The 57,671-nt window shown below is 65.0% G+C and carries 40 protein-coding genes, 1 tRNA gene and 1 pseudogene (2 of these 42 cut by a window edge); 25 read left to right on the plus strand and 17 right to left on the minus strand.

What is annotated here, in order from left to right:
- The 3 genes in view from ACQR1X_RS10265 to ACQR1X_RS10275 are tightly spaced (at most 51 nt apart) and all read right to left on the minus strand, a layout consistent with a single transcriptional unit that may run on beyond the window.
- Window positions 1-978: the 5' portion of an ArnT family glycosyltransferase gene (locus ACQR1X_RS10265; RefSeq protein ID WP_434898762.1), read on the minus strand. 765 nt of this gene lie to the left of the window's left edge; the window shows 978 of its 1,743 coding nt (coding positions 1-978); it begins with the start codon at window positions 976-978; its stop codon lies off the left edge, out of view.
- A 51-nt stretch (window positions 979-1,029) separates the two neighbouring features.
- The gene (gene pbpC, locus ACQR1X_RS10270; RefSeq protein ID WP_315799904.1) at window positions 1,030-3,252 is read right to left on the minus strand and encodes a penicillin-binding protein 1C; all 2,223 of its coding nucleotides are present in this window, start codon (window positions 3,250-3,252) and stop codon (window positions 1,030-1,032) included.
- Window positions 3,249-8,471: an alpha-2-macroglobulin family protein gene (locus ACQR1X_RS10275; protein WP_434898763.1), complete on the minus strand. Its 5,223-nt coding sequence runs from the start codon at window positions 8,469-8,471 to the stop codon at window positions 3,249-3,251. Before ACQR1X_RS10275 ends, pbpC begins: the two co-directional genes overlap by 4 nt.
- 475 nt (window positions 8,472-8,946) lie before the next feature.
- On the opposite strand from ACQR1X_RS10275, the gene ACQR1X_RS10280 reads away from it, so the two are divergent.
- The 3 genes from ACQR1X_RS10280 (at window position 8,947) to ACQR1X_RS10290 (ending at window position 10,460) form a co-directional block, all read left to right on the plus strand.
- A tRNA-Arg gene (locus ACQR1X_RS10280) sits at window positions 8,947-9,023 on the plus strand.
- Between the two features lie 131 nt (window positions 9,024-9,154).
- Window positions 9,155-9,994, plus strand: a complete 840-nt coding sequence (locus ACQR1X_RS10285; RefSeq protein WP_434898816.1) for an FkbM family methyltransferase — start codon at window positions 9,155-9,157, stop codon at window positions 9,992-9,994.
- A gap of 304 nt (window positions 9,995-10,298) precedes the next feature.
- Entirely contained in the window at window positions 10,299-10,460 is a 162-nt protein-coding gene (locus tag ACQR1X_RS10290; RefSeq protein WP_315799902.1) for a hypothetical protein, read from the plus strand.
- 81 nt (window positions 10,461-10,541) lie between these two features.
- Here the strand turns inward: ACQR1X_RS10290 and ACQR1X_RS10295 are convergent, their stop codons facing one another.
- From ACQR1X_RS10295 to ACQR1X_RS10305, 3 genes are all read right to left on the minus strand, one after another.
- Window positions 10,542-10,754, minus strand: a complete 213-nt coding sequence (locus ACQR1X_RS10295; RefSeq protein WP_315799901.1) for a hypothetical protein — start codon at window positions 10,752-10,754, stop codon at window positions 10,542-10,544.
- Window positions 10,755-10,876: 122 nt separating this feature from the next.
- Window positions 10,877-11,350: a hypothetical protein gene (locus ACQR1X_RS10300; protein ID WP_434839869.1), complete on the minus strand. Its 474-nt coding sequence runs from the start codon at window positions 11,348-11,350 to the stop codon at window positions 10,877-10,879.
- A gap of 149 nt (window positions 11,351-11,499) precedes the next feature.
- Window positions 11,500-13,536 (minus strand): acyltransferase family protein, encoded by a 2,037-nt coding sequence (locus ACQR1X_RS10305; protein ID WP_434898764.1) that lies wholly within the window; start codon window positions 13,534-13,536, stop codon window positions 11,500-11,502.
- A gap of 979 nt (window positions 13,537-14,515) precedes the next feature.
- Here ACQR1X_RS10305 and ACQR1X_RS10310 point away from each other — a divergent pair.
- A complete protein-coding gene (locus ACQR1X_RS10310) occupies window positions 14,516-14,671 on the plus strand; it encodes a hypothetical protein (RefSeq protein WP_315738062.1) in 156 nt (51 codons plus the stop codon).
- 268 nt (window positions 14,672-14,939) lie between these two features.
- The gene (locus ACQR1X_RS10315) at window positions 14,940-15,215 is read left to right on the plus strand and encodes a hypothetical protein (RefSeq protein WP_315799898.1); all 276 of its coding nucleotides are present in this window, start codon (window positions 14,940-14,942) and stop codon (window positions 15,213-15,215) included.
- Window positions 15,216-15,298: 83 nt separating this feature from the next.
- On the opposite strand, the gene ACQR1X_RS10320 is transcribed toward ACQR1X_RS10315, so the two are convergent.
- The gene (locus tag ACQR1X_RS10320; RefSeq protein ID WP_315738064.1) at window positions 15,299-15,667 is read right to left on the minus strand and encodes a PRC-barrel domain-containing protein; all 369 of its coding nucleotides are present in this window, start codon (window positions 15,665-15,667) and stop codon (window positions 15,299-15,301) included.
- 376 nt (window positions 15,668-16,043) lie between these two features.
- On the opposite strand from ACQR1X_RS10320, the pseudogene ACQR1X_RS10325 reads away from it, so the two are divergent.
- A pseudogene (locus ACQR1X_RS10325) lies at window positions 16,044-16,706 on the plus strand (SDR family oxidoreductase); the annotation flags it as partial.
- Window positions 16,707-16,729: 23 nt separating this feature from the next.
- Here ACQR1X_RS10325 and ACQR1X_RS10330 read toward each other — a convergent pair.
- On the minus strand, window positions 16,730-16,861 hold the full coding sequence (locus ACQR1X_RS10330) for a hypothetical protein (RefSeq protein WP_316178652.1): 132 nt from the start codon (window positions 16,859-16,861) through the stop codon (window positions 16,730-16,732).
- 24 nt (window positions 16,862-16,885) lie between these two features.
- A complete protein-coding gene (locus tag ACQR1X_RS10335) occupies window positions 16,886-17,077 on the minus strand; it encodes a hypothetical protein (RefSeq protein WP_315799896.1) in 192 nt (63 codons plus the stop codon).
- Between the two features lie 538 nt (window positions 17,078-17,615).
- Here ACQR1X_RS10335 and ACQR1X_RS10340 point away from each other — a divergent pair.
- Both ACQR1X_RS10340 and ACQR1X_RS10345 read left to right on the plus strand, forming a co-directional pair.
- On the plus strand, window positions 17,616-23,795 hold the full coding sequence (locus tag ACQR1X_RS10340; RefSeq protein ID WP_315800421.1) for a HAMP domain-containing protein: 6,180 nt from the start codon (window positions 17,616-17,618) through the stop codon (window positions 23,793-23,795).
- Window positions 23,796-23,808: 13 nt separating this feature from the next.
- The gene (locus ACQR1X_RS10345; RefSeq protein ID WP_316178950.1) at window positions 23,809-25,302 is read left to right on the plus strand and encodes an HWE histidine kinase domain-containing protein; all 1,494 of its coding nucleotides are present in this window, start codon (window positions 23,809-23,811) and stop codon (window positions 25,300-25,302) included.
- Between the two features lie 14 nt (window positions 25,303-25,316).
- Here ACQR1X_RS10345 and ACQR1X_RS10350 read toward each other — a convergent pair whose 3' ends face one another.
- Window positions 25,317-27,599: an FdhF/YdeP family oxidoreductase gene (locus ACQR1X_RS10350; RefSeq protein WP_316178650.1), complete on the minus strand. Its 2,283-nt coding sequence runs from the start codon at window positions 27,597-27,599 to the stop codon at window positions 25,317-25,319.
- Window positions 27,600-27,887: 288 nt separating this feature from the next.
- Window positions 27,888-28,448, minus strand: a complete 561-nt coding sequence (locus tag ACQR1X_RS10355; protein ID WP_315799894.1) for a type 1 glutamine amidotransferase domain-containing protein — start codon at window positions 28,446-28,448, stop codon at window positions 27,888-27,890.
- A 166-nt stretch (window positions 28,449-28,614) separates the two neighbouring features.
- On the opposite strand from ACQR1X_RS10355, the gene ACQR1X_RS10360 reads away from it, so the two are divergent.
- A complete protein-coding gene (locus tag ACQR1X_RS10360) occupies window positions 28,615-28,971 on the plus strand; it encodes a hypothetical protein (RefSeq protein WP_316178948.1) in 357 nt (118 codons plus the stop codon).
- Window positions 28,972-29,051: 80 nt separating this feature from the next.
- Here ACQR1X_RS10360 and ACQR1X_RS10365 read toward each other — a convergent pair whose 3' ends face one another.
- The gene (locus ACQR1X_RS10365) at window positions 29,052-29,285 is read right to left on the minus strand and encodes a hypothetical protein (RefSeq protein WP_315799892.1); all 234 of its coding nucleotides are present in this window, start codon (window positions 29,283-29,285) and stop codon (window positions 29,052-29,054) included.
- A gap of 95 nt (window positions 29,286-29,380) precedes the next feature.
- On the opposite strand from ACQR1X_RS10365, the gene ACQR1X_RS10370 reads away from it, so the two are divergent.
- Both ACQR1X_RS10370 and ACQR1X_RS10375 read left to right on the plus strand, forming a co-directional pair.
- Window positions 29,381-29,572 carry a DUF3072 domain-containing protein gene (locus ACQR1X_RS10370; RefSeq protein WP_315799891.1) on the plus strand — a complete coding sequence of 64 codons (192 nt, stop codon included), beginning with the start codon at window positions 29,381-29,383 and terminating at the stop codon, window positions 29,570-29,572.
- A 131-nt stretch (window positions 29,573-29,703) separates the two neighbouring features.
- On the plus strand, window positions 29,704-29,991 hold the full coding sequence (locus ACQR1X_RS10375; protein ID WP_315799890.1) for a hypothetical protein: 288 nt from the start codon (window positions 29,704-29,706) through the stop codon (window positions 29,989-29,991).
- A 21-nt stretch (window positions 29,992-30,012) separates the two neighbouring features.
- Here the strand turns inward: ACQR1X_RS10375 and ACQR1X_RS10380 are convergent, their stop codons facing one another.
- Window positions 30,013-31,227 carry a glycoside hydrolase family 3 N-terminal domain-containing protein gene (locus ACQR1X_RS10380; RefSeq protein WP_434898765.1) on the minus strand — a complete coding sequence of 405 codons (1,215 nt, stop codon included), beginning with the start codon at window positions 31,225-31,227 and terminating at the stop codon, window positions 30,013-30,015.
- Between the two features lie 42 nt (window positions 31,228-31,269).
- Between ACQR1X_RS10380 and ACQR1X_RS10385 the strand changes: the two genes are divergently transcribed.
- From ACQR1X_RS10385 to ACQR1X_RS10420, 8 genes are all read left to right on the plus strand, one after another.
- Entirely contained in the window at window positions 31,270-31,488 is a 219-nt protein-coding gene (locus tag ACQR1X_RS10385) for a hypothetical protein (RefSeq protein ID WP_434885606.1), read from the plus strand.
- A gap of 105 nt (window positions 31,489-31,593) precedes the next feature.
- Entirely contained in the window at window positions 31,594-33,072 is a 1,479-nt protein-coding gene (locus tag ACQR1X_RS10390; protein WP_434898766.1) for a DUF4153 domain-containing protein, read from the plus strand.
- A gap of 23 nt (window positions 33,073-33,095) precedes the next feature.
- Window positions 33,096-33,797 (plus strand): response regulator transcription factor, encoded by a 702-nt coding sequence (locus ACQR1X_RS10395; RefSeq protein WP_315799887.1) that lies wholly within the window; start codon window positions 33,096-33,098, stop codon window positions 33,795-33,797.
- The gene (locus ACQR1X_RS10400; RefSeq protein ID WP_434872838.1) at window positions 33,794-35,407 is read left to right on the plus strand and encodes an ATP-binding protein; all 1,614 of its coding nucleotides are present in this window, start codon (window positions 33,794-33,796) and stop codon (window positions 35,405-35,407) included. The genes ACQR1X_RS10395 and ACQR1X_RS10400 overlap by 4 nt, the downstream gene beginning before the upstream one ends.
- 265 nt (window positions 35,408-35,672) lie before the next feature.
- Window positions 35,673-37,289 carry an ABC transporter substrate-binding protein gene (locus tag ACQR1X_RS10405; RefSeq protein ID WP_316178640.1) on the plus strand — a complete coding sequence of 539 codons (1,617 nt, stop codon included), beginning with the start codon at window positions 35,673-35,675 and terminating at the stop codon, window positions 37,287-37,289.
- 24 nt (window positions 37,290-37,313) lie between these two features.
- Complete coding sequence (locus tag ACQR1X_RS10410) at window positions 37,314-38,291, plus strand: ABC transporter permease (RefSeq protein ID WP_316215860.1); 978 nt, start codon at window positions 37,314-37,316, stop codon at window positions 38,289-38,291.
- 3 nt (window positions 38,292-38,294) lie between these two features.
- The gene (locus ACQR1X_RS10415) at window positions 38,295-39,125 is read left to right on the plus strand and encodes an ABC transporter permease (RefSeq protein WP_315799883.1); all 831 of its coding nucleotides are present in this window, start codon (window positions 38,295-38,297) and stop codon (window positions 39,123-39,125) included.
- Window positions 39,122-40,750 carry an ABC transporter ATP-binding protein gene (locus ACQR1X_RS10420; RefSeq protein WP_315799882.1) on the plus strand — a complete coding sequence of 543 codons (1,629 nt, stop codon included), beginning with the start codon at window positions 39,122-39,124 and terminating at the stop codon, window positions 40,748-40,750. Before ACQR1X_RS10415 ends, ACQR1X_RS10420 begins: the two co-directional genes overlap by 4 nt.
- Here ACQR1X_RS10420 and ACQR1X_RS10425 read toward each other — a convergent pair.
- Entirely contained in the window at window positions 40,747-42,057 is a 1,311-nt protein-coding gene (locus tag ACQR1X_RS10425) for an NAD(P)/FAD-dependent oxidoreductase (RefSeq protein ID WP_434898767.1), read from the minus strand. The genes ACQR1X_RS10420 and ACQR1X_RS10425 overlap by 4 nt on opposite strands.
- A 150-nt stretch (window positions 42,058-42,207) precedes the next feature.
- Between ACQR1X_RS10425 and ACQR1X_RS10430 the strand changes: the two genes are divergently transcribed.
- Window positions 42,208-43,065, plus strand: coding sequence for a VOC family protein (locus ACQR1X_RS10430; RefSeq protein ID WP_434881573.1), 858 nt, complete (start codon window positions 42,208-42,210; stop codon window positions 43,063-43,065).
- Window positions 43,066-43,104: 39 nt separating this feature from the next.
- On the opposite strand, the gene ACQR1X_RS10435 is transcribed toward ACQR1X_RS10430, so the two are convergent.
- The 3 genes from ACQR1X_RS10435 to ACQR1X_RS10445 are packed head-to-tail and all read right to left on the minus strand — an operon-like array spanning window position 43,105 to window position 46,249.
- On the minus strand, window positions 43,105-44,139 hold the full coding sequence (locus ACQR1X_RS10435; RefSeq protein ID WP_315799879.1) for a 2Fe-2S iron-sulfur cluster-binding protein: 1,035 nt from the start codon (window positions 44,137-44,139) through the stop codon (window positions 43,105-43,107).
- Window positions 44,139-46,070 (minus strand): ethylbenzene dehydrogenase-related protein, encoded by a 1,932-nt coding sequence (locus ACQR1X_RS10440; RefSeq protein WP_315799878.1) that lies wholly within the window; start codon window positions 46,068-46,070, stop codon window positions 44,139-44,141. Before ACQR1X_RS10440 ends, ACQR1X_RS10435 begins: the two co-directional genes overlap by 1 nt.
- Window positions 46,067-46,249 carry a hypothetical protein gene (locus ACQR1X_RS10445; protein WP_315799877.1) on the minus strand — a complete coding sequence of 61 codons (183 nt, stop codon included), beginning with the start codon at window positions 46,247-46,249 and terminating at the stop codon, window positions 46,067-46,069. Before ACQR1X_RS10445 ends, ACQR1X_RS10440 begins: the two co-directional genes overlap by 4 nt.
- A 777-nt stretch (window positions 46,250-47,026) precedes the next feature.
- On the opposite strand from ACQR1X_RS10445, the gene ACQR1X_RS10450 reads away from it, so the two are divergent.
- The 5 genes from ACQR1X_RS10450 to ACQR1X_RS10470 all read left to right on the plus strand — a co-directional run.
- Window positions 47,027-48,889, plus strand: coding sequence for a type I secretion system permease/ATPase (locus ACQR1X_RS10450; RefSeq protein ID WP_434881575.1), 1,863 nt, complete (start codon window positions 47,027-47,029; stop codon window positions 48,887-48,889).
- A gap of 3 nt (window positions 48,890-48,892) precedes the next feature.
- The gene (locus ACQR1X_RS10455; protein ID WP_434886151.1) at window positions 48,893-50,848 is read left to right on the plus strand and encodes an HlyD family type I secretion periplasmic adaptor subunit; all 1,956 of its coding nucleotides are present in this window, start codon (window positions 48,893-48,895) and stop codon (window positions 50,846-50,848) included.
- Between the two features lie 67 nt (window positions 50,849-50,915).
- The gene (locus ACQR1X_RS10460; RefSeq protein ID WP_434898768.1) at window positions 50,916-53,045 is read left to right on the plus strand and encodes an autotransporter strand-loop-strand O-heptosyltransferase; all 2,130 of its coding nucleotides are present in this window, start codon (window positions 50,916-50,918) and stop codon (window positions 53,043-53,045) included.
- A 552-nt stretch (window positions 53,046-53,597) separates the two neighbouring features.
- A complete protein-coding gene (locus ACQR1X_RS10465; protein ID WP_434898769.1) occupies window positions 53,598-56,864 on the plus strand; it encodes a beta strand repeat-containing protein in 3,267 nt (1,088 codons plus the stop codon).
- Between the two features lie 562 nt (window positions 56,865-57,426).
- Window positions 57,427-57,671, plus strand: partial view of a hypothetical protein gene (locus ACQR1X_RS10470; protein WP_434898770.1) — the start only. It continues 1,576 nt past the right edge of the window; the window shows 245 of its 1,821 coding nt (coding positions 1-245); its start codon is at window positions 57,427-57,429; its stop codon lies beyond the right edge, outside the window.

Consider the following 57,671-nt stretch of genomic DNA (forward strand, 5'->3'; position numbering starts at 1 on the left):
GGCTGCCATTGCGGCCAGCGGCGCGCCCGGCCAGAAGGTGATGAACAGCAGCAGCAGATAAAGTCCCGGCGGTGCGCCATGCGACTCCTGGGCGCCGATCTTGCTCAGCATGTCGCCGCCGACGGAATCGGCAAAGAAGGTGTCGCCGGCGCGCAGGAAGATCAGCACGAACCAGGGCAGCACCAGCACCAGCATCCACATCAGCCCCCACAGAGGGCGCAGACGCGACAGCCAGCCGGCGCCGCGATCCATGATCGCCAAAGCCAAGATCGTCAGTCCTGCGAACATCAGGATCAGCGGGCCCTTGATCAGGATGCCGCCGGCGAGCGCCGTCCAGAAGATCGCAGGCGGCCCCCACGGGGGATGCACCGGATCCTCGCCGCGCTGCCACGACAGATAGACGCGGGCCAGCGCGCCCATCGCGGCCACCACGGTGAACAGCAGCATCGCGTCGGTCTTGGCGAGCCGGGCTTCCACCCCGAGCAGGACCGAGCAGCACATCAGGAGGGCGGCGAACACCGCGCCGCGCCGTGTCACGAAAGAGAGCGCGGTCCAATAGGTCAGCAGCACCGCGCCGATCGCGCCGATCAGCGAGGGAATGCGGTAGACCCAGATGCGGAGCTGCGCACGCGGCAGCCCGATCGCCGACGCCGTCTCGACCGCAGCCGATTGCAACCAGTAGATGCCGACTGGCTTCTTGTAGCGCACGTCGTCCTGGAAGCGGATGTCGACATAATCGCCGCTCTCGACCATCTGCTTGGTCGCCTGGGCGAAGCGCGCCTCGTCACGATCGATCGGCGGGATGGTGAAGAAGCCCGGCAGGAACAACAGCAGCCCGCAGACGAGCAGGAACGCCACCGCCCTGGTGTGGCTCACGGTGACGGCATCGATCATCCGCACCAGCCGATTGCCTGGATTGACCAGGTTCTTCGGCTCGCGCGGCTCTCCAAAACGGGGGCGGGCATAGGTCTCGACCATGGGGTTCCGAATACGCTGAAACCGCCATGCCGACAACCGCTTAGCGAACCCTCACTGGATTCTGACCACAACTGTGTCCGCAGCGCCCGTGGCATCGATCACGGTGAGGCGGGCAAAGCCCGGCCCGGGCGGATCGATCAGGCGCTGGCGCCGGCCGTCGATCTCGCCGACGGCCAGTCCATTGACCAGCATGGTCAGCGGCAGCACGCCCCCGGACACTTTCACCGGCATCACCGACGCCTCGCGTCCCGCGGATCGGTCGACATCGATGCGGGAGCCATTCAGCGGGAACTGAATGTGCGGCGCCTGCTCTGCGCCGGTCCGCACCAATTCCCCGACCGGCCGGAACCGGCGAAGGGGCATTGGCAACTTTGAATTGCTGGCGACAAGCGCCCCTTTGGGCGCCTTTGGCAGTGTCGCCGGCAGCTTGCCGCTGCGGGCAAAAGCGTCGAACAGGATCGGCGCCGCGGCGACGCGGCCGATCAGGCCGGGCACCGGCGCACCATCGGGCCGGCCGACCCAAACGCCGATCGTGATGCGGCCGTCGAAGCCGACCGACCAGGCGTCACGATAGCCGTAGCTGGTGCCGGTCTTGAAGGCGATCCGGTTCCGGGCTGCGTTTTCCGGCGGCGGCGTCCCCAGCAGCACGTTGCCGACCTGCCAGGCGGCCGCCGAGTCCATCAGCCGCATCGGCTCGCGGGCGTTATCCTGCGCACCGTCAGCCGTCATGATCTCGCGCAGCGGCCTGGTGGTGCCGAGCCGCGGAAAGCCGGTATAGAGCTGGGCGAGGTCCTGCAGGGTCACACCGACGCCGCCAAGGCCCATGGCGAGGCCCGGGGCCTCGTCCTTCGGCAGCACCAGATTGCCGCCCGCCTGCTTCAGCCGCGACGACAGCCGGCTGGCGCCGACGCGGTCCAGCAGCACGATCGCCGGTACGTTCAGCGACAGTTGCAGCGCCTTGCGCACCGGCACCGTGCCCTGGAACGTCATGTCGAAATTCTCCGGCGCATAGGAGCCGAAGCGCACCGGGCGGTCCTCGATCAGGCTCTCCGGGTGCACGAAACCGTCCTCGAAGGCGAGCCCGTAGATGAACGGCTTCAAGGTCGAGCCGGGCGAGCGCACCGCGCGAGTCATGTCGACCTGCCCTGCCCGCTTCTCGTCGAAATAGTCGGCCGATCCGACATGGGCGAGCACGTCGCCGCTGTCATTGTCGACCACGATGATGCCGACCGAGACGTTTGGTCCCAATGCGATGGCGCGATCGCGCGCCAGCGGCTCCAGCACCTTCTGCAGCGAGGCATCCAGCGTAAGGCGGATCATCGGCTGACCCTTGACGGCCGCCGAGGCCTGGTCGGCGGCATGCGGCGCCAGGATCGGCATCGGCTTGCGGAAGGTAGGCACGGCTTGCGCCTTCGCCTGCGCCGCGTCCTCGGCGGAGATCACGTTCTCCGACACCATGCGGTCGAGCACGCGGTCCCGGCCGCGTCGAGCGGCCTCGGGATGGCGGTCGAGCCGGCGCGTCTCCGGTGACTGCGGCAGCGCCACCAAGAGGGCCGCTTCTGCCAGCGACAGCCGCTTCGGCTCCTTGCCGAAATATGCGATCGAGGCGGCGCGGATGCCTTCGAGATTGCCGCCATAGGGCGCGAGCGTCAGATAAAGATCAAGGATCTCGTCCTTGCTCTTCTGATGCTCGAGCTCGAGCGCGCGCACGATCTGCCTGAGCTTGGCGTGCAGCGAACGCTGCCGTCGCGGCTCCAGCAGCCGCGCCAGCTGCATCGTGATGGTCGAGCCGCCGGAGACGATATGGCCATGCGAGCCGAGTTGGATCGCGGCCCGCGCCAGCGCGCGTGGATCGACGCCGTGGTGGTCGTAGAAGCGCTGGTCCTCATAGGCGAACAGCAGCTTCAGATAGGTCGGATCGACGTCCTTCTTCGCGCTGACCGGCAGCCGCCAGCGCCCGTCCGCCATCGCATAGGCGCGCAAGAGCTTGCCGTGGCGGTCGACGACGGTGGTGGACAGCGCCTCGGCCTCGCGCAGCGGCAGCGGGCCGAGGGAGATGGCGTAGGCGGTGAGTGCGAGAACGATTGCAACGATCGACAGGAGCGTACACACCAACAGCCGTTTGACGCCCCGCCCCCTCCTCCCGTCATGGCCGGGCTTGTCCCGGCCATCCACGTCGTGCGGAGGCAGCGTGGGTGCCCGGGACAAGCCCGGGCATGACGGAGTATGTGGCTCCGTCCTGCGCCCATCACCGCTCGTTCCAGCCTCGCTCATTTCGCCGCGCGGACCTCCACGGACCCCGTCCCGGTCCGACCATAGCGCGACGGATTGTACATGTCCTCGACATAGGCCTGCGGCAGCACGTATTTGCCGGGCGACACCGCGCGCACGACGTAAGCGACCGTGAACACGGACTTGGAATCCGCGGCGCGGTCGAGCGCGGCGGTGAAGCGGTCGTCGCGGAACTCGGTATTGACCGGTTCCTGGCCGTCCTCGATCCAGTCGAGCGTTCCGCTGTCTCCCGACGACACCAGATGCGGATTGTCGATCTCCAGCCCCGCCGGCAGATAGTCCGACACCATGATGTGCCCATATTCCGGCTTGGCCTCGGTGACCTTCAGCACGACAGCGAAACGGTCGTTCTGCTTCGCGGTTCTGATATCCGCCGGCTTGCCGTCGAGCGTGTAGTAGCCGCGCTCGATCTTGAAGCCGTTGGACGCCGCGGGCTCCGGCGTCAGCGGCGAGCCGGACACCGAGACCACCGCCTGCACCGGCGCATCGCCGGTATTGGTGATCTTCAGCGGCTGGCCTGAGAGCTCAGCCGCCTTGTAGCTACGGTACAGCGCCTGCTTCACCGCCTGGCCGTTCACGTCGAGCGTCAAGGTCTCCTTGGCGAGCGCCCGCGCCGCCAGCACCATCCACGCATTTTCCTGCGTCGAGGTGTAGGGCGTCAGCCCGCGCGCGGCCTCGACGCGGGCCACCGCCTGCGTCAGCGTCGCGCGCGGCGCATTGCCCTCGCCCGCCAGCGACACCAGCGCCGCGGCATCGCGCAGGTCGGAGCCGTAGTCGGTGCGGCCGAACACCAGCACCGGCTTCGGCGCGAGGCTGTCGGCTGCGGCACCATAGACCCGCTCGGCGCGGGCGCGATCGCCGACCAGCGCGAGCGCGGCGGCGAGTTGCGCCTTGGCAATTGGAGTTGCCAGATTGCCGAGCTTGGTGTCGGCGAGATAGCGCAGGTCGCCGATCGGCGCCGCGCCGTTGCGCGCCAGCACGTAGAGGCCATAGGCAAGATCGCGGCCTCCTGTCTTCTCCGGCTCCTCGGCATTGACCACCGAGTTCCTGACGCGATCCAGCGCGCTCTTGAACAGCACGTCGGGCACCGCAAAGCCCTTTTCGCGGGCGCGGGTCAGGAAGTCCGTCACGTAGGCGTCGAGCCAGGGATCATCGCCGCCGGCTGACCAGAGGCCGAACGAGCCGTTCGAGCCCTGCCGCGCCAGCAAGCGATCGATCGAGTCGCGGATGCGCTGATCGACCTCGGTGTCCATCGCCAGATGCGCGCCGGCCGCGAGCTCATTGACATAGAGCAGCGGCATCGCCCGGCTGGTGATCTGCTCCGAGCAGCCGTGCGGGTAGCGGTCGAGCGCCTTGAGGATCGTCGCCGCGTCGAGCGCGGTCGACAGTCCCGCCGACAGCGACACCGTGCCGGTGCCCGCCACGAGGTCGGAGAACATGTCCGACGTCAGCGTCAGGCTCTCGCCCTTGGCCAGCGTCCGGATCGAGCGCCGCGCCAGCACCTGCGTCGCCGGCTTGACGTCGAGCTGATAATGCCGCGCGAGGCTCAGCCCGTTCGGCCCCTTGATGTCGACGTCGAGCTGCGCCGTGCCGGTGCCCGAGGCGTCCAGCGGCAGGGTCGATGAGCCCCGCTGCTTGGCCGCGAGCTTCAACGTCACATTGGCATTTCCGGAGACCTTCACCGGACCGCTCGCCTTCACGGCCACGACATAGTCTCCGGGCGCGCCCTCGACATTGTCGACGTCGAATGACAGCGTGCCGCGGTCGCCCGACAGCAGGAAGCGCGGCAAGGTCGCGGTCAACACCACGGGATCGCGCACGGTGACATCGATGTTGGCACGGCCGACCTTGGTCGCGCTCCACGCCACCGCCATCACGCGCGCCGTGCCCGCGAACTCCGGAATGTCGAAGCTGACCTCAGCCGTGCCGTCCGGTCCGACGGTGACGATGCCCGAATACAGCGCCAGCGGTTTCTGCGTCGGCGGCGAGCCCTGCAGCTCGGCGCCGCCGGAGTCACCGCCGGAGCGGATCTGGCCGCGCGTGCCCTGCATGCCGTCGATCAGCTGGCCATAGAGATCGCGGATCTCGGCCGAGAGCTGGCGCTGGCCGAGATAATACTCGTCCGGCGCCGGCGGCTTATAGTTGGTGAGGTTGAGAATGCCGACATCGACCGCCGCGATGACGATCTTGGCGTCCTCGCCGGGATTGAGGCCGCCGATCTTGACCGGGATCTTCAACGCCGAGCCCGGCCGCACCAGTGCCGGAGGTGTCAGCGCGACATTCAACGTGCGCGCCGACTTGTCGATGCCGAACCAGGCAACGCCGAGCGCGCGGCCCGGCATACGCTGCGCGGCCGCATCGAGCGGACGGCGCAAGGTCGTCACGACATAGGCGCCCGTGCCCCAGTCCCTGCCAACCGCGAGCTTGACCTGGTTGGTGCCTTCCTTGACCTCGGTGGTCTGCGTCGTCAGCAGCCGGTCGCCAAGCACGTTGACCGTGAGCTTGCCAGCGGTGCGCGCATTCACCGTCACCACCATGGTGTCGCCCGACTGGTACTGCGGCTTGTCGAGCGAGGTCTCCAGGAGGTCAGGCGTATCGGCGCTGCCCTCGGTGTACCAGCCGACGTCGAACTGCAGCGACGTCACCGGACCGTCGGCCTCGGCCGACTTGACGTCGAGCCGATAGCGTCCAGCCTCCGGCTGGAAGCTCAGCCGCGCCGGCTTGTTGGCGGCGATTGCGACGTCGCCGTCACCGACGCGTTTGGTCGACTTCACCGGCTCATACTCCCAATAGGAGTTCTGCCGGTACCATTGATAGCGCGACTCGATCTTCAGGAGCTCATAGCGCAGGCCATTGCGCGCTAGCGTCTTCCCCTCGGGCGAGACGAACACGATTTCGAACTCGGCCTTGTCGCCCTCGCCGACACTCTTGCCGGAAAACGACGGCTTGATGCCGATCTGCGCCGCCTTGGGCGCCACGGGGAGCACCAGCTTGCGCTCGACGGCGCGGCCGCCGGTCTCGGCCATGCGCACGAAGATCTGCGCCTCCTGCGGCCGGCTCGACGACGGCGGCTTCGGCAGGCTGACCGGGAAGGTCGCCGCGCCCTTGTCGTCGGTCTCGGGCAGCCCCTCGATCGGCGTGCGCTCGTTGGAGGCGCTCTCCTCGTCGGCGACGCCGAACTGATAGCCGGGGAAGCCCGGCCGCTCCGAGGCCGTGGTCACCAGCAGGTCGCCTTCGAGCTGCAGGCCGGAGGCCGGCGCACCATAGAGGAAATGGCCGTCGACCTTCACCTCCACCGGAGTCTCAGCCTTGATCTGCTTGTCCTTGGAGGACAAGTCGAATTCCAGCCGCTCGGGGACGTAGTCCTCGACCATGAACGTGGTCTCGCCGACCGCCGTCCCCTTCGGATCGGTGAAGGCGCGGACGCGATAGGTCCCGGTCGGCACTGCCGAGTTCAGCACCACGCTGAACGAACGGCCGCCGGCGCCCTGATCCGGCAGCACGGCGCGGCGGAACTCGACGCCATCGGGACGCTCGACGACGAGCGTCAGCGGCGTGCCGGTCATGGCGTTGCCCTTGCCGTCGCGCAACAGCGCGGTGAGGTAGACCGTCTCGTTGGAGCGGTAGACGCCGCGCTCGGAATAGACGAAAGCGTCTGGCCCCGTGGGCGCCTCGCGCCCGGCGACGCCGCGATCGGACAGGTCGAAGGCGGACGTCTTCAGGCTGAGGAAGGCATAGTCGGTCTTCTCGCCCGATACGGTCAGCATCGCCGGCGACAGCCCCCCCTCGCCACGCGCCAGGCCCGTCTCGAACAGCACGTGGCCGGCGTCGTCGGTCTTGCGCGTCGCCAGGATCTCGTTGTTGCGTGCCACCAGCCGCACCTCGGCGCGCGCGACTGGATCGGTCGAGGCCAGCGAATTGACGAACACGTGAATGCCGTCATTGCCGGAGAACGCGGCGACGCCGAGATCGGAGACGATGAACCATTGCGTCGCGAGCTGGCCGCCGCTGTCCTCGTCACTGTTGCCGCTGGTCGGGCCCTTCGGCGCGGCCGTCATCACATAGACGCCCGGCTGCATGTCGCTCAGCGCCTGGTCGACCGGGAAGGCAGTGGTGACGTCCTGGTTCAGGGTCATCGCGGTCGACAGCTCGCCGCTCCACACCTTCATGCCGCGCTCGTTGCCGAGATCGGTGAGCTGGTAGCTCGACAGCGGACGCTGGAAGTCGCTGTCGATGACGGTGTTGATCAGGTTGCGGTCGCCGATCCGGAACACGTTGATATTGACCGCGGGCGTGTTGACGCTGACCAGCGGAATGCCCTTCTGCCCGGTGCGCGGCAGCACATAGGCCTTGCCGGTGAAGCGCACGAACGGCTTGCGGTCGCGGACATAGATATTGAACTCGGCCGATTTCGGCAGGCTCTCCTTGACGCTAGAGGGCAGGCCGGCGCGCAGATTGATGTTGTAGCGCTCGCCATGCTTGAGTCCCTCGACGCAGAGCTGCTTGTCCTCCGAGGTCAGCGCCGGCTTGTCATTGCCGGCCTGTGCCACGAAGGGCGAAAAGTCGGTGCGCTTGGCCAGATCCTCGGAGAACTGGAAGCAGGCGCGCGGGCTCGCCGAGTCCGAATCCACGGTATAGTCGAGCAGCCTGAAGCCGTGCTCGTCGCGCATCCGCTCATACTGGCCGCGGACGTCGGCGACCTCACGGAGCTCGAGCGACATCCTGAGCGTATCCAGCGCCGGACGCCACAGCTTGCGCTCGGCCATGGTCTTTCCGAGCACCGCGAGCGCGTCGGCCTCCTCCCCGGCATTGCCGGCGCGCTGATAGGCGATGTAGGCCGCCGTCGAGGCGCGCTCGAGCAGGAAAGTCTGCTCCGACGAGTTGGCCGGCTTGATCTGGTTCAACACAGTGCGCGCCAGCCGCAGCCAGTTGCCGGAATCATCCGGCGCCGCGGTGGCGATCTGCCCGAGGATCTGCAGCCCGGTGCGCAGGTCGTTCCGGCGAAGCGCCGCGTCGGCGTCCGTGCGCAAGGTCGCCAGCGGCTTGTTCACCGCCCCCGCCTCGCTCTTGATCTGCGCCTCCAGCTTGATTGCGGCATCCGCCAGGTCGTCGCGCTTGAACGCCTTGTCGGCGGCGTGGGCAGAAGCAAGACCGAGCGCCATGATGGCGCAGAGGACGGCGGCGCGGACCAGACCGATCATGGGGCAGCTCCTTGGACGGCGATTTCGGCGGCTGTTCGGGACACGCGGAGGGATGTCCGTGTTTGGACGATTCGTGGCGAGAATGGACGCGAAATGGTGACGGACTGATGGCAAAGGTTGCAGTGGACCGCTGAGCGGCCCGTCGCAGGCGCGATCATCGGCATGCACATGCGACAGGAAAATCTGTTCATCGACGGGCAATTCACGGGACATGGCATACAGACAAGCCGCGGCGGCCGCTGATCCGACGCCGCTGACGCGCAAATGGGGCGATAGACCCACCTCCGCCTCCGCTTGGTCTCCCCGGGCCTCCGTCGGGTTCGGCCGCTCTTGGCGAAACGGAAGATTTTTCATATGACCCGTGCTATGGAAAGCGCGCTGGCCGGACGTCGCCCTCCGGCACCCATCCCATGACGCTCATCCTCCGGACGTTCATCTTGGGATGGTCACCCGGCGATGCTCGTCTCGCGACGACGGTCCCATAGCTCAACTGGATAGAGTAGCGGATTTCTACTCCGCGGGTTGCAGGTTCGAGTCCTGCTGGGATCGCCAGTCGCCACGCCAGCGCCATCGTGGCGCCCCGCCGCTCGTTCATTTCGAAGCATCGCCGTGAGCGACAGGGCGTGCGCCACTAGGCTTGCCTTCGTTTGCCGGGCGCGTGGCCATGGCGTTGGGAGGCTCGGTTGGCGAAGCATGAGGCATCCCGGTTTCTGGTCAGAATCCTGCGGTCCCGATTCCGCGACCACAAGACGGAGCTGTCCGAGTTGCGGCGTCACATCCGGCGCGGCGACATCGTCTGCGACATCGGCGCCAACAAGGGCAGTTTTCTCTACTGGCTGGCACGGTGGTCGGCGCCGGGGCGGGTCGTCGCCTTCGAGCCCCAGCCGGATCTTGCCGAGCGATTGGCGCGGCTCTGTTCCCGGTTCTCGCTCGACAATGTCGTGGTCGAACCGCGCGCCGTCTATTCGTGCTCCAGCAGGAAAACCCTGTTCGTTCCCGAGGGGCATCAGCCCGGGGCCTCGCTGCTCCGGCCCGCCGAGACCTCGAGGGCGATCCAGGTGCAGACGACGTCGCTTGACGACTATCTCCCTGACATCGGAAACGTCTCTGCGATCAAGATCGACGTCGAGGGCGCCGAACTCGACGTGCTGCGCGGCGCCGAGCGCACCTTGCGCCGATGCCGGCCGTTGATCGTGGTCGAGTGCGACCGCCGCCTGGCGACGCTCGACAGGGTGAAGGAGACATTCTTGTTCCTGCGGGGTCTCGGCTATCAGGGCCAATTCCTGAGCCGCGGGAGATTGCTTCCGTTGTCGGCCTTCGACCCGGAAATCCATCAGCGCGCCGATGGCGAATGGTTCTGGAAGCGGAAGGACTATTGCAACAACTTCATCTTCAGGAGCGTGCGCGCGCCCATGTCCTATGACCGCGAAGCTTTCCTGGCTCCGATCGAAACCACTTCGCTGGGCGCACGAAGTCGTCTTGAAACAGACCCCCGGCATGTTGCCGAGCATAACGTCGACTGATGGGGGTTACCGATGTCCACGTTGCTGAGCTTCATTTTCGAGTCCTATTGCCTGAGCTGCCGGGCGATGTTTCCGGAGCTCGATACCGATCAATCGACCGTCGCTGAGTAGTACGCGCCAAACGGCAGGACTCGCGATCCGCGATTCCGCCGCGCGGGCCCAGCGGTTCTGCTTTAGATGTTCGCCTGCAGCCTGCGACGCAGGATGACCCGCGCGCATTAAGCTTTCCTCTTCAGCTTAACGCCGGCTTCCATTTGACGCCGGCGCCCTTCATCCGCCACGTCTGGGGCGATGGAGTTGCATCATGTTTGAATTGGCCATTCTGACCGCAATCTGTTTCATTGCCGTTGTCGCCCTCACGATCATCTACCAGCGGCGCCAGGACGTTTTGTACGGCCCCTACATCTCGGACGTCTCGTGGCCGACGGCGCTGCCCGACGACCGCATGGAGGCGTCCTCGTCCTGACCTGGACAGGCTCTCAGAAGCCCACTCCGCAGGCGCCACGATCACGTCAGGGAAAATTGGTGGCCGCTGGACCGTCCGGCTTCACAAGCCGATGCGCCCACCGGCCTCGTTGAGCAACGCATCGAGCCGATCCGGGCTCATGCTTTGTCCGCCCGGCGTTTCAATGCTGACGCAGGCGGCGCCGAGACGCAGATAGGCGTTCGCCGTAAGCAGCGCGTCCTGCGCGCTGCGGCACCTGATGGTGGCGATCGCGCTGGCGCTTTGGGCCCGTACGGTGAAGGACGCTGCGGCCATGTAGGGCTGGCTCGTCTGTAAGCGGCGGCTGAAATGAAGCCGAAGCTTATTCAGAGGAGCCCGACGGCATCATTGAGGTGGATCAAAGCCGCCAGCCGAAGACTTCGTTAAAGGCGCCCCGCTCAGCTCCGGTTCAGCGACAGGCTGATACGGGTGACGATGCCGTCCCAATCGCGTTCCCAGGCCCGGGGATAGTTGATCAGCACGCAGTGCACATAGCCCCCAACGAAGTTGCAGCGATTGTACCAGACGTAGTCGCCCTTATAGCTCGACACCGCGAAGAAGCGCGAGGTGACGCGCTTGTATTGGATGTTCGGCGGCGGGTTCTTCCTGGCGAGGAACCGCGCAGGTGAGTCCTGCGCGTTGTTGGATATCGACTGCACGGTCAGATTGGCGCGGCCGTCGGCAGTCTGGAAGCGTTGGCCGTAGCCCTCGGGTTGGCCCGCCGTGTCCCTGAAGATCGAGACCGGAATGTCGACCGAGGTGCCGGTCTCCGGGATCCTGTAGGTGTTCCAGCGCACCGATTGGGCTGTCGCGGCGGTGCTCCAGCAGGCGGCGCACGCAAGCACTGCCATCGCCTTGATGATCGGATTCATGTGTGTCGTCCCGAACGGCTTGAGAGACCGATGACGTTGGACCACTTTCACGGCCGCGCGAAGGCAACGTCCGACATCAACGGCAGGGGAACGCACGACACTCGCCGAAGTTCATGGCTCCCGCAGGTCCCGTGCTCGGTCGCTTCCCATCATTGAATCCGGGACGGAGCGGGGTTCCGGGTTGCCGTCGGGCCGTCACCCGCCAGGATCTCGTTCGTCCCGGCCCCGGAGGGCTGCTCCAGTCTCTGCAAGAATGCATCCAGTTGCGGAGCGAGTTGCGAGACGACGAACCTCGAGCCTTCCGGGGTGAAATGGATGGTATCCCAAACGATCGGTGTTTCCGCGTCGATCGTCAGCGGACAACGCCTCTTGCTGCAAATCGTGCCGAGAATGGAAACGTATTGAACGAGCGGATACGCGCGGGCGATCTCTCGCAGACGATCGTCCGCCTCGAACGACGCATCTTTCGGCATCAGCGCATTGCCGATCGGGACGTGCGTCTGCTCATGGTTGAACAACGTCGACGCCAAGGGAGCTGGAAACTCGATCGAGGGACCGAGGAGCAGAACTGGAACTCCCGTTTCCTGAGCGACCGCCAGCAGCGCGTTCAAATAACCGTCGACGCGCCGTGCGGGGGGCTGGCCATAAGTTTCGAGATAGGCGCGCCAATTGCCGGAAAGAATGATGGCGTCAAAGCGGTGCGCCCTGATCTGATCGCGTAGCAGCTGATTGACGTCGTTACAGTTGCGCGAGCTGCGCAGCTTGAGCTCGACAAACGGCGGGCAGCCCCCTGACGTGAGCTGCAGAAGATGGTAGGCATCGGACGATAGGTAGCTGCGCAACGCCCAGGCATAATGCGCGGCAAGGCTGTCGCCGGCGAGCAGAATGTTGCGCTTGTTTGCAGCCGGCTTCAGGCACGCCTCGAAATCGTAGGCCGATGCCGGCTCATCGGGCTGCAAGAAGCAGCTATGCGCCCGATAGAACGGCTCCATCGTCCGGGAATCGTACCGGAGCATTCGCGCCTGTGATTGCGGGAAGCGATCGGCGTAGCCGTCATGCGCGACGCCGTGAATTCCGACCGCAACCAGGACGGCGGCAACGCCCGCGATCACCGGTGAGCCACGCACGCCGACCCACACGGTTCGCGCGCGCGCCGGCCGCTCGACGATGACATAGGAGAAATAGGCCAGCAGCAGCGAGCACAGTAGGAGTCCAGCCGTAGCGGCGGCTGAGGTCGCAACATCCAGCGGCAGCGCGGCCCTGCCGAGGACGAAAACCGGCCAGTGCCAAAGATAGAGCGAATAGGACAGACGACCGAGGAATGCTCCGATCTCGCTGAATGGCAGCCTGGGTCTGCCCTCCTCCTGATTGAACGCGACGATGTAGACCGCAGCACCGACACAGGGGATCAGCGCGTGCAATCCCGGGAAGCGGGTCTCTGCGCGGAAGGTGACCACGGCGAGCAGCATGGAGACCAAGCCCAAGGCCGCGAAGGCCAGGCGCGTCTCGCCTCTGACCGGTGACCATCGATGCAGGAAAAACGCAATGCTTCCGATCAAGAACTCCCAGGCCCGCAGCGGGGCGATGTAGAAGGCGGTCGAGGGCGATTGCTTGATCCAAAGCTCGTCGAGCACACACAGCGCGACCGTTCCGAGGATGACCAGCCCGAGTGACGGCTTCGACGCTGGGTCGGGAAACAGCCGGCTCCAGAGCCAAGTCACGACCGGAAACAGGAAATAGAACTGCTCCTCCACCGACAATGACCAGGTGTGGATCAGAATCTTCCCGATCGTTGGCAGATCGAAATAGCCGGTCTGCGACCAGAAGAAGACGTTCGACGAAAACAGAACCGTGGAGACCGCGCTTCCGAAGAACATCCGGTAGTCGCCAGGAGGCGCCAAGAACCACGCGACCATCCCGGTGACGACGATCATCAGATAGAGCGCCGGAAGCAGGCGCCGCGCCCTTCGTTCGTAGAAGGCGATGAACGAAAAGGAATTGGATTGAATGCCGGTCCAGATGAGACGGGAGATCACATAGCCGGAGATGACGAAGAAGATATCGACCCCGACAAACCCCCCGCCAAAGCCTGGCAACTCGTAATGAAATCCAATGACCGAAATCACGGCGACGGCGCGCAGCCAATCGATGTCCGAACGGTACTCTAAAACCTTTGCACGCGTCATGCTGGCAGCCCGGGCGGGCCGTTCGCCCTAACAAGTTACCTGCTGACATACCGCCAAATGAATTGCAACGTGCAGAAACACACGGAAATACCGTTGATGGCAGGTGTATCCGAATTGCCGCACCCACCTCAGGGGCCCATCACGCGGGATGCTGGAGGATCGCGGGCGCGGCCCGGCGCCCATTCGCCTGCGGCGTCATCCGCTTCGCATCAGGAGGATTGGCGGCCGGTCGGGACATCCCGGTACTGAGATGGGACCGGTGATCGGAACGCGCAGCATCCGTCCAGGCCGTCACCGGAGGGCGGGCATGCCACGCGCGCTTCCTCCATCATCATCCACGAACTGCCCATCACGCTGGCGCCTCAACTGGGCTCGACACGAGACGCCCGTGCGATCCCTGCTCGATGATTATGCGGCTGTTGTTTGATGAGCACACCCACCTGCGAGATTTCAGCGAACGGCTTCCGTCGTCACCACTCACATGATACCAGTCATGCTAAAGAAGCCGGCGAGCGAGTGGCGACATTGCCATAGCCGTTAACGCCGCGTCACAAATTGGCCGAGGTCGAGGTGAGCCGCCTCTATACTTCGAGTTGCTTTTGCAACCGCATTGGCGTCGTGGCTCGGACACTGCTCATCGGCAGCGGGCCGCACAGGCTGAGAACACTCAAACCGCTTCCCCGATGGAATTAAGCTTAAAAACGTGCGGCGCCGCGTCGCCGCAACTTGGCAACTTCTTTCAGCAGCCAAGACGTGCAACAATACTGTACGCAACTAATATCAACCTCAGATTTAATTTACTGATCATTTACTTTCCGCAACTTTGCCCCAAAAACTGCACGATGCTGGGTTCCTCTTTCACAATTAGAACTCTTCTGGGACTCTACAAAAACCACCTCCCCAGAACGGGATCTAACAACCTCAGATATACTTTTCATAACTCACTCTCCGTCTTCGTTTCGCGTACAGAGGTCCCACAATGACAACACTCATCAAGGCTCTCCCGACCCATCTCGAAGAGACTCGTATCGACTCCGAGAAGCTGCGCACGATCCTGATGCTCTGCGGCGCCACGGCGTTTGGCTTCATTCTCCACGCCACCTACGGTCTCGATCTCAGCTACGCTTTCTTCTGATTTGATCAGTCCGCCGGTCGCGGGCTGGTACTCTTCATTGCCGGACGCAATCGGCGCCGGTCCCGGCTCGCGGGGTTATTGAACGGCCCCGCGCGTCGCCTTTTTCGCAGCGATACGCGTGTCATGCGAAGAATATGGCAGAGACCGTCCATCACAGGCTTGATCGTGCTTTTGCACAGCCTGGCCGCGTCGCTCCCACAATTCCGCCGCGACCACGCGACACGCTGAGGGTGTTGAGAATTGCGGTTGCTTGAGGACGAGTAGCGTCATGCGTTCACCAGTATATGATCTCTATCAGATGAAGCAGGATCGCTTGCCGAAAGGAGCCCGTTCGGCATGGCTGAGGACGAGGCCGAATGAGCCGCCACCTGCCGCCGACGACTGGGTCTTCGTCGGCAAGGAACGGCATCCGAGCCGGTGGACGGTCGCAGAGATGAATGAAAAAGGCACCTGCTACCGCGAGATTCCGATCTGGCTGTCGAGCCGCCGCAGCATGATGGCTGGATCGGCGGCCGAAAACAGCGCTCAGCCGCCGGCCGCCTGAGATTTCATCGGGGAGCGCTGACATGGCCGCGACGTGCGAGGTTCGTCAACGCCTGGACAGCGCAATGAACGGGTTCGGCGGTCCTAAGCGAGTTGGACGCCGTAATAGTCGTCGACCTTGCGCCCTGCTCCGGCATCGCCCCAGTCCCACTCACGCTCGTCGGAATATTTCGGCGCACCTCGCAGCTGATTCTCGGTCACGCCGGTAACGTAGCCGCCGAGTCGCGTGTCGTACTTCAGGGATTGCCAGGGCAACGGGTAGTGGTCATTGCCAAGCCCGAGGAAACCGCCGAAGCCCAGGACGGCATACGAGACCCGCCCGCTCAGCTTGTCGATCATCACGCGTTCGATGGTGCCGATCTTGGTGTCGTCGGCGCCATAGACGGCCGTGCCTTCGACCTTGTCGCTTCCAATCAGGTTGCCATATTCGCGTTCATCGAGCATCGATGTCATGTGATCCTCCCATGCCAATGGATCGGCAACGTTCGACCGTCACCGGCTGTTCTCAAGTCCCGCCGGACGCTCAGTCCGAATCCAAGTCTCCGCTGTGTTGCTTGCGAGCCTGCGAAGGATGCCGCGTCGCCTCGCGCGAGGGCGCATCCGGCGATGTAGTCTGATGCACCCGCTGCGCGCGCTCCTTGTCGGCGGGCTGGTCCTCGCCGCGTTCAGTCCTGACAATGCCTTGGCTTGGCTGCGTCATCGGATAGCTCCTTCTGTCGGTGATCCAAGCGCGCCGAGCTGGGTAGCGCCGACGCGGCCGCGGTTCGCGCCGTAACGACGCCGGCTACGCCTGTTCGTTCCCTCCTTGAGCCAACACGTCGCAGAATCGACCGCGTCACCCGGCTCAGCGCAGTTCGGAGGCCCTCGCCGGCGCAAGGCGCTGATCACCGGGGAGCGACTGCTGCATGGGACGCACTGCCGCCCTCGCCGAAACGCGCCGACGTCGCCACGAGCGACGACCCAACCGAAGAGCCGGATGCGCAGGAGGTCATCGCCTTGATCCGGGCGGGAGGGCGGAAGGCCGTCGCCATCACTGGCGACCTGCGCGACGAGGAGTTCTGCCGGCGGCTGGTGCAACAGGCCATCGAAGCGCTCGGCGGACTCGACATCGTCGCGGCAGCAGACGCGTCAGTCGATCCGGGACGTCTCTTCCGAAGATTTCGATGCAACCATGAAGGCCAACATTCATGCCCCGTTCTGGATCATCAAGGCCGCCTGCCCTCACGTCAAGCCGGGACCAGCCAACGAACTACGTAAAGTCGTTGGCCAAGCAGCCGGGCCGAAGGGTACTCGTAACGCCGTCGCTCCCGGCCAACCTGGACCCCGCTTCAGGTCTCCGGCGGAGCTGAAATGGAGACGCTGGACGCGCGGCGGCCAGACTTCGCTGGGCCGTACCGGCGAGCCGGCGGAGCTCGGATCGATCCATGTACAATTGGCGGCTGCAAAAGCGACCTACGCCGATGGACAGGTCTATGGATCCTCTGGCGGATCGGCAGCTTTGATGCTGCCGCTGGTTCAGATGCGGGTGATGGGCTGCGGCAGCGAATACGCTTCCGTATGCACCTGGCGGATCGTCGTGAACGCGGCGACGGCCGATGCCAGGCCGAAGGCCGTCAGCAGTGCAATGAGAACGGTGCGGGCTGTCATGGGACGCTCCTCCATTCGGATTTGTTACTTGGGCAGCGCAGTCCGGGGCTCTCCGAGCGGCGCAATCTCGCCATCGAGCCAATCCTGCTGGAGGGCGAGGGCGTTCCAGCCCTGGGCCATCCGTTGATAGCGCCGGAACGCCGGCTCTCCGTCGGCGCGCTCCGCGAGCTGAAGACAGTTGTCTGCGTTCTCTCTGAAAAGATCTGATTGTTTCATCCCAATGAGTTGGTAGACGCGGCGGAGCGGTGCAACTCTGTTACATGATATTAATATTCGCCCTGCGCTCGATGGAACATGGCGCGCATTGCAGCGCCATCCGACCTCCTCCTGTCTCCCGCACCATTCCCCATCGTGCCTTCGGAGGCCATCGCGGCGACTGAGCTACCGATCTCGACCCGCGGTTCTCCGACGGCGTCTCTTCGTTGTTCCATGGAAACGGCCGTCCTCGTTGGCAGTTAAATCCTTTGGAACCCTTTTGCTGGAGGGGAGTTGAGGTGCTTGTGCCAGCAGAAGCCGGTTCCATAAGCCTTAGAAATCGGCGTCCCGGCTTGATTTGGATAGTTGCGGCGGCTTGTATGCCGCCGGCTATACGAATCTCGGATTCTTGCTGGCAGGCGGTCTGCCACGGGGGAACTTGATGAGCGATGTCGATTCTGCTGCCGGTCCGATGCCCCTGCGCCAAGGGTTTGGTCGCCAAGGCAACGGAGCCGAGGCGGCCGATGCCAGCCAGGATCTGCTCCGTGTCCTCCAGGCGATGCGTTCCGGAGATTTCTCCGTGCGCATGAGCGGCGACTATCTCGGCATTGACGGCAAGATCGCCGACACGTTCAACGAGATCATTGCAGCCAACGAGCGGATGGCGCAGCAGCTCGAACGCGTCGGCCAGGTCGTGGGACGGGAGGGAAAGACGCGCCAGCGCGTGCGATTCGGCATTGCCAGCGGCTCCTGGGCGGACATGGAGAGCTCGATCAACACGTTGATCGACGATCTTCTATGGCCCACCCGCGAGGTGACGCGCGCGGTCGCCGCCGTGGCCCAAGGCGACCTCCTGCAGACCGTGAAGCTGGACGTCGATGGGCGGCCTCTGGGCGGCGAGTTCCTGCAATCGGCGACCATCGTCAACACGATGATCAAGCAGCTCAGCGTCTTCACCTCCGAGGTGACGCGCGTGGCGCGCGAGGTCGGCACCGAGGGCAAGCTCGGCGGCCAAGCCCAGGTTCCCGAGGTCACGGGCGTCTGGAAGGACCTGACCGAGAGCGTCAACTCGATGGCCAACAACCTCACCGGCCAGGTCCGCAACATCGCGGAGGTGACGATCGCGGTGGCCAATGGCGACCTGTCGAAGAAGATCACCGTCGACGTGCGCGGCGAGATCCTGCAGCTGAAGGAAGCCATCAACACGATGGTCGATCAGTTGCGCTCGTTCGCCTCTGAGGTGACGCGCGTGGCGCGCGAGGTCGGCACCGACGGCAAGCTCGGCGGCCAGGCGATCGTTCCCGGCGTTGCCGGCACCTGGAAGGACCTCACCGACTCCGTCAACGCGATGTGCGGCAACCTCACCGCTCAGGTCCGCAACATTGCCAACGTCACCACTGCGGTCGCTCGCGGCGACCTGTCACGCAAGATCACGGTCGACGTGCGCGGCGAGATCCTGGAGCTGAAGGACACCATCAACACGATGGTCGACCAGCTCAACGCCTTCGCCTCCGAGGTGACGCGCGTGGCGCGCGAGGTCGGCACCGAGGGCAAGCTCGGCGGCCAGGCGCAGGTGCCGGGCGTTGCCGGCACCTGGAAGGATCTCACCGACAACGTGAACTTCATGGCGTCGAACCTGACGGCCCAGGTCCGCAACATCGCCGACGTCGCGACCGCCATCGCCAGCGGCGATCTATCAAAGAAGATCACGGTCAACGTCTCCGGCGAGATCCTTCAGCTGAAGGAAACGCTGAACACGATGGTCGACCAGCTCAACGCGTTCGCCGGCGAGGTCACGCGCGTCGCCCGCGAGGTCGGCACCGACGGTCGGCTCGGCGGCCAGGCCAACGTGCTCGGCGTTGCCGGCACCTGGAAGGATCTCACCGAGAGCGTCAACTCGATGGCGTCGAACCTGACGGCGCAGGTCCGCAACATCGCGGAGGTGACGACCGCCGTCGCCAATGGCGACCTGTCCAAGAAGATCACCGTCGATGTGCGCGGCGAGATCCTGGAGCTGAAGGACACCATCAACACGATGGTCGACCAGCTCAACGCCTTCGCCGGCGAGGTGACGCGCGTGGCGCGCGAGGTCGGCACCGAGGGCAAGCTCGGCGGCCAGGCCATGGTGCGCGGAGTCGCCGGCACCTGGAAAGATCTCACCGACAGCGTCAACTCGATGGCCTCGAACCTGACCGGCCAGGTCCGCAACATCGCGGAGGTCGCCACCGCCGTCGCCAAGGGCGACCTGTCGAAGAAGATCACGGTCAACGTCTCCGGCGAGATCCTTCAACTGAAGGAGACGCTGAACACGATGGTCGACCAGCTCAACGCCTTTGCTGGCGAAGTCACCCGCGTGGCGCGCGAGGTCGGCACCGACGGCAAGCTCGGCGGCCAGGCCGAGGTGCCCGGCGTCGCCGGCACCTGGAAGGACCTCACCGACAGCGTCAACTCGATGGCCGGCAATCTGACCGCCCAAGTGCGCAACATCGCCGAGGTCGCAACCGCCATCGCCGGCGGCGACCTGTCGCGCAAGATCACGGTGGACGTCCGCGGCGAGATCCTGAGCCTCAAGGAGACGCTGAACACGATGGTGGATCAGCTCAACCGCTTCGCGGGCGAGGTGACGCGCGTGGCGCGCGAGGTCGGCACCGAGGGCCGGCTCGGCGGCCAGGCCAACGTCCCCGGCGTCGCCGGCACCTGGAAGGATCTCACCGACAGCGTCAACTCGATGGCCGGCAATCTGACGGCCCAGGTCCGCAACATCGCCGAGGTGACCACGGCCGTGGCGCGCGGTGACCTCTCCCGCAAGATCACCGTGGACGTGAAGGGCGAAATCCTCGAGCTGAAAAACACCATCAACACGATGGTGGACCAGCTCAACGCCTTCGCGTCCGAAGTGACGCGCGTCGCCCGTGAGGTCGGCACCGAAGGCAAGCTCGGCGGCCAGGCCGAGGTGCCCGAAGTCGCTGGTACCTGGAAGGACCTCACCGACAGCGTCAACTTCATGGCCTCGAACCTGACCGCGCAGGTCCGCAACATCGCCGAGGTCGCGACCGCCATCGCCGGCGGCGACCTATCGAAGAAGATCACGGTCGACGTGCGCGGCGAAATCCTGCTGCTCAAGGACACCCTGAACACGATGGTGGAGCAGTTGCGCTCGTTCGCGGCCGAAGTGACGCGCGTCGCGCGCGAGGTCGGCACCGAGGGCCGGCTGGGCGGCCAGGCCGTTGTGCCCGGGGTCGGCGGCACCTGGAAGGATTTGACCGACAACGTCAACCTGCTCGCGGCCAACCTGACCACGCAGGTCCGCAACATCGCAGAGGTCACCACCGCGGTGGCGCGCGGCGACCTGTCGCGCAAGATCACCGTCGACGTGAAGGGCGAAATCCTCGAGCTGAAGAACACCATCAACACCATGGTCGATCAGCTCAACGCCTTCGCCGGCGAGGTGACGCGCGTGGCGCGCGAGGTCGGCACCGAAGGCAAGCTCGGCGGACAGGCGCAGGTGCCGGGCGTTGCCGGCACCTGGAAAGACCTCACCGATACCGTGAACTTCATGGCCGCGAACCTGACCGAGCAGGTCCGCGGCATCGTCAAGGTCGTGACCGCCGTCGCCAACGGCGATCTCAAGCAGAATCTCACGGTCAAATCGAAGGGCGAGGTCGCAGCGCTCGCCGACACCATCAACAACATGACGGAGACGCTGGCGACCTTCGCCGACCAGGTGACGAGCGTGGCCCGCGAGGTCGGCGTCGAGGGCAGGCTCGGCGGTCAGGCCAACGTGCCCGGCGCGGCCGGCACGTGGAAGGACCTGACCGGCAACGTCAACCTGCTCGCGGCCAATCTGACGTCCCAGGTGCGCGCTATCGCCGAGGTCGCGACGGCCGTGACCAAGGGCGATCTCACCCGCTCCATCCAGGTCGATGCCCGCGGCGAGGTGGCCGAGCTCAAAGACAACATCAATACGATGATCACCAATTTGAGGCTCACCACCGACCTCAACACCGAGCAGGATTGGCTCAAGACGAACCTCGCCAAGTTCACCAACATGCTGCAGGGCCAGCGCGACCTGACCACCGTCGGCCGCCTGCTGCTGACCGAGCTGACGCCGCTGGTGAACGCCCATCGCGGCGTGATCTATCAGGTCGAGACTGAGTCCGCGCCACAGCTGCGCCTGCTCGCCTCATACGCCGATGACGGCATCTATCCTCACCGGACGCATGTCCAGTTCGGCGAGGGCCTCATCGGGCAATGCGCGATCGACAAACGCCAGCGGCTGGTCTCGGAGATCCCAGCCGACGTCATCCCCGTGGGCTCCGCCCTGCTCCGCGCCGTCCCGAAGAACCTCGTGGTGCTGCCGGTGTTGTTCGAGAACCAGGTCAAGGCGGTGATCGAGCTGGCGTCGCTCAGCCCATTCACGACGTCGCAGATGACGTTCCTCGAGCAGCTCACCGACTCCATCGGCATCGTGCTCAATTCGATCGAAGCCACGATGCAGACCGAGGGACTGTTGAAGCAGTCGCAGCAGCTCGCCGCGGAGCTTCAGACCCAGCAGCGCGAGCTGCAGCAGACCAACGAACAGCTCGAGCAGAAGGCGCAACAGCTCGCCGAGCGCAACGTCGAGGTCGAGCGCAAGAACCAGGAGATCGAGCAGGCCCGCCGCGCGCTCGAGGAAAAGGCGACCGAACTCGCGCTGACATCCAAGTACAAGTCCGAGTTCCTCGCCAACATGTCGCACGAGCTGCGCACGCCGCTCAACAGCATCCTGATCCTCGGCCAGCAGCTGACCGAGAATCCGGACGGCAATCTCACTCTCAAGCAGGTCGAGTTCGCCCGCACCATCCATGGCGCCGGCACCGACCTGCTCAATCTGATCAGCGACATCCTCGATCTCTCCAAGATCGAGTCCGGCACCGTGACGGTCGATGCCGAGGAGATCCTCACCACCAACCTCCTGGATACCGTGGGACGTCCGTTCCGCCACGAGGCAGAAAACCGCCTGCTCGCCTTCAACATCGACGTCGACCCGAACCTGGCCCGCAGCATCGTCACGGATTCCAAGCGCTTGCAGCAGGTGCTGAAGAACCTGCTTTCGAACGCCTTCAAGTTCACCGCCGAAGGAGGGGTGCGCTTGAAGGTGTCTGCGGCGCTCGGCGGATGGAGCGCAGAACATCCGGTGCTCAACACTGCGCCGGCCGTGATCGCGTTCGAGGTCTCGGACACCGGCATCGGCATTCCGCAAGACAAGCAGAAGCTGATCTTCGAGGCGTTCCAGCAGGCGGATGCCGGCACGAGCCGCAAATATGGCGGCACCGGTCTCGGGCTCGCGATCAGCCGCGAGCTCGCCAACCTCCTGGGCGGCGAGATCCATCTCAAGAGCGCCCCCGGCAAAGGCAGCACCTTCACGCTCTATCTGCCGCTCAAATATTCAGGTCCCGCAACGACGCCGCGCGTCAGTCCCGCATCGCCCGTTCCCTACGTTCAACCTCCAGCCCTGCAGCAAGCGGCCGCGCCGGAGCGCGGGATCGAGCCGCCGCCGGACGATCGTCTCGATCTCGAACCCGGCGATACGATCCTGCTCGTGGTCGAGGACGATCCACACTACGCGCGCGTCCTGATCGACCTCGCGCGCGATAAGGGCTTCAAGGTCCTGATCGCCGGCCGCGGCGCCGAAGCGCTGGATCTCGCCAAGCAGTATCAACCAGCCGCGATCTCTCTGGACGTCTTCCTGCCGGATATGCTCGGCTGGACCGTTCTGAGCCAGCTCAAGCATAATCCGCTGACGCGGCACATCCCGGTGCAGATCATCACGCTCGACGAAGACCGCCAGCACGCTTTGGCGCGTGGCGCCTTCTCCTTTGTCAGCAAGCCCACGACAACAGAAGGCGTCAGCGCGGCCCTGTCGCAGATCAAGGAATACGCCAAGCCGCGACGCAAGCGGCTGCTGATCGTCGAGGACAACGCGGCCGAGCAGCTCAGCATCCGCCAGCTGTTGGATCACGACGACATCGAGATCATCGCGGCGGATACGGGAGCTGCGGCGCTCGATACGCTGCGTAGCGCCCCGTGCGATTGCGTGGTTCTCGATCTCCGGCTGCCCGACATGAGCGGGTTCGACGTCCTCGATCAATTGCGCTCCGACGAATTCTTGTCGAGCGTTCCGGTGGTCGTCTTCACCGGGCGGGAATTGTCGGCCGAGGAGGATGCGGAACTGCATACGATGGCGCGGAGCATCGTCGTCAAGGGCGTGGAATCGCCGGAGCGGCTGCTCGACGAGACGTCGTTGTTCCTGCACCGTGTGATTACGGAACTGCCGCTCGAGAAGCAGCGCATGCTCGAGAAGCTGAACAGTTCCGACGAGGATCTGATCGGCAAGACGGTGCTGCTGGTCGACGACGACGCCCGCAACATCTTTGCTCTCTCCAGCGTGCTGGAACGCCGCGGCATGAAAGTGCTGACGGCGACCACCGGCAGCGAAGCGATCGACCTGGTGCAGAGCAATCCTGCAATCGCGATCGTCCTCATGGACATCATGATGCCGCAGATGGATGGTTATCAGACGATCGGCGTCATTAGGCAAAACCCCGCCTTCGTCCGGCTCCCCATCATCGCGTTGACCGCGAAAGCCATGAAGGGAGACCGCGAAAAGTGTCTCGAGGCCGGCGCCTCCGATTATCTGGCAAAACCCGTCAACACCGAGCAGCTGCTTCTTGCGATTCGCATGTGGCTGCACCGCTGAACGGCTCATCATGATGGAACATGCGAAGGTCAACATCCTCCTGGTCGACGATCAGCCGGCGAAGCTGCTGGCCTACGAGGTCATCCTGAAGGAACTCGGCGAAAACCTCGTAGTCGCCACCTCTGGTCGCGAGGCGCTCGAAATTCTGTTGAAGAACGAGATCGCCGTGATCCTCGTCGACGTCTGCATGCCTGAGCTCGACGGTTTCGAGCTGGCGCAAATGATCCGTGAGCATCCGAGGTTCCAGAAGATTGCGATCATCTTCATCTCCGCCATCCAGGTAAGCGACTTCGATCGCCTGCGTGGTTATGAGATGGGCGCCGTCGATTACGTGCCGGTTCCCGTCGTGCCGGAGGTGCTGCGCGCCAAAATCAAGGTCTTTGCCGAGCTCTATCGCAAGACACGCGAGCTCGAACATCTGAACCTTGAGCTGGAGGACCGGGTACGGGCTCGCACGGCCGAGCTTGAGCGATCAACAGCAAAGCTCGTCGAGAGCGAGCAGCGTCGGAGCATGGCGATCGCGGCCGGCCGGATGGGCTCATGGGACTGGGACGGTGTCAATGGCGACTGGATGTGGGACGAGGGCCAGTACCGCATCTTCGGCGTCACGCCGCAGAACTTCGAGCTGAACACCGTGAACATCATGGCGCTGCTGCACCGGGAGGATGCCGAGCGCGCCCGCCAGGTGGTCGCGGAATTCAGCCGTGGCACGGCTTCGTATGAGGCTGAGTTCCGGATCAACCGGCCCGATGGCGAAGAGCGGTGGTGCGTTGGAACGGCCGCGGCGACCACCGACAGGACTGGCCGCGTGATCCGCGTCAGCGGGGTCACGATCGACATCACCGAGCGCAAGCGCGCCGAGGAACGACAGAACCTGCTGACCCGCGAGGTCGATCATCGTGCCAAGAATGCGCTGACCTTGGCCCAGTCGATCGTGCGGCTCACCAAGGCGGACAGCGTGAAGACCTATGTCAACGCGGTAGAGGGGCGCATCAGCGCACTGGCCCGCGTTCACACCATCCTCTCGCTATCAAGCTGGGAAGGTGCGAAGATAAGCAGGTTGGTGGCCGAAGAACTTGCACCCTATGCACCGGGCGGCCAGGTCGCCTTTGACGGTGCCGAGCTGCAACTCGAGCCTGCGACCGCACAGACGCTGGCGTTGGCGCTGCACGAGCTGGTGACAAACTCGGCCAAATACGGCGCGCTGTCGGTCCGCTCCGGACATCTCTCGGTCAAATGGACCATCGAGGATGAGCGCCTGGATCTGATCTGGATTGAAACCGGCGGTCCCTTGGTGCGCGCACCGACCTCGCGCGGCTTCGGCACGCGCAGCCTGATGGCCAGTGTGGAAAGCCAGCTCGGTGGGCGCGCCTCCTTCGACTGGCGTCCAGAGGGATTGGTGTGCCGGCTGGTCGTCCCGCTCCGCCCCGGCGCGACCCCGCCGGAGATCACGAGCCCTTGCGCAACGGCGGCGCCGGGCGACGCACGACAACGGGCTGCGGGCTGACCGCCCCGGATAGCTCAGGCCATGTCGCGCGAGATCCGGACCGGGATCGACTTGGCGGCGGGCACCTTGCTGCCCTCCGCATAGTGCCATAGCGGAATCAATCCGTTGCATTCGGGGTAGTAGGCCGCAACGCTGTAGCGCGGAATGTCGAACGCCACTGCCTGGAGCCCGCCCAGCGAGCGCTCCACGCCGTCATCGGCCTCGGTCGAGAGCCGAACCGGCTCGCCCTGCTTGATGCCCAGATCAGCCATGTCGCTCGCGTTCATGAAGACGATCTGACGGCCTCCGGTGACGCCGCGAAACCGGTCGTCCTCGTTGTAAATGGTGGTGTTGAACTGGCCGTCGGCGCGCAAGGTCATCAGCTGATACACGCCATTGCCTTCCTCCGGAGGATTGAGCGCCGCCTTGGGCACGGTGAAGTTCGCCTTGCCGGTCGGCGTCTTCCATTTGCGTTCGCGGGCGCCAAGCGGCCGCGGAAAGCCGCCGGGCTCAAACAGGCGCTTGTTGAAGTCTTTGAACTGCTCGGGATAGGTCCGCTCGATCGCGTCTCTGACGCGCGCATAGTCGCCCACCCAGGCATCCCAGTCGACGTGCGGATTTGGCTTCAGGGTGGCCTTGGCGAGACCGGCGACAATGGCTGGTTCGGACAACAGGGTCTCGGCGACGGGTTGGCGCTGCCCGCGCGAGCCGTGAATGCAGGTGGTGGAGTCCTCCATCGAGACCGCCTGATCTCCGCTGGCCTGCCGGTCGATTTCGATGCGGCCGAGGCACGGCAGCAGATAGGTCACCTCGCCTGCGACGATGTGGCTGCGATTGAGCTTGGTTGCGATCTGCACAGACAGCCGCAGCTTCGACCACGCCGGCTCCATCAGCGAACGTTCCGGGACGGCGCGCAGGAAGTTGCCGCCGAGACTGATGAAGCCCTTCACGTCGCCCTTGATGATGCCCTGGCAGGCATCCACCGTGCTGAGACCGTCCCATCGCGGCGGCTCGAAGGAATAGAGATCGGCCAGTTTGTCGAGTGGCACCAGCTTGGTCTTCTCGGAGATTCCCACGGTGCGCTGACCCTGCACGTTGGAATGGCCGCGGACAGGCGAGATGCCGGCCCCGGGCTTGCCGATATTGCCGCGCAACAGCAGGAGATTCACGATCATCTTGGCCGTCTCGACGCCATGCCGATGCTGGGTAATTCCCATGCCGTAATTGGCGATCACGGCGTGCGAGTTCGCGTAGACCTTGGCAGCCTCCAGGATGGCGGCGCGCTCGAGGCCGGAGGACCGCTCGATGTCGCTCCACGACGCCTGCCGGCAGAAGGTCGCAAAGGCCTCGAAGCCGGACGTGTGCTGCTCGATGAAGGCGACATCCAGCACACGTGGGCTCTTCGTGGCGATCGCCGCGTCATCCGCCTCGATGACCGCCTTGCACAATCCGAGCAGCGCCGCCCCATCTCCGCCGACGCGCAATTGATGATATTGTGTGCTGATCCGCGTCCCGCCGGTCAGCACCATCTGAATCGGGTTCTGCGGATCAGTGAAGCGCTCCAGCCCCCGCTCACGCAGCGGGTTGAAGGTGATGATGGGTACGCCGCGTTGCGCCGCCCGCTGCAACGGATGCAGCATGCGCGGCGAGTTCGTCGTCGTGTTCTGGCCGAAGAAAAATATGCAATCCGCTCTATCGAAATCCTCCAGCAGCACCGTGCCGACGGGCACGCCGATCACCTCAGGCAGCGCTACCGACGTCGACTCGTGGCACATGTTGGAGCTGTCGGGAAAATTGTTGGTGCCGTACATCCGGCCGAACAGCTGATACATGTAGCTCGTCTCGAGCGAGGCCCGGCCCGACGTGTACATCACGACCGACCGTGGATCGAGCCTGTTCAACTCCGCCCCGATGTCGCGGAAGGCCTCGTCCCAGCTCACGGCAACATAGCGATCCGCCGCAGCGTCGTAGCGCATGGGATGAGCGAGACGCCCCTGCTCTTCGAGCTGATGATCCGACCAGCCTCGCAACTCTGTCAGACTGTGCCGAGCAAAGAACTCCGGTCCGACGGTCTTGCCGGTGATTTCCCACGCGGTCGCCTTGGCGCCATTCTCGCAAAATTCGAACGGGTGCGGCTTTGCCGGCTTGGCCCAGGAGCAGCTGACGCACATGAAGCCGCCCGGCTTGTTCTGTTTCAGCAGGATCTCGCTGCCAAGCAGCGTCACCTCCTCCTGCGTCAGGATGCTCGCGACCGCGTGCACCGACCCCCAACCGCCAGCCGGAGATTTGTAGTCCTGGATTTTTGCCTTCTCGCTCACGACGCATCTCCGCGGCCTGGTCAAAAGCGGCAAACCCGGGATGAGCAGCGAAGTTCCGATTCCTCACTGAACCTTGCGAGGCTATCATCGAAGTCACGCGGGCGAAGGGCCGAACATAGGAATTAGGAACGACCCAGCCCGCCGCGAGTCATGTCCGTGCCTCTGGCGGCGTTCCCCCATCTCGCTGGAGGCACTCCGTGTGGACTGCGGCCCAGCGTTCGACCCCTCGGGCGCTGGGCCTGTCCCTCCTGAGGTAGCCGGGATTTCTCCCGGCTTCCGATCTCAGCTTCAAGCCGCGCTGCGCTTGAGATGGCGGCCTTCCCTGACCTCCTCGATGATCTTGGCGCTGAAGGCTTCCAGATCGCCGGGATTGCGCGAGGTGATCACGCCTTGATCGACGACGACCTCCGCGTCCTGCCACTGCGCGCCGGCATTGGCAACGTCCGTCTTGATCGATTTGTACGACGTCATTTTGCGCCCCTTGGCGATGCCGGTCTCGATCAGGAGCCACGGCGCATGACAGACCGCCGCGACGATCTTCTTGGCTTCGAAGATCTCCTTGATGAACCGCAGCGCCTTCGGCTCGAGCCGCAACAGATCCGGATTGATCTGGCCGCCCGGCAGCACGACGGCGTCGTAGTCCGCAGCAGAAGCCTGGTCCAACGTCTTGTCGACCTTGACGGGCCGTCCCCAATCCTTCTCATTCCATCCCTTGATCTCGCCCAGCGCGAGCGAGACGATCTCGACGGTCGCGCCCGCCTGCTTGAGGCGATCGCGGGGCACTTCGAGCTCGGATTGCTCGAACCCGTTGGTTGCGAGGATCGCGATCTTCTTTCCCTTGATATCCATTGAACTCTCCTGGCCATTCGCACCGCGGGCAACCTCCCGCTGGCGGGCATGTTCCACCTGGAAAGCGCGAGGACCGTCACAACTGGTCAATCGCTTGACGCTCTCCCGGGGGGTGGAACCAGCCCGCACGTGCCGCAGTTTGTTGGACGTCCCTGCCTTGAAATGGATGGGCGGCGTCGGGCGGCACGGCATCGCTGCGTCGGCGGATCGCAATCTGGAGGCGCTCGTGCCCTACGCATTGTTTGAGAATGACGAACAGATGACCCGCCCGTTTCGCACCGAGCGCGAGGTCTGGGAGGCCGCGGAACAGGCCGATCTCATCACGTTCGGCACGCATGGCGAGAAAATTCTGGACAACAATTTCGAGATCAAATCATGCGAGGCCACTCCGGAAGAGCTGACGGCCGTACCGCCGGACATCGTATTGCCCGAAGCTCACACGCCCCATGTTGGCGAGCGGCACGGGACCGCCGACCCACCTTTGCCCTCGCTGCCCAAGCCAAGGACGCGGACCTCGTCATAACCGGGCGCGGACCCGCCATGGCCGTCTCGGCGAGCTGAATACCGACGAGCAGCGGATCGCTCGACCTTGTCGCCGGAATGTCATGCGTGCCGGGCTCCTCTCTGCCTGGGAGGCAGCCTGCTCGCCTCTTCCAGCTTGAGCTGCTCGCGTTGTTGCCGCAGTCCCTCGAGCGTTCCCAACATCCGCTGCAACAGCGCTTCGGCCGCCGCCGCCGGCACGCCGGCCCGCCGCAGTTGCACGATTTCGCGACGCTGCCGCCCGACCTGAAGGCGCAGACGGTCGATTTCGGCTCGAACCAGATCGAGATCGCGCATGGAGCCCCCCTCAGACGATGATCATTACACCATAGAACAAAATGGGAACATTCTGCAAGCTGGCGCATTGAGCCCGCCAAGAACGGCAGAGCCCCATGGCTGAACGGCTGCAGAAAGAACCCGAGGACTGGGGTTCCGGAGCCGATCCGATGACCGATGCCCACGCGTCCTGCTTGAAGACGCTCAGCGAGCAGGCCGGTCGCCCTGCCCCCACGCAAGCGGAGATGACGAAGGCTGAAGCGTCCGAACTGATCGATGAGATGAGACGCGCCGCGAGGTTGGATTGAGCTGGCCAAGTTCAAGTCATCGAGACGATGATTCGGCAGATCGGTATTCCGATGTTGCCGATGCCGGGCCTAGGCTGTCGCGAATCAGAAATCGGTCGTTTAGTCTTCGCGGCATTTCGCGGGAGTCCACCATGGTTGCGGACAGTGACAGCAAGGTTGCCTGGCATCGCGCCCAGCTCAAAAAGAATCGTGCTGCCTTGAAGCAGATTGAGACGGCGCGGTTCACGGTGGGCGAGAGCGCCGATGCGAAGGCGCTCGAACACACCAAGCGGCAGGTCGCGGAACTCCAGCTCAAGATACGCGAGTCCGAGCACCTCATTGCCCAGCACGACAAACAAGTACGACGCCCGCTGGCGACCGACCTGAGAAGCCTCTCGAACGTCGCCTGGCGCAACTGGACCGGCAACGGCCCGCGCTGAGGACTCGCGCTGTCCTGCCCTTCAGTCGACGATTTTCTGATGCTCGGCTCCAGTCTCTTGCAGAACCGTGGACACATTCGACGGCTCTGATCTGTCAACCGCCGGCGCCCAGCGCTTCAGCCGCTCATCGCTTCGGCTGAGGGCATCGAGGTCGATGCGTCCTTGCGCCAGAGCCTCCTTGGCGCAGGCCAGCACGCGATGAAACTGGGTGCCGTCATAGGCCACCAGCAACAGGTCGGCACCGCCGTTCAGAGCCTCCACGACAGCTTTGCAGAGATCGCGGCCGTAGATCGCCCCCATCACGAGATCATCCGTCACAATCACACCCTGATAGTTCCAGTGGCCGCGAATGAGTCCCTCGAGCACGGCTTTGGAATGTGAGGCAGGCCGCTCCGGATCGACCGCATCGACCGTCACGTGACCGACCATCATCGCCGCGTGCGAGCCCTGCAGCACCTGTCGAAATGGCCGCCAATCCGACCGTTCCAGGACATCTGCCGGTGTGCCGAGCTGTGCCGAGAAATGATGCGTATCGGCTGCGACGCGCCCCAGACCAGGGAAATGCTTGATGGCCGCGCGGACACCGCTTGCTTCCAGGCCGCGGACGTAGCCGAGCGCAATGTCGCCAACCACCGCGGGATCGTTGGAGATCGCGCGGCGGCCGATCAAGGTGTGAAAGTCCAGTCGATTGCGTGTCCAGCTCGGGCGAAGGTCGACGACAGGCGCCAGGTTGAAGGTGATGCCGGCAGCCGCGAGCGCCTCACCTTGGGCGCGCCCCATCGCGAACGCATCCTGCGCGCGCCGCGAGGCCGGCAGATCGGCCAGCGTGGCGAGGCCGGGCATGTTCGGCAGTGTCGGAGACAGGTGCGCGACGGAGCCTCCCTCCTGATCCGCCGCGACCAGCAGGGACGGCAGCCCGGCACTCCGGCGCGCGTCCTGCAACCGCGCGATCTCGGCACGGAGTTGCGGCTCGGTCCGGCCACGGACGTTGTGGTGAGTGACATAGACTCCCGCGATCAACCCCTGCCGCGCCAACACGGCTGCGTCGCCCACGGCCGTGTAGCCGACGATGAAATGCCGGCCGAGCAGACGCGCCACGTCCGGGGGCGTGCGGAACGTCTCGTACTTGCGCCAGGCAAACATGAACTGCGTCGACGTCAGCATGATCAGCGGAACGCACCATGCCAGCACGAGCGCGCGTCCGGCGGCCCCCTGCCGCCACCGGCCGCCGAGCATCAGCAGCAGCGGGACAGCAAGCCCGATGAGGAGCAGGGCCACATGGCCGCTGCCCCGCAGCCGAACCAGATAGGGCTCGTTGCTGTTCAGCGTGACGAAAATGAAGAGCAGAGCAAGGATCCAGAGAACCGCGGTCCTGATACGTCCAAGCATGTGTGCAGCCGATCATCCCAGGGGAAAGACGGCCATTGCGTAACAATCACGTTTCGCCCGCGCCAGCAGCAGAATCGCGTCTGCACCAAATCTGCAAACAAATCCTGAAATGCTGCAGATCCCCTCGTGAGCCGCTGCATAGGCAGGCGTCATGCTGGGCTCATCGGCTTGTGCCTTCCGGCCCGAGCGATGACCCAAACCAAGGATTCCTCCATGACCACCCTTGCCGAGCCGACGGCTGCACCCGTCGCGCCCGATTCCATGTGGCTCAAATTCGCCATCGCTGCAGGCCTCGTCGGCCTCGCCGATCCGCTGCTGTACGACGGCCGGCCGATTGGCCTGGCATTCCCGCTGTTTTTCGCCGCGCTCGCCTCCGCCAGCGTTCTTGCCAACCTCGCCAAGACCAATCGAGGCCGTCTGGTCGGAGCCGCAGTTCTCTTCGGTGCCGGCCTGGCTCCCGCCATCGAGGAACTGAACCTGCTTTCTTTTCCTGTCCTGCTGCTCACGACGCTGTCGGCCGTCGCGCTGGCGACCAACCGATCCGCGCGCGGCTTCCGGCTTCCGCTGACCGCCGCACGGCAATTGCTGCTCATCGGACCGTTTCGGCTGATACCGGATGCGATCGTGACGCTACGCACGAACATGGTCATGCGAACTCTCCTTGTCTGGAGCATCCCGCTGGCACTCGGTTGCGTGTTCCTGGCTCTGTTCGCGGCAGCCAATCCGGTCATTGAGCGCTGGTTCGCCGTTCTCAGTCCCGAGCAGGTCGCTTCCCAACTCACGATGGGGCGCGCGATCTTCTGGCTCGTCACGTTGTCCATGGTCTGGCCGTTCATCAATCTTCGCTGGCGCGAGCGGACCAAGACTTGGAGCCCGCCGATCGAAAGCGAACCCGATCAGCCGTCAATCCTGGCGACCGTGCTCGGCCCTGAAACGGTGCTTCGGGCGCTGATCCTGTTCAACATCCTGTTTGCTCTCCAGACGGCGCTCGACGGCGCCTATCTGTGGGGACATGCCGCGCTTCCGGACGGCATGACCTATGCGGCCTATGCGCACCGGGGCGCCTATCCCTTGATCGTCACAGCGCTGCTCGCGGCGGCCTTCGTCATCGTCGCCGTCCGCTCCGAGACCACGGCAAACGAGTCGCGATTGGTCCGGCCGCTGGTCTATCTCTGGGTGGCACAGAACGTGATGCTGGTCGTATCCTCGATCCAACGGCTTCACATGTATATCGAGACTTATGCTCTGACCTATTGGCGGATCGCGGCCTTGATATGGATGATCCTGGTTGCGATCGGCCTGATCCTCATCGTGCTCAGGATCGCTCTCGCCAAGTCCAACGCGTGGCTCGTCCGCATGAACATCCTGGTGCTCTCGGCGACCATTTACGGCTGTGCACTGATCAATTTCGACCGGCCGATCGCAGACTTCAATGTCTCCCATAGTCGTGAGGCGGGGCAGAGCGGCCCTCTCATCGACGGCTCCTATCTCGTCTGGCTCGGGCCAGAGGCGCTGCCGGCCATCGAGCGGGCGATGCTGTTGCGACCGACGGACCGGGGACTGGCGAGCGACCGCGATCGGCTCCTCGCGCAACAGCAAAGCAGCATGGCGTCCTGGCGATCCTGGAGTTTTCGCGGCTGGCGCCTGCAGCGCTATCTCGATACACATCCCGTGTCGCAGAAACCAAGCTGATGCCTCGCCGCGGAGGAAAGCACGTGTCTCCCCGAATCCTCATCGTCGACGACGACCCGCATATCCGCGAGGTCCTGCGCGTGGCCTTGAGCAAGGCCGGCATGGCGGTGAAGGAAGCCGCCGACGGCCGCGCCGCGCTGGCCAGGTTCGCCGAAGACCGTCCGGACCTGATCGTGCTCGACGTCGGCATGCCGGAGTACGACGGCCTCGAGGTCTGCCGGCGGATTCGCCGGACCTCGCAGGTGCCGATCCTGTTCCTGTCGGCGCGCGACGAGGAGATCGACCGTATTCTCGGGCTCGAGATCGGCGGCGACGACTACGTGACCAAGCCGTTCAGTCCGCGCGAGCTCGTCGCCCGCGTCAACGTCATTCTCCGCAGGGTCTCATCCGGTGGGGCGGATCGTGCGCCCGAACCGGAGGAGCTGGCGCATGGCAGGCTTCGTCTCGACCCGCAGCAGCATCTGGCGCGCTTCGGCGACGCGCCGCTGACACTTACCGCCCTGGAATTCAGCATCCTGCGCACGCTGATGACGCGCCCTGCCGTCGTGTTCAGCCGCGAGCAGATCATGAGCGCCGCCTATCAGCTCAACATCCAGGTTTCCGACCGCACCATCGACAGCCACATCCGCAACATCAGGGCCAAGCTGGCAGCCGCGCATTGCGAGGACGCCATCGAGACGGTGCATGGCGTCGGCTTCCGGCTCGGCCGCTGCGGCGCTCCATGATCGCGCCCAAGCCCAAGGCAAAATGGCGGCCGTCGCTGGGACAGATCGTCTTTGGCGTACTGGCGCTGGTCGGCACCTTGCCGCTCGTCGGGCTGTTCTTCTTTCGCATCTATGACAACCAGCTGATCCGTCAGACGCAGGCGGAGCTGATCGCGCAGAGCCGCGTGCTCGCGGCGGTCTTCGCCGAGGAGGTTTCCGCGCGCCTTGCCGCCGGCGTGCCGCTCGGCGCCGAGATCCCGCCCGAGTCACGTCCGGATGCCTCCGACGAGGTGACGCCGATTCGCCCCCTGCTCGATCTCCTGGCCAACGATCTGTTCGTCCGCCGGCCCGACGCACGCGATGCGGTCCATCCTGCGGATCCGGCCTACGTCGCGATCGGCGCGCGCCTGCTGCCGATCGTCAGGGAGACGCAGAAGGTCACCTTGGCCGGGTATCGCGTGCTCGATCCCCAGGGCGTCGTGATCGCCGGCCGCGACGAGATGGGCAAATCCCTCGCCCATATCGACGAGGTGGCCGCCGCCCTGAAGGGACGCTACAGCGCCGCGCTCCGCATCCGCATTCCCGACAAGGCCCCGCCACCGATCTATTCGATCAGCCGCGGCGTCGGCGTCCATGTGTTCTCGGCCATGCCCGTGATCGTCGACGATCACGTCGCCGGGGTCATCTATACCTCGCGCACGCCGCGCAACATCTTCGAGCATCTCTATCAGGAGCGCGGCAAGTTCATCGCGGCCGGCTCCACCATTGTCCTCACGACGCTGCTGGTCGGCCTCATCGTGGCGCGCACGATCACGCGCCCGATGCGCGAGCTGGTCGATCGCGCCGGCCGGATCGGACGCAACGATCCCGCAGGCTTCCGTCCGCTCGCCCATTACGGCACCCGCGACTTCGCGGAGCTCGCCGAGCACTTCTTCGCCATGGCCGAGCAACTGGCGCAACGCTCCAACTACATCAGGAGCTTTTCCGCGCATCTGACCCACGAACTCAAATCACCGCTCACCTCGATCAAGGGCGCAGCCGAGCTGCTGCTCGACTCTCTGGCCAGCCCTTCTGAGACCTTGACGCGCGCCGAGCAGGAGACGTTCCTCACCAACATCCTTGGCGACGCCGACCGCCTCGCGGCACTGGCCCAGCGCTTGCGCGAGCTGGCACGCGCGGAGACGGTGTCGGCGGTCGAGGCCGGTAGCATCGCCGAGGCCGTCGGCACGCTGCGAGTGCGTTTCCCGTCGGTTGTCATCGAGACATCAGGGCCGGTCGAACGTAGCACGACATTGCCGAACGAAACCGTGCTCATCGTGCTCACGCATCTCGTCGACAACGCCGTCCGGCATGGCGCCCTGCGCATCCGCCTCGAGGCCGAGGAGAGCAAGGAGATGCTGATCGTCATCGCCAGCAATGACGGCGATCCGATCTCGCCTGACAACCGCGACCGCATCTTCGATGCCTTCTTCACGACCCGGCGCGACAGCGGCGGTACCGGCATGGGGCTGGCGATCGTGCGCGCCATCATGGCAAACCATGGCGGCGAGATCTCGCTGCGGCCGGGCGGGACCGGCGTCGCATTCGAACTGCGGCTACCGATCCAATGCGGTCGCGGGACGCCGACTTAAGATAGCGCGCTTGATGCGGTGCCACGTCAGAGTTGCTTCCGGTCGCCGGCAATCCCCACCACATTCAGGGCCTTGTCGACGAAGATCATCTCCCATTCGTTCGTATACGAGCAATGTATGCCACGGTGCCGCCGGCTGCATGGGCCGCACGAGAATGCCGCAGAGCTGCACGGCAATTGGCAAATGACTTGGACCCGCGATCCGCGTAATCTTCGCCCCGATTGCACCATCGGCCAGCGTCCCGCTTGGCCTTCGGGAGACCTTGATGAATTCGAGCCGTTTCGAGATCAGCCGCCGGACCGCCCTCCTGACCTCCGCTGCCATCGCTGCGAACGTGGTCAATCCATTCCGTGCCTTCGCCCAGGAGACGCCGCGCAAGGGTGGCGTGTTCAACGTTCACTACGGCGCCGAGCAGCGCCAGCTCAACCCGAGCCTCCAGGCTTCGACCGGTGTCTACATCATCGGCGGCAAGATCCAGGAGAACCTCGTCGACCTCGACGCCAATGGCCAGCCGGTCGGCGTGCTTGCCGAGAGCTGGGAGGCGACGCCGGACGGCAAGACCGTCACTTTCAAGCTGCGCAAGGGCATCACCTGGCATGACGGCAAGCCGTTCACGTCGGAGGACGTTGCCTTCACCGCGATGAACATGTGGAAGAAGATCCTCAACTACGGATCGACCCTGCAGTTGTTCCTGACTGCGGTCGACACGCCAGATCCGCAAACCGCGATCTTCCGCTACGAGCGGCCGATGCCGCTCAACCTGCTGCTGCGCGCCCTGCCCGATCTCGGCTACGTCTCGGCCAAGCACATCTACGAGAGCGGCGACATCAGGCAGAACCCCGCGAACCTCGCCCCCATTGGTACTGGCCCGTTCAAATTCGTGAAGTACGAGCGCGGCCAGTATATCATCGCCGAGCGCAATGCCGACTACTGGCGCCCCAACGCGCCCTATCTCGACCGCATCGTGTGGAAGGTGATCACCGACCGTGCCGCGGCGGCGGCGCAAATGGAGGCAGGCGAGCTGCACTACAGCCCGTTCTCGGGCCTGACCATCTCCGACATGGCGCGGCTCGGCAAGGACAAGCGTTTCATCGTCTCGACCAAAGGCAATGAGGGCAACGCGCGCACCAACACGCTCGAGTTCAACGTCCGCCGCAAGGAGCTGGCGGACGTGAAGGTCCGCCGTGCCATCGCGCACGCGATCAACGTTCCCTTCTTCATCGAAAACTTCCTCGGCGATTTCGCCAAGCTGGGCACCGGTCCGATCCCGTCGACCTCGACCGACTTCTACCCCGGCGCCAATACGCCGCAATATCCCTACGACAAGGCCAAGGCGGCGGCGCTCCTGGACGAAGCCGGCTACAAGCCCGGCGCCGGCGGAACCCGCTTCTCGCTGCGGCTGCTGCCCGCGCCGTGGGGTGAGGACATCTCGCTGTGGTCAACCTTCCTCCAGCAATCGCTGGGCGAGGTTGGCATCGCAATCGAGATCGTGCGCAACGATGGCGGCGGCTTTCTCAAGCAGGTCTATGACGAGCACGCCTTCGATCTCGCGACCGGCTGGCACCAGTACCGCAACGACCCCGCGGTTTCGACCACGGTCTGGTATCGCTCCGGCCAGCCCAAGGGCGCGCCCTGGACCAATCAGTGGGGTTGGGACGATCCCAAGATCGACAAGATCATCGATGACGCGGCGACCGAGGTCGATCCGGCCAAGCGCAAGGCGCTCTATGCCGATTTCGTGCGCGAGGCCAATACCGAGCTGCCGGTGTGGATGCCGATCGAGCAGATCTTCGTCACCGTGATCACGGCCAAGGCGCGCAACCACTCGAACACGCCGCGCTGGGGATCGTCGAGCTGGCACGATCTGTGGCTTTCCGCCTGAGCCGGAATCCGTCAGGATGAGGCCATGCGCATCTTGAGCCTTGCGGGGCGGCGGCTCGCCGCCTCGATCCCCACCCTGTTCCTGATCCTGATCGGCGTCTTCCTGCTGCTGCAACTCGCGCCCGGCGATACGGTCGACGCGATGATGGCGCAGATGGGCGGCGGCGATGCCGCCACCGCCCGCGAGTTGCGTCGCTTCTATGGACTGGACCTGTCGGTCCCGATGCAGCTCGCCAATTATCTATGGCGGCTGGTGCGTCTCGATCTCGGGTTCTCCGCGATCTACGGCAAGCCCGTCGCTGCCGTGATCCTGGAGCGGCTGCCACCGACGCTGCTGCTGATGACATCGGCGCTGTCCTTTGCCTTCTTCTTCGGTCTTGTTTTCGGGGTGATCGCCGCGCGCGGCGTCAACCGCTGGCCGGATACGCTGATCTCCACGGTGGGCCTGATCTTCTATGCCACCCCGTCGTTCTGGTTCGGACTGATGGCCATCGTCGTGTTCTCGATCTACCTGCAGTGGCTGCCCGCCGGCGGCTTCGAGGATATCGGCGCGGTCACGACCGGCGTCTGGCGCGTGCTCGATATCGCACGACACTTGGTGTTGCCGTCCTTGACACTCGGCCTGATCTTCCTCGCCATCTATCTCCGCATCATGCGCGCCTCCATGCTCGAGGTCCTGAACCTCGATTTCGTCCGCACCGCGCGCGCCAAGGGCCTCGACGAGACCCGCATCGTCACCCGCCACGTGCTGCGCAACGCGCTGCTGCCGATGGTGACGCTGATCGGACTCCAGGCCGGCACGATGCTCGGCGGCTCCGTGGTGGTCGAGACGGTGTTCTCGCTGCCCGGCCTCGGACGTCTCGCTTATGAGTCGGTCGTCCAGCGCGACCTCAACACCCTGCTCGGCATCGTCTTCGTCTCGGCGCTGCTCGTGATCGCCGTCAACTTCGTGACCGATCTGCTTTACGCGCGGCTCGATCCGCGCATCACGGCGGAGAGCTAGCGCATGGACGCGGTCAAACGCTATTTCCGCAGTCCCGCTGCCGTCCTGGGCCTCGTGCTCCTGCTGATCGTCATCGGCATGGCGCTCAGCGCCGGCTATTTCTATCCACGCGATCCGCTCGCGCTCGCCGGCCGGCCCCTGATCTGGCCGCTCGCCAATCCGCGCTTCCTGCTCGGCACCGACAATTCCGGCCGCGACATCGCCGCCCAGATCTTCTACGGCGCCCGCATCTCGCTCCTGATCGGCGGCGTCGCCACGCTCATTGCCGTGGCGATCGGCGTGTTGGTCGGTGCGCTCGCGGGCTACTACGGCGGCTGGGTCGACAACATCCTGATGCGCATCACCGAAGCCTTCCAGACGCTGCCGAACTTCGTCCTGCTGCTGGTCCTGGTCGCGGTGTTCGGCTCGACTTTGACGACGGTGACGATTGCCGTCGGCATCGTCTCCTGGCCGGCACCGGCCCGGCTGACACGGGCGGAGTTCCTGTCGCTGCGCAGCCGCGAATTCGTCCAGGCCGGCCGCACCCTCGGCATGCGCGACACCCAGCTGATCCTGCGCGAGATCCTGCCGAACGCGCTGCCGCCGGTGATCGTCTATGCCGGTGTCGTGATGGCGGTCGCGATCCTCTTGGAGAGCGCGCTCGCCTTCCTACGGCTGTCCGACGCCAATGTCGCCTCCTGGGGCAACCTGATCGGGCTCGGGCGCGACGTGCTGCGCGTGCAGTGGTACGTCTCCGCGATCCCGGGCGTCGCCATTCTCGTCACCGTGCTCGCGGTGTCGCTGGTCGGCCAGGGGCTCAATGACGCACTGAATCCCCGGCTGAAACAGCGATGAGTCCCGCACAGCCCATTCTGACCGTCGACCGCCTCAGCGTGCGTTTGCCGAAGGGCGCCGACCGCACGCATGCGATCTCCGAGGTCTCGCTTTCGGTCGCCGAGAACGAAATCGTCTGCATCGTCGGAGAATCCGGCTCCGGCAAGTCGATGATGGCCAATGCCATCATGCGGCTGCTGCCCGACGGTGTGGGCACCGACGGCGGACGCATCCTGTTTGCCGGGCGCGATCTCTGCACCGCCACGGCGGCAGAGATGCGCAGCATGCGTGGCGCCGAGGTCGCGATGGTGTTCCAGGAGCCGATGACCGCGCTCAATCCGTTGCGCACGATCGGCGACCAGATCGGCGAGGTGCTGGACATCCATACCGATCTGTCGAAAGCCGAGATCAAATCGCGCGTGCTGTCGCTCCTGTCCGACGTCAACATTCCCGATCCGCCGCGCGCGGCGAAGGCCTATCCGCACGAGCTGTCCGGCGGCCAGCGCCAGCGCGCCATGATCGCCATGGCCTTGGCGCTTGATCCGAAGCTGCTGATCGCCGACGAGCCGACGACGGCGCTCGACGTCACGACGCAGGCCCAGATCCTCAAGCTCATCCGAGAGCTGCAGCAGCGGCGCAGGACGGCGGTGCTGTTCATCACGCATGACTTCGGGGTCGTCGCCGAGATCGCCGACCGCGTCGTCGTGATGCAGCATGGCAGCGTCGTCGAACAGGGCGCGGCGGCGGATGTCCTGCAACGGCCGCAGCATGATTACACCAGGCAACTGATCGCTGCGGTGCCACCCGTGGCGGCCCCTCCGGCACGCAGATTATCGGACCAGATGATCCTCGCCATCTCCGGTATCTCGAAGACCTATCGCACCGGCGGCTTCCTCGGCCGCGGCGAGCGCACTACCCATGCAATCAGGGACGTTTCGCTTTCACTGCCGAAGGGGGCAACGCTCGGCATCGTCGGCGAGTCCGGCTCCGGCAAATCCACCCTCGCCCGCTGCATCATTCGCCTGATCGATCCCGACACAGGAACGATCCTGCTCGACGGCGAGGACTGGGCACGCCTCTCGCGCAGCGAGGTCAGAAACAGAACCCAGCAGATGCAGATGGTGTTTCAGGACCCGTTCGCCTCGTTGAATCCGCGGCGCAAGGCGGTCGAGCTGGTGGCGCAGGGACCGATCGTGCACGGCACCGCGCGAGCGCAGGCGCTGACCGAGGCGCGCGAGCTGTTCAGCCTGGTGGGGCTCGACCCGTCCGCCGCCGACCGCTTTCCGCATGAGTTCTCCGGAGGTCAGCGCCAGCGCATCGGGCTTGCGCGCGCGCTGGCGCTGAAGCCCAAGGTGCTGGTCGCGGACGAGCCGGTGTCCGCGCTCGACGTCTCCGTTCAGGCGCAGGTGCTGAAGCTGCTGACCAGCCTGCGCGAACGGCTCGACCTGTCGATCATCTTCATCACGCACGACCTGCGGGTCGCAGCCCAGATCTGCGATCTGGTCGCGGTCATGAAGGACGGCGTCGTCGTCGAGCATGGGCCCACGCACGACGTGTTCGGCAACCCGCAGCATGCCTATACGCAGGCGCTGCTGGAGGCCATTCCGGGCGGCGACTTCGCCCGGACCCAACATCCCACGTCTTAGCCGATCTCGCGCGCGTCGCGGTACCGGTACAGGAGCAGCATGAGCGGCGCGAACGGACGCAGCAGCGCGTGCGCCGGAATGGTGACCGGCTCCGTGAACGGCAAGGCCAGCTCGTTCGCCGGCACGCCGCGCACCGCTTTCGCGAACTCCGCACCGAGGGGGATCGTGAGCGCGACCGCGCGGCCATTGCAGCCGGTCCAGCCATAGGCATCAGGACCGAGGCGATGGATCCGCGGCATGTAGTCCGTGGTCATGCCGACATAGCCATTCCAGACATAGTCGAACCGGACCTCGCCGATCTGCGGCCACAGCCGCTGCAGGCGTTCGGCGACCCTCGCCTTCAGCCGCTCGGCCTTGTTGCCGGGGCCGATCACGGCGCCGCCGGTGACCAGACGGTTGCGGGCGTCGTAGCGGGCGAAATACAGCTCGCCGTGCGTATCGGACATGGCCTGCCGCGCCGGGATGATGGTCTTGCGGACATTGTCCGACAGCGGCTGCGTCGCCATCTGCCACGACAGCACGGGCATCACCTCGTGCGCGATATCCGGTGCGAGCGCCTTGGAGAACTCCCCGCTATAGGCGTTGCTCGCCAGCACCAGCGCGCGCGCGGACAGCTCCCCTCGTGCCGTGCGCACGATCCAGCGATCTCCGCGCCGGGCGAAATCGATCACCGGCGAGCGCGCATAGATCCGGCCGCCCAGGCTCAGCACCGTCCGCGCCAGGCCACGCGCCAGCGCGAGCGGATTGATGTGGCCGCCGGTCTTGTTCCAGAAGCCGCCATGCCAGGCGTCCGAGCCGAGCATGTCGCGCGCCTGATCGCGCGACAGCAACTCGACCGGCGCACCGAACTTCGACCACTGCTTGAACCTGCGCTCGGCGATCCTGATGCGGCCGGGCGTATGCACCGGCTGGACCCAGCCGGCCTGCTCATGCTCGGCATCGATGTCGTACCGTCTCACGGTATCGAACAGATTGGACGCGCTGTCGCGTAACATCGCCACGAAGCGCTCGCCCGCGGCGCCATGACGCACGACGAGATCGTCCGGATCGGGACGTGACAGCGTCGGAATGACCTGACCGTTGTTCCGGCCGGATGCGCCCCAGCCGGGCTCCATCGCCTCGACGATGGCGACGTCCGTCCCAGCTTCGCGCAGATGCAGCGCCGTCGACAGCCCGGTGAAGCCGCCGCCGATGATGACCACGTCGGCCTGCACACTGCCCTGAAGCTCGGACAGGTCAGGTCCAGGCGGCGTCTGCGCCGCCCACAGGGATGGCGGCCATTGAACGGTATCTGTGGTGGTGGTCATCGCGGACAGCTCATCCTTGCTGGTCGACCGCCCTGCCGGAGATCGATCTTGCCTTGCGCCCAGCGCCCCGCTGCGCCGGTTGCGGCGCATGGGTCGATTGGGCATAGTTCGGCCGCCAATATGCCAACTTCGCTGCAAGGAGACAAACGCGTGGCCCTCAAGAATGTCATCGGTATCGATCACGCGGTCGTCGTGGTGAAGGATCTCGACGCCGCGGCGGAGACCTGGAGGCGGCTGGGCTTCACGCTGTCTCCGCGCGGCACGCACAGCGCCAAGATGGGGTCCGGCAATTACACCATCATGCTCGATCCTGATTACATCGAGCTGCTCGGCATCCTCGCCGAGACCGACCACAACGTTCCGACCCGCAATTTCCTCGCCCAGCGCGGCGAAGGCATCGAGCGCATCGCCTTCACCGCGATCGACTCGGCGGCCGGCGCCGAGGAAATCCGCGCCAAGGGTTTTGAGCCGATTGGCCCGATCGATTTCGAACGCCCGGTGCCCCTGCCCGACGGCTCCATCTCGGCAGCGAAATTCCGGGTGTTTCAATGGCCGGTCGCGGAGGCTCCGGGCGGCCTGCGCATCTTCGCATGCCAGCACAAGACGCGCGAAACAGTCTGGATTCCTGAATTGATGCGCCATGCCAACGCCGCCAAGCAGCTGAAGCAGGCCCTGATCGTGACGCCGGATCCGACCAAGGACGCAGCCCATCTGTCGCGCCTGATCGATCGCGACGGGCGAGCCGAGGCCGACGGCGCCGTGACCGTGACCTCGGGCGGCGATCGCGCCGATTTCGTGTTCTTGACCCGGGAGCAGCTCGCAGCGCGTTATCCCGGCGTGTCGCTCGCCGGCCTGCCGGAGCGCGGCGGCGCCGGCCTGGTGCTGGCATCACATGATCTCGCAACGACGGAAAAGGCGCTTGGCGCGGCGGCGGTGCGCAGCGGCGCGAGCCTCGTTGTTCCGCCGGCGTCAGCGACGGGCACCCTGCTCAGCTTCGTGGCCGGCTAGACTTTCGCGAGGCGGCCACGGGCCGTGGCTGCCTCGATGTCATTCGGCCGGCTGGAACATCGCCGGCCGGCCGCGCTGGCTGTCGAGCCATCCGGCGAGACGATCCATGAGTCCGCCGCGGGTCTCCGAAGGTTGCGCCGACGACACGAACGGATCGCAATGACACTTCGCGCCGGCCGCGCGCGACATCTTCGCGACCGCCTCGGTCATGGCCGGCGCGCCGCAGGTATAGACGACGTCGTTGGGCGTGAGCTCCGGCATGTGTTCGGTCGGCCGGCCGCTGCGAATCGCGGGCGAGACGTTCTGCGGCTCCGACACGATCGGAATGATCTTCACGTTCGGGAAGCGCGCCAGGCGGCACAACGCCTGATGCATGTAGAACGACTGCAAGGTGCGCGACACGACGATGAAGACGATCTCGCGCTTCGGATTCTCGGTGATGGCGGCGACAGCGATCGCCCACATCGGCGCGAAGCCGGTGCCGCTCGCCACCAGGATGATTCGGCCGCGATGCTTCTGCCGGAAGAACGCGGTGCCCAACGGCGCCGTCAGCTTGACGCGATGGCCGACCTGGATGTCGCGGCCGAGCGCCGAGGATACCAGGCCATCCTTCAGGATGCGGATGTGCAGATACAGCAGATGGCTGTCGGGTGCGCCAACCATCGGATAGGTCGGGCTGTAGCAGCGGGTCGGAAAACCGCGGTACTGCACCTTGGCGTATTGTCCGGGGAAGAATCGCAGCGGCTTCGGCATCTCGAGGGTGACGCCGACGACGTCGGGCGCGAGCCGCACGAGATCGCCCACCTCGCAATTCATCGTCACCGTATCCGGCACGGGCTCGGTGATGATCTTGAGGTCGGACACGACACGCGCCTGGCACGCATGCGCCATGTCGCCTTCCATCCCGCCGAACAGCTTGCCGTCGACGACCGTTACCTTGCAGGAGCCGCAGATTCCGCTGCGGCAGTCATGGGGCAGATCCACGCCACTGTTGATGGCGCCGTCGAGCAGGATATCGCCCACATTCGCGTAGAACGTTTCCCTGTTGTACTGGATTTTGCAAATCTTACCCATCACTGCACCTCAAGTCGCATCGGCCGGATCTGCCTCGTATGTCGGATCTGGGTGTGGTCGAACGCAGCGACTCGCATGAAGACACCGTTCTTGATCGGGACGTCGTACTTGCTTTTCGTGTCCATTTTGCGGGCAATTTCGAGCGTCCAGTGGCCTGCGGCCCAACGCGCTGCGCAACGGATGTCCGCGCGATCGCCGGTGAACTCGCCGCTGACGAGCACACCGGGCACGACGGTCCCGATCGGCGTCTGGGCATCCGCCTCGGCCGAATACGGCACCGATTCGGCCTCGGTCATGAACCAGCGTGCGCCTTCGCTCTCGCCGATGTTCGGATCGAGATTGATCTCGCCCATCGCCGCGGTCATCGCGGCGACGTCCTTCGGAAGGCGCTTCGGTCTCACGCCCCGATTCCCCAGTCTTGCGGCCTCCCTGTCGATCACGAAATTGTCGGAATAGTTCGCGGTCCCCGGATCCGGTGCGAACCCGCCCTTGTAGGGCGTGAGTCCCTTGACCTGATCCGGCGTGGGTTCTGCAGGCGGACCGAAATGATCATCATCCATCCATCCGGTCGGGCCGCCGCTCGTCGCCTTCCACAGCCAGGCGTCGGCATAGAGATTCGGCGCCGGCGTGTAGTGGATGCCGCGACCCGACAGCGTCGGCGGCTTGTCCGGCATCGGCTGCGAGCTCATGTGAAAGGTTCGGTCCGCGGCCAGGGTGATCGGCAGCGTCGTGAACAACAGCGAGAACTTGTCCTCGTTGAAGTCGTTCTCGTCGCCCTTGTCGAAACCGTTCTGCAGGAGATGCCAGCCGTCGGCCTTCTTGATCAGCGGCAACTGCTTCAGCGACCGCGTCGGGTCCTCCCAGATGACGAGGAAATACACCCACGTGCCGTCATGCGCGGCCTTGATCCAAACGCGCGATTCGCCGGTACCGTCGAAATTGTCGCCCTGGTTGGTCGTCACCATGTGCGGCTGGATGTTGCGCCAGACACGATCCGACGAATCGCCGTCAAGCGTCGGCGCATCCGATGTCGCGATTCGGTACACCGTGACGGTGTCCTCGGCGTAGTAGTCGGCGGCGAACATCGCCGAGCCGATCACAATGGCTGCGGCGATCGCGACCATGAACGGGTTGGACTGGAAGCTCGGATTGCGGCGACGGGAGTTGCCCTTGGCAGGTGCCGGCGGCGGACGCATGCGGCCTGGCGGCACCCGCGGCTCCGAACGTGCCCGCAGCGGCTCCTCCATGCGCCGCGGCGCCGGCATCGGCTCACGCGCTGCAGGCCGCGCGGCCGGCGCGGGCCGCTTCGGAGGCGCCTCCGCCTCCTCCAGCTTTTCCGACTGCTCGACCAGCATCGTGAGCAGTTCGACGGGATCGAGCTTCGGCGGCGGCGGCGGCAAGGGCGCCGGCCGGAACACGCGATAGAGCTGCATCTTTCCGCCGATGCTGAAATGAACCAGGACGTGCAGCACCACGAAGGCCGGGATCACCCAGGTCGCGTACCAGTGGATCATCATGGTGACGTAGCCGGAGGCCACGCCGAAGAAGAGCATGCCTCCGGTGACGATCAGGATCGCCATGGAGATGAAAAGCACCCAGTGCAGCATCACACTGATCGAGCCCAGCCGCGCCGGCCGGCGGCCGAGCAGGCCCTTGAAGCGCATCTTGTCGATGGTGACGCGGCGACCTAGCCCCGACTTCGAGATATAGATCATGTAGGCGACGGCGACGCTCGCGAGCACGACCCCAGCCGGCATGTGCCAGGTCCAGGTCCGGTGCCGGGGCAGCAGCCAGTCGAGATTGTTCGCGATCCACGCGTGTCCAGGCGCTTCGGTCGCCATGCGAAGCCCCGTCAAGAACGCGATCACAGTGGCCCCAACCAGGGTCCAGTGCAGGATGATCGTTCCATAGTCGGTCTTGCGGATCTTCATGCGTGCGCCTCCAGAGCTGCGCGCACGCGATCGGCGCGATTTACCGCCGACCTGGCGACCGTATTTCGTCTCAGCGGACCGATCCGGCGCAGGATGATGAAGTATTCACTCCTGCGGGCCGCCCCTCGACCCGAATCCATTCCCGCATCACGCGTCTCGATGGTGATGTCGTTCAGCAACTTTGTCGTCCCCCGGATACGCTTTACTAAGTGAGCAACTTCGTCCGACTTCGGCGTTACGGCGCCGTTCTGCACCCAATCGTTGCCCCGCTACGCTTGAGCGTGACCGGTTGGATCACGCCTATGGTTGATCAACTGCCGTGGCCCGAGCCGGTGACGAGTTGCTCGGATTGCACGCGGACTGATCTGCTTGGTCCTCCCTGGAGCTGATGTTGATCTCGTGCGCCCGATGCTTGACGGGTCACTGGTTCCACAGCGGCCGCACGTTCGATGATAGAACACATCGTCGGCCGCCATGCCTGGCCGAGCTGATTGCACGTCCTGGATTGGTGCGCGGGGCCGCATGTCCTCGTGTTGCCGCCGCCATCATGATCGTTCTCCGCACCATCATCGAATACCGCATGATCGAGATGACAACGCCTGTGCGTTGCACCGCAGGAAGATTTATTCGGCTTCGTGGCGTCATTCGGCCCGGACCGCGACCAATGAGTACGGAACCAAGGTGATAGACGGACGAATGTGTGACGCGCGTCGCGTGCCGATGGCTGTTATCACGCTGCAACCATCGACGATCGCGGACAGATTTCGCACAGACCCGATCGCTCCGAACGACGCCACAACTTTTCAGAGCCGACCCGGCGCATTGCGTCTCGCGCCGGTCGTGTGCCCGCGACGCTGCGACGGAATTGCCCACATGTCCAATTGTTGCCGGAAAATCGTCGGTATCGACTGTCAATAGCGCGGAGTGAAGCACTGTGTTTTGGGAGACGCGCCTGGATGAGTCTGGCTCAAGAGCGCCCGAGAACGAAAGCCGCGGCTGCCCTCAACGACCTTCTCTCGGGAAGCGACGATCCGGTGACGCGCGGGTTGCGCCAGGCTGTGAAGCGCATGGCCGGCATCGGCGTGTTCAGCGGCGTCATCAACATCCTGATGCTCTCGGGCTCGGTTTATATGATGCAGGTCAATGATCGCGTCGTTCCGAGCAAAAATCTCGCCACGCTCGTCGGCCTGTCGGTGATGATTCTGGCCGTCTATCTGATTCAGGGCTATTTCGACGCGTTGCGCACCCGCATGCTGTGCCGGGTGGCGACCGTGTTCGACGCGAGCCTGCAGGACGCGATTCATCACGCTCTGGCCACCCTGCCCCTGCGCGGCACCAAGCCGATGCTGATGCAGCAGCCGCTGCGCGATCTCGACCAGCTCCGCGCCTTCATGTCGAGCATGGGACCGACCGCCTTTCTCGACATGCCGTGGATACCGATCTTCCTGATCGGGATGTTCCTGTTTCATCCGCTGATCGGCATCACGGCCGTCATCGGCACGATCGGAATCATCTCGATGACGCTGGTGACCGACCGGTTGTCGCGTCAGGCCAGCAAATCCGCCAGCGATACGAGCGCCGCACGGCAGGTCCTCGCTGATGCCACCCAGCGCAATGCCGAGGTGATTCGCGCGCTCGGAATGCTCGATCGCTTCTCGGCACGCTGGAACGCCGTCAACGAGCGCTATCTGAAGGACAATATTCGCGCCAGCGATGTCTACGCCAATCTCGGGGCCGCCGCGAAAGTGCTGCGCTTCATCCTGCAGTCGGGCATGCTCGGTATCGGCGCGGCGCTCGTCGTCTCCGAACAGGCGTCCGGCGGCGTGATGATGGCCTCGTCGATCCTGATGGGCCGCGCGCTCGCCCCGATCGAGATCGCACTTGGCAGCTGGAAACAGCTGGTCGCCGCGCGCCAGGGCATCGCGCGTTTGCGTGATATCTGCAAGGCCACGGCCAGGCCGGAAGCGCCGCCGGTCGCGTTGCCCCGCCCATTCCGCGAGCTGACCGTACAGGAGCTGACGGTCACCGCGCCGGGCACCGATCGGCCGATCGTTCAAAACGTGTCGTTCTCGATCAAGGCAGGCACGGGTCTGGCGCTGCTCGGCGCGAGTGCCTCCGGGAAGACCTCGCTCTCGAAGGCGCTGGTCGGCATCTGGCCTGCACAGCATGGATCCGTCCGCCTCGACGGCGCAGCGCTCGACCAATGGAGCAACGAGGATCTCGGCCGCCATATCGGCTACCTGCCGCAGGACGTTGCCCTGTTCGATGGCAGCATCGCCGACAACATCTGCCGCTTCGACGAGAATGCGAGCTCGGATGCGATCCTGAAGGCGGCGCAGATCGCCGGCGTGCACGACATCATCCTGCGGCTGCCGGAGGGCTATTCGACGCGAATCGGCCAAGGCGGCATGTCGCTGTCGGCCGGTCAGCGGCAGCGCGTCGGTCTGGCCCGCGCGGTGTATGGCGATCCGTTTCTCATCGTCCTCGACGAGCCGAATGCCAATCTGGACACCGACGGGGAGAACGCGCTCAGCCGCGCCATTCAGATCATGCGGCAGCAGAACCAGAGCATCGTGATCGTGATTTCGCACCGTCCCAGCGCGCTGAATGCGCTCAACATGGCGCTGGTGCTGTACGAGGGCAAGGCGATCGCATTCGGTCCCTGCCAGGAGATCTTTGCCCGAGTCGCCGGGGCCAACAAGGCCGCGGGACCTGCCGTCGCGCATGCCCCCGCTCCGCCCAGGGTTGCTGCTCCCGCAGCGGCGCCAAATCCGAACGCCCGCTCGCTTCGTCGCGCCGCCCCAGCAGAAAGCGCTTGATCAATGAAACACATCAACGACTTCAGGCCGTTCGACGACGACGACTATGTACGACCGAAGACTCGCGCGGTCGGTCCGCAGGGCGACGCATTGATCCTCGAGCTGCAGCGGCTGCAGGGCGCATTCGACGACGGCTCCGACGAGGACCCGCGACAACGCCGCGGTGCACGTGATGGCGGCAAGAAGCGCCGGCGTCCGCCGCCGTCGCAGGGCAGGCCGAAGCCGCGCTCGAAGAAAAAGGGCAGCACCATGGGCCGCGCCCTCGGTGCGTCGCTGTCGCTGTTCGGTCTCGGTGCCCAGGCGCCCCGGGCACGCCGCGGTGAAGGCATCCGCGAGATGGACTGGCAGCAGCCCGCACCGATGCGTGGCTACGAGCCGGAGCTATCGCCGCCGCCGCGCCATCCGCCTGCACGCGTGGCGGGCGGCAATTCGGCGCCCGTGCTCGACCTGCAGGATGCGCGGCGCGACGGCAATTTTGGCGTCGGTGCGCCGCGACCGATGGGACAGCAGAACCTCCCTGCCCGCCTGGCGCATGCGCCCGTCGTTCCGCAAACCCGTGTCGGTCGCCTGGTCGGCACCGCCGGCACGGCCTTGACCACCGGCATGACCTTCATTGCGACGCAAGGAACGGCGGCTGATCTCGACGACGGCTCGGACGAATCGCTGGTGCCGCGCGTCAGCCGCATGTTCGAGAACGAGCTGCGTCTCGGCTTGCGGGTGCTGCTTGTCGCCGCCGTTCTCGGCGGCGGCTGGCTGACCCTCGTGCCGCTCGCCGGCGCGATCGTGGTCCCCGGCAATCTCGTGGTGCAATCCAACGTGAAGGCCATTCAGCATCCGACCGGCGGCATTGTCGCGGAAATCAAGGTCGACAACGGCAAGCGCGTCGCGGCGGGCGATCTGCTCGTGCGGCTCGACGCCACGCAGAGCCAAGCCCAGCTCCAGGCGATCACCAAGCAATTGAACGAGCAGCGCGCCAAGATTGCACGGCTCTCGGCCGAGCGCGACGGTCTCGATCAGCCGGACTATCCGTCCACTCTGACCTCACGTCAGGACGATCCGAATGTCCGCACCGTGATCGCGTCGGAGAACGCGCTGTTCAAGGCCCGTGCCACGACCCGCAAGAGCCAGAAGGAGCTGCTGCAGGGCCGCATCGTCCAGCTGAACAACGAGATCAGCGGCATGGAGTCCCAGCTCGAATCCAAGAACAAGCAGATCGAGTTGATCAAGGGCGAGCTGGCCGGCGTGCAGGAGCTCTATGACAAGCGGCTCGTTCCGCTGACGCGACTGACTACGCTGCAGCGGGAAGCCGCTCGAATCGACGGTGAACGCGGCCAATTGGTGTCCAGCGTGGCGGAGACGAGGTCCAAGATCAGCGAAGCCGAGCTCCAGACCGTCAAGATCGATCAGGATTTCCGCAGCGAGGTGGTCAAGGATCTCAGCGAGTCACAGGCCAAGGAAGGCGATCTGGTCGAGAAGGGCGTCGCCGCGCGCGACCAGCTCGATCGCATCGAGATGCGCGCGCCGAACTCCGGCACCATCCACCAGCTCGCGATCCACACCATCGGCGGCGTCATCAAGCCGGGTGAGACCGTCATGGAGCTGGTCCCCGATTCGGACGAACTGCAGGTCGAAGGGCACGTCCAGCCCAAGGACATCGATCACGTCCACACCGGGCAGGATGCGATGGTCCACTTCAACGCCTTCAACCAGCGCACCACGCCGAAATTGAGCGGCCAAGTCTCGTTCGTGTCGCCTGATATCACCAATGACCCACGAACCGGCTCTACGTTCTACACGGTCAGGATCACGCTATCCGACGAGGAGCGCAAGCGGCTCGGCAACGTCAACCTGATGCCCGGCATGCAGGCCGAAGTCTACGTTCAAACCGGCAGCCGGACGATGCTCAGCTATCTGATGAAGCCAGTTCTCGATCAGTGGCGCCGCGCCTTCGTGGAGTAACAAGACCGAACAGCCGCGGTCGGCGCCATCGCTCACGAATGAACGCAGACCGCGTCGGCACCTCAACATGAACGTTGCAAATTTTCCCCGCACCTCGGACCCGGCGATGGTGCCGACGAGTGCGTTACCGTCCGCCCAGCCCGGCGCCCGCACCGAGGCGTCTGATCAGGCACGCAAGCCGCGACTGCCACCGCCAGCGACCGTGCCGACCCAGGAGGGTCCCCAAGGGCTGCGCTTCGATTTCAACGACGGCTGTCGTGTCATGCTGCCCGACACCGGACACGCCTGGCGCGTCCGGTTGAGCGATCTCGAGACGGCCAACGTCCTGTTCGACATCGACCTGCGTTCTGGGCACGTCAACAGCAGCAAGCGCTACTTCGTCCCGTTCAGGCTGGAAGTGTGGTCAGGGCCCGAGCTGCTGCTGTGCCACGACTATGACGCCACCGACCGCGACGTCCTGATCCAATTCCCGGTCGGCACGATCGGCGACATCATCGGCTGGATGAGCTATGTGGTGAAGTTCAGGGACCTGCATCGATGCCGCCTGAGCTGTGCGATGGGCGAGCCGCTGATCCCGCTGTTCCGCGCCGTCTACCCAGACATCACGTTCCTCAGCCACGACACGGTCCAGGCGGAGCGATACTACGCGACCTACTCGGTCGCGCTGTTCTTCGACGATGCCGAGTTCGTGCATCATCCCTGTGATTTCCGGCAGGTCGGTCTGCATCGGACAGCAGCTCATATTCTCGGCGTCGATCCGGCCGAGCAGCCGCCACGCGTCGCGTTGAGCGAAGAGAGCCGTCCCATCGAGGACCCCTATGTCTGCATCGCCGTGCAGGCGACGACCGCATGCAAGCACTGGAACAATCCGGAGGGCTGGCAGAGCGTCGTGGCCTTCCTGCGCGCGACCGGCTATCGCGTGATCTGCGTCGATCAGACCGCGGAGCGCAGCCACGGCGCTTTCCGAACGCAGATTCCTGCCGAAGCCGAGGATCAGACCGGCGACCGGCCGCTGCCCGAGCGCGCCCGCTGGCTCAAGCACGCCGCGTTCTTCATCGGCCTTTCCTCGGGGCTGTCATGGCTGGCCTGGGCGGTCGGCACTCCGGTCGTGCTGATCAGCGGCTTCACCCACCCGACCAACGAGTTTGCGACCCCCTATCGGGTCATCAACCATCACGCCTGCAACAGTTGCTGGAATGATGCCCGTCATCGCTTCGACCATGAGGACTTTCTGTGGTGCCCGCGATGGCAGGGCACGTCCCGGCAGTTCGAATGCACGCGCCTGATCACGGCCGCGCAGGTCGAGGGCATGTTGCGCCGAATTCCCGGCTTCGGACGGGGATTGCGTCCGCAACCGCGCGCCTCTCAGCAGCAGGCGCCGCCTGCGCCCTTTGATCGGGATCGAGCCTCGAGAGCAGAGTCTGCGCCGGAATCCGTGGAGAGCGACGAGCCGGTCGCGCTCGCCGCGCTGCTGGAACGCCCGCGCGGCGATGTCGCCCGCGGGGGCCTTGCGGTCGGCGTCACGGTCGCCGCTGGCAGGCTGCTGGATCAGGCTGCCGCCGGGATCGCGGAAGGCGATCGCGCAGCCACCGCCAGCGATCTCATGGACGCGTTGCAGAACTACAAGCAGAGCATCGCCATCGTCAGGTACCTGACCGCAGCCAATCCGGACGACGCCGGGTTTCAACGCAACCTCTCGGTCGCCTTGAACCGCATCGGCGCCGTGTTGTTCGTTCAGCGAAACCTCGAGGCTGCGCATGCCGCCTATTCCGCCAGCCTCGCCATCATCCGGAAGCTGACCGCGGCCCATCGCGGCAATCTCGGCTTTCAGCGCGACCTCGCCTGGTGCCACGCTCTGCTGGCGGATGTGCTCACCGCCCAGGGCCGCCATGCCGAAGCCTTCGAGCAGCGTCGCGCCAACACCGCGCTGATCACCCATCTCGCCAACACGATCGCCAACGACCCGTCGCTGCAGCAGGCGCTTGCAAATTCCTATCAGAGTCTGGGCGATGCCTTCCTTCCGCTCGGCAACATCGACGGCGCCCTCGCCGTCTACCGGATCAGCCTGGGCCTGACCAAGCAAGGGCTCGACGCGAACGGGCAGAATGACCCGGCCTGGAATCAGCTCTACACCACACTGCTGCAGAAGATCAGGACTGCGCTCCTGGCGCAGCGCCAGGCCGCGCCGCCGTCCTGAACGGCGCACGGCGAGGTCGGCCGACACGCCCGGGCGCCTTTGCCTCTAACTTCCCCGACACACAATCCATCGTGGCGTTTTTCCAGCGATGGCGCTGAGACAATGCCGCGCGCCCGCGTCGCCGGGCAGCCTTGACAGCATCAGACCAACCCTGCGTCTGATCGCTGGAGACCGGCCACTCACCGGCGAGATGCAGGCAGCATCTTGACGACAAGATGCAATTCGCGCCCGGTCGCCGCACCGCGCAGTTGCTGCTTGCTGCCAGAAATCAATCACTTGGCACGCGATCGCGGCGCATCTGTCACAGATCCGCGATGTCCCGAGAACAACATATTTGCGGACTCCCCCACGCCTTTTTTGGCCCGATTGCTCCGAGCATATAGCGAGGTGCGACAAAGTAGCGCGCGTCAGAAGAACGCGCGACACAGCGGCGCACGGGCGTGAGGCGCGGCGCATCACGTCCGACGCAGGGCCGATGCGCTTCCGCATCGTCCGGCCAGTTTCGGTACGGGGCCCTGCCGGGCGTCGGATGAACTTGGGGAGAGATGATCTATGGCGAATAACACCTTCAACCCGACGGCGCTGGCCAACGGAACGTCGAACCTGCTGGTGCGCGCCTCAGCGCTCAACATGTCGACCGACCTCGTCCAAGCCGGCGTGGTGTTCAACGATGCGGTGCGCGCCTCGCTCGGCCTGTTCTCGCAGGCCGGCAGCGGCAACTCGAACCCGTTCCTCGGCAGCTACACGACCGATCTCCACGCCGTGCAGAACGACATCGCGGCGATGCTCGCAAATCCCGGCCAGGTGACCCTGGGCGGCCAGGCCTTCACGCTGAACGCGACCGACACCGCCGTTCTCACCAACGTGCAGGCGCAGATCTCGACGCTGCTTACGGCCGCACCGCAGACCACGAATGCTGCGACGATCACAGCCGCGGATCAGACGCTGCACGCGGTCCAGCAGGAGATCCTGCAGGAGATCAACGGCGACGCGCATCTGTCCGGCGCGCTCAACAAGGTCAACTTCCTCGCCAACACCGGCGGCCAGGACGTCGGCTTCCAGAACACGCCGGCCGGTGCCGATGATGCGGCGACCCTGGCCGCAGCGACCGCAGGCAACACGCTGAAGGATGTCGGCCTCGTCTTCAACAAGGTCGTCGACCTCGCCTCCGGCGGCATCCACACCGGCAATCTTCAGGAGGTCACGACCGACCTCACCGCGATCTCGCAAGGTCTGACCAACATTCTCAACAACAAGACCCAGCTCGCACAGATCGAGAACGGCGAAACGGCGAACGCGGCCGCGCTCACGACCATCCATCTGCAGACGGTGCTCGGACAGGTCAACCTCGAGCTCAACCAGTATGCCAAGGCGGAAACGACCGGCAATCAGGCTGCGTTGCGCGGCACGGCCGACAACCTGCTCGACAGCATCGACATCATCCAGGGCGACGCCAACCTGAACATGGCAGCCGGCGGCAACGGCATGCCGGGCCATGCCGGAGGCTTCGCGGAGGATCCCGGCGGATTGACCGGCACGGTCACCAAGTTCCAGGACAATCAGGCGCAGACCAATTTCTGGGCCGCGTTCCTGGCCGAAGCGAACACCATCAACGCAACCCTGCAGAAGATCTCGACGGGCGGCGCGCAAGCCAGCGCGGCATTGATCACGCAGATCCAGAACTACCAGCAGTTCGGCGCCAATTTCGACGCCGCCCAGGGCAATGTCTTCCGCGGCCGCTTCGACAACGAGCTGCTCAGCGGCACGCTGGAAGCCGACTCGGCGGCCGCCGTGAAAGGCTTGCAGGGCATCCTGAACGGCGACACCGGCGCGGCTCTCGCGGCGGACAAGGCGGCGATCAACGCCGCCGGACAGGGCTTCGCCGCTGACGCCATGGACGTCTCCGGCAACAACATCGCGATTGGCGGCGCGACCTATGTCGGCACGGCCACCACGGTCTCGACGGCGACCTCGGTGCACGGCCTCGCCCACGGCACGATCCCGGTGACGGCGACCCCGAACATCGCCAACGGCACCGGCGGCACCACTTCGACGCCGCCGAGCAGCGGCGGTGGTGCCACGCCGGTCAACTTCAGTCCGACCGCGCTCGCCAACGGCACGTCGAACCTGCTGACTCGCGCCACTGCTATTCAGCATTCGACCGATCTGGTGCAGGCCGGCGTCGTCTTCAACGATGCGGTCCGCGCCTCGCTCGGCCTGTTCAGCTTGGCCAACAGCGGCAACTCGCCGACGTTCCTGAGCAGCTATCAGGCCGACATCACGGCGGTGCAGACCGATATCGCCGCCATGCTGGCCAATCCAGGTCAGGTCACGCTCGGCGGACACACCTTCGCACTGAACGCCACTGACACGGCAGTCCTCACCAACGTCGAGGGTCAGCTGGGGACGCTGCTGCAGGCGGCGGGGCAGTTCGCGAACGCCACCACCCAGGCTGCCGCCAGCCAGACCATTCATGCGCTCCAGCAGGAGATCCTGGGCGAGATCCACAACGATGCGCATCTGGCGAACGCGCTGAACAATGTGCCCTTCCTCGCCCACACAGGCGGCCAGGACATCGCCTTCCAGACCTCGCCCGCCGGCGCGGACGATCCGGCGAGCCTTGCTGCGGCGACCGCTGGCGCCAGCCTCAAGGACGTGGGCCTCGTCTTCAACAAGGTGGTCGAGCTCGCCTCCGGCGGCATCGACGCGGCGCACCTGCAGGAGGTCAACACCGATCTGACTGCGGTCTCGCAGGGCCTGACGGCCATCCTCAACAACAAGACCCAGCTCGCGCAGATCGAGGCCGGCGAGACCGCCAACGCGGCGGCGCTGACCACGATCCACCTACAGACCGCGCTCGGTCAGATCAACCTGCAGCTCAACAAATACGACGCGGCGGCGACCACGGGAAATCAGGCGGCGCTGCGCGGCACGGCCGACAATCTGCTCGACATCATCGACATCGTCCAGGGTGACGCCAACCTCAACATGGCCGCGGGCGGCAACGGCAATGCCGGCCATTCCGGCGGCTTCGCCGAAGATCCGGGTGGACTGACCGGCACGGTCACCAAATTCCAGGACAATCAGGCGCAGACGAATTTCTGGGCTGCATTCCTGGCCGAGGCCAACACCATCAACGCCACCTTGCAGAAGATCTCGACCGGCGGTGCGCAGGCGAGCGCGGCCCTGATCACGCAGATCCAGAACTACCAGCAGTTCGGCGCCAATTTCGACGCCGCGCAGGGGGCCGTATTCCAGGGGCGGTTCGACAACGAGCTGCTCAGCGGTACGCTCGAAGCTGACACTGCCCATGCCGTCAAGGGCCTGCAGGGCATCCTCAACGGCGACACCGGCGCAGCACTTGCGGCAGACAAGGCGATGATCGCCGCGGCAGGCCAAGGCTTCGCGGCGGACGCCATGGACGTCTCAGGCAACAACGTTCCCGTCAATGGCGGCACCTATGTCGGAACGGCCACGACGGTCTCGACGGCAACCTCCATCAAGGGCACCGCGCACGGCACCATTCCGGTCACCGCCACCCCGAACCTGGCCAACGGCACTGGCGGCACTGCTGCGGCAGGAACCACTGCCGGCGGTGGCGCGGCAGCCGGTGGCACCGCGGCGAACGGAGGCACGTCGACCGGCGGAGCGGCGGCTGGCGGCACATCGACGGGTACGACGGCCAACAACGGCAGCAACGCCGCGCATCACAGCGATCATCATCATCACGATCACAGCCAGGGCGCGCATACGAACCAGGCCGCGGCTGCCGGTCCCGACATGTCGCATCTCCACGCGATGCATCACATGTGGGGTTGATGAGGCAGCCGCAGCAGCTGCTGCGGATCGGATACCCGGGAGCAAGCAGATGAGGTCAACTCACGCAGTGCTCCCGGGGGAAATGAGAAGGACGATGAGCCGGGCGAGACGACACGCGTTGAAGAAAGGAAGCCTCTGAAGATCAGCAAAGATGCATGTTCCGTTCCGCACTGTGAAGCCTCGTTACGCTGGAACTTTTCTAAGGAGAGATCGGCGACCAGCCGCAAGATCGGGGCAACTTCTTGTCTGGACCGTGCATCGAAGCTTCGCTGAGCGGCAATGTTGCAGGGATGCCACGACGGAATTCAAGGAGTTAGTACGCTTCCGAGCGCGGCCGTGACCCGGCTGCGACAATCGTCGTTTGCCCGAACAACATCATATTTGAGGACTCCGCGGCGCTTCTTTTGGCCCCATTGGAGCAAATAATTCCCAGGTGCTCTGAGGCTGCGACATTTCGCCCGCTCCGCGAGGAGGTGAACGAGATGTCTCAGCCCGATCAACGCCCGCGTGCTGCCGAACCGCCAAGCAGCAGACGCCGGGTTGAAACTTGGGGAGATGATCAATGGCAGCCAATACCTTCAACCCGACGGCGCTGGCGAATGGCACGTCCAATCTGCTGGTTCGCGCCTCGGCGCTCAACCTGTCGACCGACCTCGTGCAGGCCGGCGTCGTTTTCAACGACGCCGTTCGCATCTCGACCGGCCTGTGGTCGACGCCGCAGAACAGCGGCAACTCGAACCCGTTCCTCGGCAGCTACACCACCGACCTGCATGCCGTGCAGAACGACATCAACGCGATGCTGGCCAA

The sequence above is a fragment of the Bradyrhizobium sp. HKCCYLRH3073 genome, assembly GCF_051167995.1.
GTDB lineage: Bacteria > Pseudomonadota > Alphaproteobacteria > Rhizobiales > Xanthobacteraceae > Bradyrhizobium.

What these genes read in the sequence shown, in the direction of transcription:
- pbpC (WP_315799904.1), bottom strand. Translation starts at nt 3,252, where the DNA reads ATGAGCGAGGCTGGAACGAGCGGTGATGGGCGCAGGACGGAGCCACAT.
- ACQR1X_RS10275 (WP_434898763.1), bottom strand. Translation starts at nt 8,471, where the DNA reads ATGATCGGTCTGGTCCGCGCCGCCGTCCTCTGCGCCATCATGGCGCTC.
- ACQR1X_RS10290 (WP_315799902.1), top strand. Translation starts at nt 10,299, where the DNA reads ATGTTTGAATTGGCCATTCTGACCGCAATCTGTTTCATTGCCGTTGTC.
- ACQR1X_RS10295 (WP_315799901.1), bottom strand. Translation starts at nt 10,754, where the DNA reads ATGGCCGCAGCGTCCTTCACCGTACGGGCCCAAAGCGCCAGCGCGATC.
- ACQR1X_RS10300 (WP_434839869.1), bottom strand. Translation starts at nt 11,350, where the DNA reads ATGAATCCGATCATCAAGGCGATGGCAGTGCTTGCGTGCGCCGCCTGC.
- ACQR1X_RS10305 (WP_434898764.1), bottom strand. Translation starts at nt 13,536, where the DNA reads ATGACGCGTGCAAAGGTTTTAGAGTACCGTTCGGACATCGATTGGCTG.
- ACQR1X_RS10310 (WP_315738062.1), top strand. Translation starts at nt 14,516, where the DNA reads ATGACAACACTCATCAAGGCTCTCCCGACCCATCTCGAAGAGACTCGT.
- ACQR1X_RS10315 (WP_315799898.1), top strand. Translation starts at nt 14,940, where the DNA reads ATGCGTTCACCAGTATATGATCTCTATCAGATGAAGCAGGATCGCTTG.
- ACQR1X_RS10320 (WP_315738064.1), bottom strand. Translation starts at nt 15,667, where the DNA reads ATGACATCGATGCTCGATGAACGCGAATATGGCAACCTGATTGGAAGC.
- ACQR1X_RS10330 (WP_316178652.1), bottom strand. Translation starts at nt 16,861, where the DNA reads ATGACAGCCCGCACCGTTCTCATTGCACTGCTGACGGCCTTCGGCCTG.
- ACQR1X_RS10335 (WP_315799896.1), bottom strand. Translation starts at nt 17,077, where the DNA reads ATGAAACAATCAGATCTTTTCAGAGAGAACGCAGACAACTGTCTTCAG.
- ACQR1X_RS10340 (WP_315800421.1), top strand. Translation starts at nt 17,616, where the DNA reads ATGCGTTCCGGAGATTTCTCCGTGCGCATGAGCGGCGACTATCTCGGC.
- ACQR1X_RS10345 (WP_316178950.1), top strand. Translation starts at nt 23,809, where the DNA reads ATGGAACATGCGAAGGTCAACATCCTCCTGGTCGACGATCAGCCGGCG.
- ACQR1X_RS10355 (WP_315799894.1), bottom strand. Translation starts at nt 28,448, where the DNA reads ATGGATATCAAGGGAAAGAAGATCGCGATCCTCGCAACCAACGGGTTC.
- ACQR1X_RS10360 (WP_316178948.1), top strand. Translation starts at nt 28,615, where the DNA reads ATGGGCGGCGTCGGGCGGCACGGCATCGCTGCGTCGGCGGATCGCAAT.
- ACQR1X_RS10365 (WP_315799892.1), bottom strand. Translation starts at nt 29,285, where the DNA reads ATGCGCGATCTCGATCTGGTTCGAGCCGAAATCGACCGTCTGCGCCTT.
- ACQR1X_RS10370 (WP_315799891.1), top strand. Translation starts at nt 29,381, where the DNA reads ATGGCTGAACGGCTGCAGAAAGAACCCGAGGACTGGGGTTCCGGAGCC.
- ACQR1X_RS10375 (WP_315799890.1), top strand. Translation starts at nt 29,704, where the DNA reads ATGGTTGCGGACAGTGACAGCAAGGTTGCCTGGCATCGCGCCCAGCTC.
- ACQR1X_RS10380 (WP_434898765.1), bottom strand. Translation starts at nt 31,227, where the DNA reads ATGCTCGGCGGCCGGTGGCGGCAGGGGGCCGCCGGACGCGCGCTCGTG.
- ACQR1X_RS10385 (WP_434885606.1), top strand. Translation starts at nt 31,270, where the DNA reads ATGGCCGCTGCCCCGCAGCCGAACCAGATAGGGCTCGTTGCTGTTCAG.
- ACQR1X_RS10390 (WP_434898766.1), top strand. Translation starts at nt 31,594, where the DNA reads ATGACCACCCTTGCCGAGCCGACGGCTGCACCCGTCGCGCCCGATTCC.
- ACQR1X_RS10400 (WP_434872838.1), top strand. Translation starts at nt 33,794, where the DNA reads ATGATCGCGCCCAAGCCCAAGGCAAAATGGCGGCCGTCGCTGGGACAG.
- ACQR1X_RS10405 (WP_316178640.1), top strand. Translation starts at nt 35,673, where the DNA reads ATGAATTCGAGCCGTTTCGAGATCAGCCGCCGGACCGCCCTCCTGACC.
- ACQR1X_RS10410 (WP_316215860.1), top strand. Translation starts at nt 37,314, where the DNA reads ATGCGCATCTTGAGCCTTGCGGGGCGGCGGCTCGCCGCCTCGATCCCC.
- ACQR1X_RS10415 (WP_315799883.1), top strand. Translation starts at nt 38,295, where the DNA reads ATGGACGCGGTCAAACGCTATTTCCGCAGTCCCGCTGCCGTCCTGGGC.
- ACQR1X_RS10420 (WP_315799882.1), top strand. Translation starts at nt 39,122, where the DNA reads ATGAGTCCCGCACAGCCCATTCTGACCGTCGACCGCCTCAGCGTGCGT.
- ACQR1X_RS10425 (WP_434898767.1), bottom strand. Translation starts at nt 42,057, where the DNA reads ATGACCACCACCACAGATACCGTTCAATGGCCGCCATCCCTGTGGGCG.
- ACQR1X_RS10435 (WP_315799879.1), bottom strand. Translation starts at nt 44,139, where the DNA reads ATGGGTAAGATTTGCAAAATCCAGTACAACAGGGAAACGTTCTACGCG.
- ACQR1X_RS10440 (WP_315799878.1), bottom strand. Translation starts at nt 46,070, where the DNA reads ATGAAGATCCGCAAGACCGACTATGGAACGATCATCCTGCACTGGACC.
- ACQR1X_RS10450 (WP_434881575.1), top strand. Translation starts at nt 47,027, where the DNA reads ATGAGTCTGGCTCAAGAGCGCCCGAGAACGAAAGCCGCGGCTGCCCTC.
- ACQR1X_RS10455 (WP_434886151.1), top strand. Translation starts at nt 48,893, where the DNA reads ATGAAACACATCAACGACTTCAGGCCGTTCGACGACGACGACTATGTA.
- ACQR1X_RS10460 (WP_434898768.1), top strand. Translation starts at nt 50,916, where the DNA reads ATGAACGTTGCAAATTTTCCCCGCACCTCGGACCCGGCGATGGTGCCG.
- ACQR1X_RS10465 (WP_434898769.1), top strand. Translation starts at nt 53,598, where the DNA reads ATGGCGAATAACACCTTCAACCCGACGGCGCTGGCCAACGGAACGTCG.